This window comes from Parabacteroides gordonii MS-1 = DSM 23371, assembly GCF_000969825.1.
Taxonomy (GTDB): Bacteria; Bacteroidota; Bacteroidia; order Bacteroidales; family Tannerellaceae; genus Parabacteroides; species Parabacteroides gordonii.
Genome location: NZ_KQ033919.1, coordinates 4,323,848 through 4,366,751, shown reverse-complemented (window position 1 = coordinate 4,366,751; position 42,904 = coordinate 4,323,848). Strand labels below are relative to the sequence as shown.

Annotated in this window: 29 protein-coding genes and 1 tRNA gene; 13 read left to right on the top strand and 17 right to left on the bottom strand. The window is 47.6% G+C overall.

The annotated features are described in order from the left end of the window. Positions 1–261 precede the first annotated feature (261 nt). The 7 genes from HMPREF1536_RS16465 (at position 262) to HMPREF1536_RS16435 (ending at position 12,657) form a co-directional block, all read left to right on the top strand. A complete protein-coding gene (locus tag HMPREF1536_RS16465) occupies positions 262–1,227 on the top strand; it encodes a site-specific integrase (RefSeq protein WP_044192095.1) in 966 nt (321 codons plus the stop codon). Between the two features lie 425 nt (positions 1,228–1,652). Next, positions 1,653–1,931: an HU family DNA-binding protein gene (locus HMPREF1536_RS16460; RefSeq protein WP_028727634.1), complete on the top strand. Its 279-nt coding sequence runs from the start codon at positions 1,653–1,655 to the stop codon at positions 1,929–1,931. 55 nt (positions 1,932–1,986) lie between these two features. Next, entirely contained in the window at positions 1,987–2,436 is a 450-nt protein-coding gene (locus HMPREF1536_RS16455) for an HU family DNA-binding protein (protein WP_028727635.1), read from the top strand. 310 nt (positions 2,437–2,746) lie between these two features. Beyond that, positions 2,747–4,264, top strand: a complete 1,518-nt coding sequence (locus HMPREF1536_RS27680; RefSeq protein WP_046151791.1) for an Mfa1 family fimbria major subunit — start codon at positions 2,747–2,749, stop codon at positions 4,262–4,264. An 11-nt stretch (positions 4,265–4,275) separates the two neighbouring features. Next, positions 4,276–5,298, top strand: coding sequence for a FimB/Mfa2 family fimbrial subunit (locus HMPREF1536_RS16445; protein WP_028726337.1), 1,023 nt, complete (start codon positions 4,276–4,278; stop codon positions 5,296–5,298). Then, positions 5,288–6,658 (top strand): fimbrial protein, encoded by a 1,371-nt coding sequence (locus HMPREF1536_RS27925; RefSeq protein WP_028726336.1) that lies wholly within the window; start codon positions 5,288–5,290, stop codon positions 6,656–6,658. Before HMPREF1536_RS16445 ends, HMPREF1536_RS27925 begins: the two co-directional genes overlap by 11 nt. Before the next feature lie 14 nt (positions 6,659–6,672). Then, complete coding sequence (locus HMPREF1536_RS16435; RefSeq protein WP_028726335.1) at positions 6,673–12,657, top strand: T9SS type A sorting domain-containing protein; 5,985 nt, start codon at positions 6,673–6,675, stop codon at positions 12,655–12,657. A gap of 1 nt (position 12,658) precedes the next feature. On the opposite strand, the gene HMPREF1536_RS16430 is transcribed toward HMPREF1536_RS16435, so the two are convergent. The 6 genes from HMPREF1536_RS16430 to HMPREF1536_RS16405 form a co-directional block, all read right to left on the bottom strand. Next, complete coding sequence (locus tag HMPREF1536_RS16430; protein ID WP_028726334.1) at positions 12,659–13,912, bottom strand: ABC transporter permease; 1,254 nt, start codon at positions 13,910–13,912, stop codon at positions 12,659–12,661. An 11-nt stretch (positions 13,913–13,923) separates the two neighbouring features. After that, positions 13,924–15,102, bottom strand: coding sequence for an ABC transporter permease (locus HMPREF1536_RS16425; protein ID WP_028726333.1), 1,179 nt, complete (start codon positions 15,100–15,102; stop codon positions 13,924–13,926). Then, positions 15,099–16,112 (bottom strand): HlyD family secretion protein, encoded by a 1,014-nt coding sequence (locus tag HMPREF1536_RS16420; protein ID WP_028726332.1) that lies wholly within the window; start codon positions 16,110–16,112, stop codon positions 15,099–15,101. Before HMPREF1536_RS16420 ends, HMPREF1536_RS16425 begins: the two co-directional genes overlap by 4 nt. 21 nt (positions 16,113–16,133) lie before the next feature. After that, positions 16,134–17,525 (bottom strand): TolC family protein, encoded by a 1,392-nt coding sequence (locus HMPREF1536_RS16415; RefSeq protein ID WP_028726331.1) that lies wholly within the window; start codon positions 17,523–17,525, stop codon positions 16,134–16,136. A gap of 190 nt (positions 17,526–17,715) precedes the next feature. Continuing rightward, positions 17,716–18,309 carry a Crp/Fnr family transcriptional regulator gene (locus tag HMPREF1536_RS16410; protein WP_028726330.1) on the bottom strand — a complete coding sequence of 198 codons (594 nt, stop codon included), beginning with the start codon at positions 18,307–18,309 and terminating at the stop codon, positions 17,716–17,718. A 2-nt stretch (positions 18,310–18,311) separates the two neighbouring features. Next, the gene (locus HMPREF1536_RS16405) at positions 18,312–19,217 is read right to left on the bottom strand and encodes a hypothetical protein (protein ID WP_028726329.1); all 906 of its coding nucleotides are present in this window, start codon (positions 19,215–19,217) and stop codon (positions 18,312–18,314) included. 194 nt (positions 19,218–19,411) lie between these two features. On the opposite strand from HMPREF1536_RS16405, the gene guaA (HMPREF1536_RS16400) reads away from it, so the two are divergent. Next, positions 19,412–20,932, top strand: a complete 1,521-nt coding sequence (gene guaA, locus HMPREF1536_RS16400) for a glutamine-hydrolyzing GMP synthase (RefSeq protein ID WP_028726328.1) — start codon at positions 19,412–19,414, stop codon at positions 20,930–20,932. Between the two features lie 50 nt (positions 20,933–20,982). After that, positions 20,983–22,290 (top strand): glutamine-hydrolyzing GMP synthase, encoded by a 1,308-nt coding sequence (gene guaA, locus HMPREF1536_RS16395; protein WP_028726327.1) that lies wholly within the window; start codon positions 20,983–20,985, stop codon positions 22,288–22,290. 245 nt (positions 22,291–22,535) lie between these two features. On the opposite strand, the gene rseP is transcribed toward guaA (HMPREF1536_RS16395), so the two are convergent. From rseP to HMPREF1536_RS16360, 7 genes are all read right to left on the bottom strand, one after another. After that, positions 22,536–23,870: an RIP metalloprotease RseP gene (gene rseP / locus HMPREF1536_RS16390; protein WP_028726326.1), complete on the bottom strand. Its 1,335-nt coding sequence runs from the start codon at positions 23,868–23,870 to the stop codon at positions 22,536–22,538. Positions 23,871–23,925: 55 nt separating this feature from the next. Beyond that, complete coding sequence (locus HMPREF1536_RS16385) at positions 23,926–25,089, bottom strand: 1-deoxy-D-xylulose-5-phosphate reductoisomerase (protein ID WP_028726325.1); 1,164 nt, start codon at positions 25,087–25,089, stop codon at positions 23,926–23,928. Between the two features lie 6 nt (positions 25,090–25,095). Further along, positions 25,096–25,968: a M23 family metallopeptidase gene (locus HMPREF1536_RS16380; protein ID WP_028726324.1), complete on the bottom strand. Its 873-nt coding sequence runs from the start codon at positions 25,966–25,968 to the stop codon at positions 25,096–25,098. A 71-nt stretch (positions 25,969–26,039) separates the two neighbouring features. Then, positions 26,040–26,561 (bottom strand): ribosome maturation factor RimM, encoded by a 522-nt coding sequence (rimM, locus tag HMPREF1536_RS16375; RefSeq protein ID WP_028726323.1) that lies wholly within the window; start codon positions 26,559–26,561, stop codon positions 26,040–26,042. Between the two features lie 11 nt (positions 26,562–26,572). Continuing rightward, complete coding sequence (gene murA / locus HMPREF1536_RS16370) at positions 26,573–27,877, bottom strand: UDP-N-acetylglucosamine 1-carboxyvinyltransferase (RefSeq protein WP_028726322.1); 1,305 nt, start codon at positions 27,875–27,877, stop codon at positions 26,573–26,575. After that, positions 27,874–28,473: a DUF4290 domain-containing protein gene (locus tag HMPREF1536_RS16365; RefSeq protein ID WP_028726321.1), complete on the bottom strand. Its 600-nt coding sequence runs from the start codon at positions 28,471–28,473 to the stop codon at positions 27,874–27,876. Before HMPREF1536_RS16365 ends, murA begins: the two co-directional genes overlap by 4 nt. Positions 28,474–28,661: 188 nt before the next feature. Then, a complete protein-coding gene (locus HMPREF1536_RS16360) occupies positions 28,662–30,476 on the bottom strand; it encodes a glycoside hydrolase family 2 protein (RefSeq protein WP_028726320.1) in 1,815 nt (604 codons plus the stop codon). A gap of 202 nt (positions 30,477–30,678) precedes the next feature. Between HMPREF1536_RS16360 and HMPREF1536_RS16355 the strand changes: the two genes are divergently transcribed. Next, on the top strand, positions 30,679–34,626 hold the full coding sequence (locus HMPREF1536_RS16355; RefSeq protein WP_028726319.1) for a hybrid sensor histidine kinase/response regulator transcription factor: 3,948 nt from the start codon (positions 30,679–30,681) through the stop codon (positions 34,624–34,626). Here the strand turns inward: HMPREF1536_RS16355 and HMPREF1536_RS16350 are convergent. After that, entirely contained in the window at positions 34,610–36,463 is a 1,854-nt protein-coding gene (locus HMPREF1536_RS16350; protein WP_028726318.1) for a PAS domain-containing sensor histidine kinase, read from the bottom strand. The genes HMPREF1536_RS16355 and HMPREF1536_RS16350 overlap by 17 nt on opposite strands. A 326-nt stretch (positions 36,464–36,789) precedes the next feature. Next, positions 36,790–37,269 (bottom strand): pyridoxamine 5'-phosphate oxidase family protein, encoded by a 480-nt coding sequence (locus HMPREF1536_RS16345; protein ID WP_028726317.1) that lies wholly within the window; start codon positions 37,267–37,269, stop codon positions 36,790–36,792. A gap of 81 nt (positions 37,270–37,350) precedes the next feature. Between HMPREF1536_RS16345 and HMPREF1536_RS16340 the strand changes: the two genes are divergently transcribed. Further along, positions 37,351–38,637, top strand: coding sequence for a M64 family metallopeptidase (locus HMPREF1536_RS16340; protein WP_028726316.1), 1,287 nt, complete (start codon positions 37,351–37,353; stop codon positions 38,635–38,637). Between the two features lie 68 nt (positions 38,638–38,705). Here HMPREF1536_RS16340 and HMPREF1536_RS16335 read toward each other — a convergent pair whose 3' ends face one another. Continuing rightward, positions 38,706–39,413, bottom strand: a complete 708-nt coding sequence (locus HMPREF1536_RS16335; protein WP_028726315.1) for a pirin family protein — start codon at positions 39,411–39,413, stop codon at positions 38,706–38,708. Between the two features lie 180 nt (positions 39,414–39,593). Between HMPREF1536_RS16335 and HMPREF1536_RS16330 the strand changes: the two genes are divergently transcribed. Together HMPREF1536_RS16330 and HMPREF1536_RS16325 are read left to right on the top strand one after the other, a co-directional pair. Beyond that, positions 39,594–41,087 carry an IMP dehydrogenase gene (locus tag HMPREF1536_RS16330; RefSeq protein ID WP_028726314.1) on the top strand — a complete coding sequence of 498 codons (1,494 nt, stop codon included), beginning with the start codon at positions 39,594–39,596 and terminating at the stop codon, positions 41,085–41,087. Between the two features lie 727 nt (positions 41,088–41,814). Then, positions 41,815–42,765 (top strand): helicase associated domain-containing protein, encoded by a 951-nt coding sequence (locus HMPREF1536_RS16325; RefSeq protein ID WP_044191353.1) that lies wholly within the window; start codon positions 41,815–41,817, stop codon positions 42,763–42,765. Positions 42,766–42,811: 46 nt separating this feature from the next. On the opposite strand, the gene HMPREF1536_RS16320 is transcribed toward HMPREF1536_RS16325, so the two are convergent. Further along, positions 42,812–42,882, bottom strand: a tRNA-Gln gene (locus HMPREF1536_RS16320). Positions 42,883–42,904: the final 22 nt, after the last annotated feature.

Below are 42,904 nucleotides of genomic sequence, written 5' to 3'. Positions count from 1 at the left end.
GGATCGCTTTCCAGTTTGGCCACATCTCCCGCTCCACCATGTACAACGATTACATACTCACGGTCTTGCGCCTGTGCCAGAAAACTACCGGCCAGTAAAAGAGTTGAAAAGAAGATATTTCTCAGCATGATATATTAGAATTAGTTTCACAAAAGTAATCAATTTAATGAAACCTGCTAATGATAATAACTGTCAACAGCCATCTATCAACTATCACAGGAGAAATCTGTTATCTTTACAACATCTATAAACACGAACGAAATGACAACAGTAAAAACAAGAAAAGGTAAACACCTTCTCCTCACCGAATGTATCCGCAGGCGAGTCGAAAGCAAGCGGTCGATGGGGAAAGACAGTACGGCCGACCTCTACCAGGCAGCCGGCCACCGGTTCCTCGAGTTCCTGGGGGAAAAGGACATTTATCTCAGCGAGATCACCCCGACACAGGTGAGCGACTTCCAGGGCTACCTGCAAGCAAAAAACCTGAGGATCAACACCATCAACAGCTATACCAGCAGCTTGCGGGCCATATTCAACTCCGTGCTGAACGACCACCCCTTCAAGATGGGAAAACATCCTTTCCTGCATCTGAAACTGAAACGGGATGTAACGGTCAGGCAACCACTCACATCGGCCGGCATTGAAAAGATCGCCACAACCGATTTCAGCCACGATCCCCGCCTGGCATTCAGAGCCGACCTTTCCCTCTTCAGTTTCATGGCCTTCGGGATGCCTTTCGTCGACATGATCCACCTGAAGAAAAGCAACATACAAGGCCGCGATATCGTTTACAACCGCCACAAGACAGGTATACAGATACGGATGCAAATCACCCCCGGCATGTGGCATATCATCCGGAAATACCGCAACGACGGCGAATATCTTTTCCCGGTGATGTCGAAGCCTGTCACCCACAGTCAATACAAAGGGATGCTGGCCGCCTACAACAAAGCGCTGAAAACGATCGGCAAGCTGTTGAAGATACATCCCAACCTGACCTCGTATGTCATGCGGCGCAGTTGGGCGGCAGAAGCGCAACGGCGGCATGTCTCGGTCTCGGTGATCGGCAAGGGAATGGGGCACACGTCAGAGAAAACAACGCGTTACTACCTCGGACAACTCGACCAGTCCGAGCTGAACAAGGCCAACCGGGCAATCACTAAATCCATAAACTTACTATTGGTAAAAAATGTGAAAGGTGGTACCGGGAAGAGTGCTTATTTATGAAATAAGGCTGTACAGAAAATGTTTGTTGAATATCCAACGATATTTTTTGTTACCCACTGCTTATGCGCAACAAATGTAGAAGATTAAACGGAATAAAGGAAGTAAAACGGGAACATTTTTTTTCCTGAGGCGGCAATCTCTTACACCGTATAGCGGTTTTTACTTTTTTATAGATGTTTTTGGTGAATATGTTACTTGTTATGCCCTCCTGCGGATATGTAGGGGTATGACGAGCCGCCCTTCTCATGCTTTAACATCCGTTATTCTAATATTTGTTTTTAAAACACCCGGAGTTTAACACTTTAGGAAGGGGAAATACGGGAAATAAACATTTATTCAGACCTCTTTTACCCTATTACAATCTACTTGGCAGGGGGTATTTAACTTATTTCATAAATAAGTTGAACTGTAAAACAAACACTAGTATGAACAAGAATAAACTCGAATCGATCATAGCCCGTAAACTGGACAAACCTGTAGGTGAAACCCACCTGTTTGTTAATACGATGTTGGAATCCATCGCAGAAGCGCTGGCAGCAAACGAAGAAATCAATTTACGCAATTTCGGAAAACTCTATCCCAACCGCCGGAAAGAACGCCTGGTACGTAACCCCAAAAACGGTGTCCCCTGTATGCTTAAACCGACCCTGTCGGTCAAATTCACTCCCGGGAAAGGCCTGATCGATTACATAAATATAAAATAACACGCTGCACTGCGGAACCGGTGCGCGATGAATAATAATCTTAAAATTTAAAATCATGAGTGCTAAATACAAATTAGTCAAGCGGAAAGATTTTTCCAAGGATGCACCTGAGGACGCAATAAAATATTTTGCGCAGTTAGTGAACAACGGAACCGTCGGTTTCGAGGAAATATGTGGCGATGTGGCCGAGGAAACAGCCTTGACCAGCGCTGATGTAAAGAGCTGCATTGACCGTGCCGCTCATCATATTGCTAAAAATGTAAAAGAAGGCCGCCTGGTCCAGATGGGTGAATTGGGCAGCTTTCTGCTCTCAGGAGGAAGCAAAGGCTCCGCAACCCCGGACACGTTCGATGCTGCCACGATGATGAAGAAGCCGAAGGTTCAATATATCCCCGGAAAGCTTCTCCAGGATATACGTGGAAAAGTAAACTTTGAACGCGTAAAGGAAAAAACAGAAAAGACACCCGGCGGAGGTGGTGAAGACGACCGTCCGGTAATCGAATAACCCCGCTCCGGAAGCACCGGAAGCCCCTTACCGACCTCTGCGGCACCCATCGTCCCAGAGTCGCGGCAACCGGCTTCCGGAGGGTGCGGCACCTTTGTTCCGGAGGGTGCGGCACCTTTGTTCCGAAGGGTGCGGCACCCATCACCGGAGAGGTGCGGCACCCTTACTAAGAGGGCTGCGGCACCCCTGGGAGGAAGGCTGCGGCACCTCTCGGCAACTCCCTGCGGCACCCTTTTTCATCAGTCTCCCGATCCGCGAAATCCGCGTCATCCGCGTCTGAAAACACATTGTATTACAATTATTTAAACAAATGACCCAACGTAAACTGACATATCTGGTAACCGCCCTGTTGCTCCTTCTTTCCGCCTGCTCCAACGAAATTCGCATAGGAGGAGACGGCGACGACCCGGCAGTCGCCACCCTGTCTTACCTGCGGGTATCCCTCCGCTGTCCGCCCTCCTCCACAGGCAACGGCACCCGCTCGAACCCCGCCGGGGGCGAAACGGGCAACGGAAGCGAGACCGGACTCGACAACGAGAACCGCATCGACAACTTCCTCCTCCTCTTCTACCAGGCCGCAGCACGCAGCAACGCCCCGGCCGGCACGCCGATCGACAAGATACTGTATTTCGACCGCGCGGCGAACGAAAAAGACACCACGACCCTGATCGCCGTCGACCTCCCCGAAGGAGAATACGACCTGCTGGTAGCAGCCAACACGGGCGACCTACGCCCTTCCTTCAGCGGCAAGACGCTCGGCGACATCCGCGACTACCTCCTCACCTCCGCCTGGACAGAGGACAAAGGCAGCTGCTCCCGTTTCGTCATGACCTCCGACGGACATACCGCCGACCGCGTCACCCTATGCGGCAACCCCGAAAACAATCCCGCCGACGCAACCGTCGAAGTGGAGCGCCTGGCAGCACGCATCGACTACCGCACCACGCAAACCGCCTATCCGGTAGCCGACCCCGACTACGGCAACGCCCGGGTTTCCATCCTCGGCGCAGCCATCCTCAACAAAATGCAGGCGGGTAGCTATTTCCTCAAACGGGTAACCGACGCCGACACCGACGGCCGTCTCACCGCAGCATCCCCTGTCGAATACTTGGGCGACGAACTCCCCGCAACCGGCGGCCCGCAGCAAAACTACGTGGTCGACCCCTGGAGCCTTCGCAAAACAAACATCGATGTTTCCGCGCTCTACGCGAATTACTATACCTCCTTCGGCAACACACCCGCAGACTGGGAAAACGTCGCCACCTCCGGCATACCCGCAGGCGACTGGCTACGGCTGGGCTACACGATGGAAAACACCATCAGCCGCGAACACCAGACCGACGCCTACTGTACCACCGTCGTCTTCCGCGCCCGCTATACCCCGCAAGGGTTCAGCGATGGGCAGACCTTCTACGTCTGCAACGGCCGGCTCTACGCTTCGCGCGAAGAAGCCTCGAAAGAAGGCGCGACCTACCGGATGCCCGTCCACGAATACCCCGGCGGCATCTGCTACTACACCTGGCGCGTGCGTCACTCCAACGACGGCGACGACACCCGGCAAGGCATCATGGAATATGCCATCGTGCGCAACAATATTTACCGGCTGAAAATCTCCGGTATAGACCGCCTGGGCGGCGAAGTCCCCTTCCCGGCTCCCGACCCCGAGCCCACACCGCCCGACGAACCGGGGCCCGGCCCTGAACCTGACCCGGGTCCTGATCCCGGTCCTGATCCTGGTCCCGGCCCCGAACCCGGAAACAACGGAATAAACATAGAAGCCTCCGTCGAAACATGGACTAAGATGGATGGAGACAATATTTACTTATAAACAGAATAAAGATGAAACTCAACACGACGATATTCCGGCTACTACCGCTCCTGGCGCTCCTCGGTGCAGGCCTCTTTTCGTGCGACTCGATCCGCGAAGACCTGCCCCCCTGCCGACGCCACCTGCAATTCTCCTATACCTATAATATGAAGTTCGCCGACGCCTTCGCCCACGAGATGACCAACCAGCAGAAGGCCAAACAGATGGAACTCTATATCTACGACAAGGAAGGCCGTTTCCTCTCCTCGCACACCGTAGCCGGAGAGGAACTGACGGCCAACCGCGTAGAACTCGACCTCGCCCCCGGCACCTACCGGCTGATGGCATGGTGCGGACTGAACGAGGCGGACTACACCTGGAGCACGCCCCAACCGGGCGACCCGATCGGCGACTGGAAAATGGCCGTCAAACCCGACTCCGCCAACATCGTCGGACGCGAACTCTCGGGACTGTTCCACGGACAGCAGGAACTCACGGTAAAAGATACGGAGGATGGCACCGACATCCTCTTCCCGCTCGTCAAGAACACCAACAAACTCCGTCTCGTCCTGATCGACACCAACAGCGGAACCGCCATCGATCCCGCCGGCTTCAAGGTCGCAGCCACGACAGTGGTCGGCAATCTCGACGCATCGAACGCCCCGCTCTCCTCCGATACCTTCACCTGGCTGCCCTACTATACAGGCTCCGGCCGGGTGAACACCCCCGATGGCAAACCGGCCTACTCCGCCGCCATCTACGAACTCAACACACTCCGCCTGCTCGACGGCACGGCTACCTCGCTCCGCATCACCCAGCAGGGCGAAACGGCTCCTTTCCTCAGCGTCGACCTGACCGGCTTCCTACTGCTCACCCGCATGGAAAGCCACGACATCAGCGCACAGGAATATCTCGACCGTCAGGACAAATACACCATCCTGGTCTACCTCGACCTGCGGAGCGGCAAAGCACATTATCTTGAAATCATCGTCAACGACTGGACGATCCGGCTCGACGATATAAATCTGGGAAAGGAGACACACTATGAGCAATAAACAGGCCCTATACATACTGTTTATTGCGGGGCTGGCAGGCTTTTTGCTTGTAGCCGCCCTGTCCGGATGCTCCGCTGAGACAGCAGGGGCATCCGGAATCCCCGCAGATAAACCCGTGCCCGTCACCATCAGGGTCGCCCCCGAAAAGACGGAGACTGCTACCATCACAAAGGCCGGCGACACATCGCCCGCCACCGCCCCGGAAATTTCCGCAGACGGCAAGATCGATGCGCTCGACATCTATATTATAAATGATAAAGGAAATGTCGAGAAGCATGTAACCGAGAAGGATTTCACGATCTCCGGTAACGGCGACCAAGCGACCACCTCGTCGTCCATCGAACTGCTTCCCGGTGCAAAAACAGTCTATGCCTTTGCCAATTGCAGGGGCAGCGGCTTCTCCGCCCTGGGGCTGGCTACCAGTTCCGATGACTGGGCAGCCGTGCCGAAAGCCGTCACCGACAACCAGGCATTCAACATCCTCCCGGAGATAACCGACGCCAACGGTTTCCCCATGTCGGCCTTTACCTCCTGGGAAGTAACCGAAAGTTCCAAAACGCCCTACACCGTCCAACTCGTTCGCATGGCTGCAAGAATGGAGATAACGATTGAAGATGAGAGAGAGAGCAAAACCAATAAGATCACCTCCCTGACAATCCAAGATTTCTTACGGGTAAACACCTCCCTTTTCCGGACTGCTACCGGAAAAGACGACCCCACTGCCGGCACTTCGACCCCGTCCGACTGGAAATGGGTACAGCCTTCCGGTAGCACGGATGCCCCGTCGATCGCCCCTTTCTACCTGCATGAAATAATTGGAACAACGTCCGCATTCGGCGTCTCGATGCAGATCCATGACGAAACAAACCCGCGCACAACGACATTTCATCAGGCCATCCCCCGCAACCGTGTCTATCCGCTGACCATCCACCTGACCGACTATTCACTGAATATAACGGGCACATACGAACTGGCTGCGATCGGCACGATAGCGGTAAGTAAGAATATAGGCAACGGCTACACGATCGAACTCCCGGAAGGATGCAGCAACGTCAAGATCGACATCCAACTGAAAGAAAGCGGGACGATAAAGAGAAGTGACGTAACATGGTCTTGCGTCCCCTCGACTCCCGACTATTTCAATTGCAACCTGTCAGGTGCGGATGCCACCCTCGTACTTTCGAGCGAGGCCATCCCGGCAACAGTCATTGCAGCTCAAAAGATTACCGTCAGTGCCAAGTTCACAAAAAGCGGCAGCACGCAAACCCGTTCGTTCCCCCTGACTATCCAAGTCAGCCCGCTGACCGACGACCTGACGAAAGCCGCCCCCGGCTCCCAACCCATCCATATAGAACTATAAAACAAAAACCGGATATGAGAAGCAGAAAGAATACATACCTCCTCCTGACAATGCTGTCGATAACCTTCGTCTTTTCCCCGTTGGCCTGGGGACAGACGAGAACAACAATGCCTAAAGATTATTACAGACCCGACAAGACCACTGAGACAATCCAAAACAAAACAAAGACCAAGTGGTTTTATTTACGCAAAATGGACGGACTTCAAGTCGCCGACGGAGAAGATAAATTCGATAAAAAAGGAGTCTTCGTTGTTACAGTAGACGGAAGCAATGATAGCATACAGCCTTCGCATGTACTTATCGACACGATCTATGTACATAAAGGATCAAAATACCTGCTTTCGTTGCCCGACCGATCGGAAAATAGTTACAGCATAAGAAGTTATCAACGATGGTATAATTTAAAGACGGGTAAGACTTTTGAGGTGGGGAGTGATGGCGTTACCGCTAGCACAGATGGGTTAGTAAAAGATTTATTGTATCCTACAACATTTGAAAGTTATGAGGGAGCAAGGCCGGTTCGTTTCGCCAATGGATATGTGGGTAATCCTTCATCCATAGCCATGAATGGGACCAACGTACCGGCCCTCGATATGTATTTCTATTATCCTACGGATGAGCAATTTGGAACATTTCCAACAGTCAACCCTGATAATAATGAATACCTGATAGCCTGCGATGTGTCTGGGTATACCGACTATGCGGAGGACTTTAAGAGAGATTCTATTATGTATTTTGGAGGCTACAAAGGTTTAGGCCCATACACCGAACCCACCCTTTCACACCGCATCATCTACTGCATACGAGCCATTGAGAATGAGAAAGATTGGCGTTATACGTTTTTTAAGGAACAAATAGGCAAGCCTGATACCGAAGTAAAGTACCTGGAAGAATACGAAATCAACATGCCGGCCATACGCATTCCCGACAAAACACAGGAAATGGTATGTATCGCTACCGCAGCCAATGCGTATGCCGTGCCGACAAACACGAATGATACAGAAACACTTACTGTTAATCTAATAGATGGAGACGGTGCTGGAAGTAATAAATCCGATATACAATTATGTGATGCCGATGGAAATACTTTAACCTCATCGACATTAAGCGGAACCAACCGCATCATCCATTTCAAATACCCCGGCAATCCAGACACCAATGGCACGCTATCCGTCACGGACGGCTCTACCGCCACTATCCTAGTAACCAAAAAAGTTGGTGGCAAGACTTTTCATATCGCCCGTTTCAAGCTCACCTTTAATAAAAGTTCCGCCTTACTGACACAAAGCCAGATCAACCTGATCGATAATCCAACCAGTACCTCAGGAGCAAAAGCTGATGCATCGTTAACAGAATATACATACCGCACGCCAAAATACCTGGAAGAACATTATACCTGCGTCACAGGTCTGGACTTCGATTTTCCCTCTGAGATTGCCGGTAAATACGGGCAACCACAGGTCTACCCTTATCCGCTCGGATGGTCTGAAAGCAGCTACGGCTTCTACGACGGAAGCGCTCGTGAACGTGCCGGAGAAGATGGGAAATACGATTTCATGGGGCAAAATGGCGACAAACAACTCCCTCAATGGGGTTATTATGCTATTCTAAACGACTATGTTGAAAATGGAAGTACAACTTGGGGACTGAACTCCTCTGTACCAAAAGCCCCTACATTATCTAGAGAAAACAGAAAAAGGGAAGAAAGTACCTACCACCTATATGTCGACGCATCTGACCAGCCGGGAATGATTGCCCGCCTGACATTCGATCATCCTCTTTGCCCGGGTTCCCAACTGTTCGTGAGCGCCTGGGTGAAAGTGGCACAGCCATATAACACAGGAATGTCTGCTAATTCAGATAATGCAGCCATGTTGTTTACGATTATGGGAGTTACAGAAGGTAAAAGTGGTAAAGAGAGAGACAGAAGCTACACTCCGATCTACCGCTACCAGACCGGACAGATACCGGGTACCTATACCACCAGCGGGACTCACCCCAACATCCCCGGCTTTGGAGGTGAAAATGATTGTAACCAATGGCTACACGTCTATTTCTCCTTTACCAACAAAAGTGCATTGCAAACCGCTTACGATTCTTACGTCTTGCAGATAGACAACAACAGTGCCTCGACCAAAGGTGGCGACATGTATATAGACGATATCCGTGTCTATATAGCCTCTCCCAAAGTCGAGGTAAAGCAAAAATCACCGACTTGCCATGCCAACAATGTCGATGCTTTATTAGAAATGACTCTCGATTGGGATCGCCTGTTGTCACGGTTAGGGGTGGAAGAGAAAGAATCATCATCGACGACAGAAGGCATAGATCATGTCAGCTTCTGCTTCGTCGACTCCGCAAAATATATTACCAGATACAAAGCACTTGGAAATGATCCTACCGACGCTCAACTCAAACAAGCATTTGAAGAGTCGATCATAAAACTGTCTTATCCTATCCAGGGAGAAGACAGCAAAACCCAAACCACCGATTTCGATTTTGGCAAATTGCTCTTTAGTCCTTATTATCAGGATGAAAAGAACAAAGTGTATGATCCTGCAATAACCAATACCCAATCAAATGAGATTACGGATGCCAATGATGCCGGGCATTTCTACCGCCTGAGTGATAGTCAGGGTAAGGCGCTTGTTGCCGATATTCATTGTGCACTGGAGCCTTTCCGCACCTATTTTCTGATACTGGAAGAAAATCATGGGGATCCCCATGAAGAAGGAGGAGACGGTAGTTATATACCCCAGTTGGAACGATTCAAATACTACTATAATGCACCGCTGGCAGCAAATTCATGTGTAGCCAAAACGAGCTTCCAACTGGAAGCGCAGAACAGTATCAAGGTGAACGGCATGCTTTCGGAAAAGTCAGATCATACGTTCTGTAACGGCCAGATCGTCAACTTCGGCGTACAGCTCAAAGCCGACACCGATGGTTCGGGGGAGGTAAAACCTATCACAGAAAACGTTTATTACGACTGGTATCTGAGTTCGCTGGAAGAATTTCAGAAAGAACCGGGCAGTGTCAGTACAACAACTACCACCGGCAGCAACAGTATCCATCAGGCCCTGATAAACTTCCGCGAAAGTTGTCCCGATGCCACCACCCCGGATGAATGGACAACGGATAACCAATCAGATAAAGACTTATTGGCCACCCTGGTAAAGGAAAATAAGCTGATCCTGAGACAAGCCACCCTGAATGCCCATGCCACAGACAATGGCGATAATAAGTTCAAGCTCGTAGTCGTCCCTATTCCGCTCGAACTGGGAGAGACCGATAAAAAGACCATCATCTGCACAGACCCGATGGAAATACAACTGGATATCAACGGAAATGCCCCGGTAGCCCACGTCGGCTTCGAGGATGTGGTTTATCCCGACGAAAGAACTGACAATCCCGATAAGACTTACTTCCCAACCATCCGGGCAAGCAAAGGGATACAGGAAGCCTGCAACTCAGAGAACGCTTTGTTGGAGATTCCTTTGAGAAACATCAAACTCAATTCAGCAGGTACGGCGACGACCAGTTCTACAACAGCTCCATCATTCACAATAAACACCACCTATCCTTACCTGTACCTGATTGACTCGAACGATCCGATGGTGGCAAATAAAATAGCAGAGATAAACAAAACAGGAACCTTTGAAAGCCACACATGGCCGGTCGCTACCATAAAGACAATAAATGCTATACCCGACAATACTGCATCCGACAAAGCAGGTTCTCCCACTGCAACCGCCGACCAGTATATCCGTGTCCATTTCGGTACCCCCACCGCAACTATTGCGGAAGGAATGTCTGCTCCCAAGTTCCGAGAAGGTTACTGGTACACGTTAATGGCTTATTTCAACGAGGGCGTGGGGGAGAAGGAAGCTAAAGACGATAGCAAGGACAATCCCGTCAGCACCTGCGAAGGCAACCTCACCTTCAACCTGAAGGTCGTCCCCGAATACCAGAAATGGTCAGGCCCCGCCGACGGCTCCGGCAACTGGAACAACGACGACAACTGGCTCCGCTCCACTGCCGACGAACTGCATATGACCGGCTCCAATGCCGACAGTTACAACAACGGCTATAATATGTCCGGCGAAACTTATTACGGCTTTGTCCCGATGAGCTTCACAAAGGTTACCATTCCCGAAGGAAAGCAGGTACAATTATACGAGGCTACTCCAAACACGACTTCTATTGGAAGTTCTGACCATCCGATCCTCGATCTAGCTAAGTCCGCCACCATAACGAATCCGGCAACAACGCATATCGAATACGATCTGATGGTAAAGGAAGCTACTACCCCATCAAGTAACAATGTCGCATACAACTGCGAAACTTATTATACCAACACCGTCGACCAGATCCATTTTGAACCGTCGACCGCCATGCCGCACACTGAACTCCTGACCTACAATAAAGCCTGGATCGATTACAAACTGGCAGGTAGCCGTTGGTACACCCTGGCCTCTCCACTACAATCCGTAGTGGCCGGCGATTGGTACACCATGAACACAGGAACCCAGGCAACGGAGTACTTCAAGGATATTACATTTAACACGGCCGAATACAACCGCTTCCAACCATCCGTTTATCAACGTGGATGGAAACAAGAAGCCAATATGATAACAATAGGAAGCGACGGCAGCAGCAATGACAAAACAGTCGCCGTCTCCGGTAATTGGAGCGGAGTATATAACAATGTAGCTGTACCTTACACACCGGGAGAAGGTTTCTCCGTGAAAGTACTCAACCTGTCGACAACAACAACCCCGGCAACTGATCCGGCAGTAGCTTTATTCCGTTTCCCGAAAGCAGATACAGAGTATAGTTATTACGAGTCCGGCAGTACTACCGAGATCGGCACGATTAATGTACGTACCAGTGATACAGAGAAAAACAAAGCCGGTAGGCTGATATCCGACGAGCTAAAGCCAACAGGATCAACACCCGACAGCCCAACAATAACCGTCACACTAGACAAAAACACAGCCAGTAAGGATGCCGACTATCACCTGATCGGCAACCCATTCATGGCATACCTGGATGCTTCTAAGTTCTTTGATGCAAACAGCAACCTGCAACCAAAATACTGGATGCTAACAGGCGACAACCAAACCGCCGCCGTTGGTGGTACTAGCAGCAGCGACTGGATAGCGAACATAGGGGACGCAACAAGGATCGCCCCACTCCAATCATTCTTCGTTGAAAAAAAAGAGACATCAACGTATGCAGATAATAATACAGTAACCTTCAGTGCCAACATGCAGGCATTAGCCCCCACCGCTAATACCGGCACCACCGCAAGTTCCGCCACCTTAAAATCATCCTCCCCGCTCCCACTCCTCACGCTTGTCGCCACCACCGCCGACGGACGCCAAAGCCGCGCCGTCATTGCCTACGACCGGACAGCCTCCGAAGAGTACACAGCGAACGAGGATGCCGAACTCTTCCTCGACTCCAACCTGGGCGACCTCCCGGCCATCTACACCGTAGCCGGAACAATGGCCGCCAGCATCAACCGTACCTCCAACCTGTGGAACATCCCGGTCGGCACGTACAGCAATCGCAGTGGAAACAATGGAAATAACCCGGAAACAGTCACCCTCACTTTCGAGGGCCTCGACCGCTTCACCGGCACTACCCTCTATGACGTCGAAAAGAAAACAGAGACAGCCCTGCACCACAACAGCAGTATCACAATAGCCGCCAACACATGCGGCCGCTACTTCCTGCGTGCAGGTACCCCCACCGGTAATGAGAAGATCGAAACAGAAACGATCCGTATCTATACGATTGCCCGCGGGCAACTGATCGTCACCGCCACAGAACAGCTGCAAACCGTCGCCATCTATGATTTTGCCGGCCGGTTGCTTCGTTACTCAGATACCCCGTCGGGCTGTCTCTTCACGACGCATCTCGACAAAGGCAACTACATTGTCCGTGCAACCAGCGAACATCAACAGCAAACCTCTAAAATACAGATACGATGAATTACTTTTGATGCAATACCTGCTTCATCTTCATATGCCGGTATTGCTTAATGATCAGTTTGCGGCTGCGCATGATCTGGTACCTGTAGATAACGCAAGCTGTAATGAAATAAGCACCGGCCTGTATCCAGAGCGTTCGGTACTCATGGGCGACCTCATTCAGGCTGGCACCTGCCGTATTGATCCGGATAAAACCTTGTATCCCCGGCGTGGAAGGGAACAGATACCCAACCGCTTTCCAGAACGGCGGAATCGCTTCTTTCGGCCAGGATACCCCGGAGATAAACAACAGGATCACCGAAGTGAAAACAAACACCAGCATCGGCGATTCGCGGCTCGTCATAAAGCCGGACAGCGTCATCGACAGGAAGATGGATGCAAACAGATAAGGCAGCACAAACAACATGACTGTCCACGGCTCTCCCACCTGCGGCAAAGAGAACAATTTCGGAACTACCGCCAAAGCCCAGATACATACGACAACATATAATAAAAGGTAAGTAAGCGATTTCCCGAATACGATACGCAACGTTCCGTTAAAATGGCGGCTGACCGGCACCAGGCTGTGGAAACGGTTCTTCTCGCGCGCCGTCCCTCCCAGCATACCGATCCCCAGGATCAGTGTCTGCTGAATAACCAGTATCAGGATAGCCGGCACCAGAAAGCTGGCAAAGCCGTTCTGCGAGTTAAACAGGGCGACCGACTCATACGGGATGGGATTGATCGTGATCTGTTCCTGCTCGATCGTCGACGACGGGTTGTTCTGCGCCCGTATCTCTCGACCTATTTCCAGAGACACTTCGGTAGTTGCCAACAGGAACGCTTTATAAAACAACAGGGCGCTCATATCGCAATAAAGAGAGACTGTGGCCTGTTTTCCTTTGTGTATATTTTTACTGAACTCGCTCGGAAAATAGAGGATACCATACGCCTTTTTCTCATCCAGCATCCGCTTCGCCTCTTCCATATCCGCACAGACGGCGACCACCTTCACATCGGCCGTAGCATCCACCTTACGGATATATTCGCGGCTCAGGTAGGAGTCCGACTGGTCAACCACCACCATTTTGGCATTGTGCACCACCTCATTGTTATAGATGAATGCATACAAAAGCGGGTAGACGAACGGAACCAGGAAGAAAAAGATCATAACCCCTGAGTCTTTGAATACATTCTTCAGTTCATCTTTCCAGATAAAAAAGGTATCCTGAATGCCTTCTTTGATTATATATCGTAAACGATGTTCTCTTTTCATTACTTTCAGTTTTACGGAATATATTTAAAGTACAGCAATGCATTTTTAAGATGTTTCCCGATCAGGAAAGGCAGGATCAGGAAACCGGCCAGCCAGGCATATTCAGTCCATGAATAGAACAAGTCTCTCCCGTTTAACGCCTGATCCACATAGATCAGGAAGTAATGCCGCAGAGGGAACAAAGTACTCAGTGCCTGCAAGGTCGGATCCATACCCAGAACCGGGAAGGAGAAACCGACAATCGAGAAAGCGATCATCCCGAACAGGCTGGCAAAGCTCAATCCCAGACGCAAAGTAGGCAGTGTCCCGATCATAAAGACACCCACCGCCTGCGAAGCGACCACCAGCAGGAACAGGGCGGCGACCATCGGCATCCAGCCGCTGTTCAACGGGAATGCATTGAAACCATACAACGCGGAACAGCACAACATTGCCACGACCGTGAAAATAACGGTTTGCGGAAGAAGTTTTCCCAGCAAGCTCAAGGTAAACGAGTTGCCTCCCGTCTGTATCCACTGGCGGGCTGTCGAGTATTTTATCTCCGTACCGATACTGAATACCGTCACCAGGAAGATCATCAATTGAAGTACTCCCGGTAGGATCGTATTGTTCAGGTAAACAGAATAGTTCAGCCAGGGGTTACCGAGCGCATGCGTGTCGACCACAACCGGCTGGAGCTGTCCCATGATCTGGTCGGTCGTATAGCCTTTAGCCAACCCGGTCTGCAAACCGACCGAAGCGCCTGCCAGAACAGACATCGTCTTCATATCCCTGAAAAGCAGGGATGCGGCGATCAGGTAGGTGCCGTTGGTATAGAAAGACAAAGTCGGTTGCTTTCCCGTAGTAGCTTCGACGGCAAAGTCTTTCGGTATATAGAAAATACCGTATACATTTCCCTTTTGCATCTCCCGGCGCGCCTCATCGAAGGTCGCTGTCTTGTAGACAACCTCCGTCTGTTCGAAAGCATCCAGCTGGCGGATCAGGTTGCGGGATGTGGCAGAGCCGTCCATGTCGACCACTGCGATCGGCAGATTGGTCGGCAACCCGTCCTGCATCAGCGACAGGAAAAAGACAACACAGAGAGCCGGAGCGACCAGCATACAGAAGAAATAAATCGACTTCGATGTCAGCCGGTGCATTTCCCGCTTCGCCACATTCCAGATACTATGTAAACTCTGCTTCAGGGTCATAATATTTCGTTTCCTTTTTTCTTCATCACAACAGACATTCCGGGACGCAGGTCAGCAATCTTCTCCTGCGGACGGGCACGTACCTCAAAGGTCTTCGAGTCGAACTGGCCGGTTGTCTTAGTCGCTTTCCAGGCTGCATACGAGCCCATATCCTTCATATAATATACTTTCAGCTTGATCGGTTTGTTGTCGAGTGCTGGGATAAACGCATTCAACTCGGAACCGATCTTGATATCTTTCAGCAGGTCTTCACGGACGCTGAAAGAAACCCACATATCGTTCAGGTCGGTAATATTCATGATCGGGGCACCGGTTCCCACCAACTCGCCTACCTGCGGGAAACGTTCAGATACTTCCCCGTCGATCGGCGATACCAACGCCGACTCTTTCAGATACGATTCCACTTCAGCGACTGCACCTCCTGCCTGTTGAACCAGGGCTGCAGCTGCGGCCTTATCTTCCGAACGGGCACCGTCCATAGCCATGTCATACTGTGACTTGGCTGCTTTCTCCGTGGCAACCATCGCCTTATAATTTGCTTCCGCTTCATCCCTTTTCTGAGCAGACATTACCCCTTTTTCATATAAGTTCTGCACACGGGTATACGATTTCTTAGCTATTTCAAGGCCGGCCTGCGCCTTTTGCCACATTTCGTAGGCTCCGGCTATTTCCTGTACGCGGGCTCCCTTGATAGCTTTGGCACTCTGGGCTTCGGCAGCTTTCTGCGCGGCTTCGGCCTGTTGCAACTTCGCCAGGACTTCCGGGGTATTCAGGTAAACCAGCGTATCGCCGACTTTCACCCGGTCACCCTCATCGAAACGATACGACTCGACACGTCCAGGTACCTTTCCCGAAATTCTAACCTGGTTTGCTTCGGCTTGTCCCATAATAATATCATCGGGCGGAGTCAGCAAAAAGAAACCGGTCAGTGCGACTAATCCGATCACGACCAATACCGTGATAAATGCCAACATCATGTTGCTGATCGAAAACTTTTTATTCTCGTTCATCTTTGTATATTTTTATTGTTATTACTTCTGTTCATTGACCGAGAGCTTACCCATCGACTTCGTCAGGTAAACTTCCGTTAGTTTGACTTCAATCTGGGCGTCGATCAGACTGGAACGCGCCGATACCCAGGCGGTTTGTGCCTCCATCAGGTTCAGTGCAGGGATCACGCCTTCTTCAAAACCCAGATTGGCATGACGCAGGTTTTCTTCCGCATTTTCCATGTTACGGTTCGAGGCGGTCAGCTTCTTATTGGCCTCGTTCACTTTGTAGACAGACTGGTTCACCTGCAACTCCACCTTTTCACGGGCTTCCATCAGCTGAAGGGTCTGGATACGGGTTTCCGCACGGGCGGCATTTCTTTTATATGTACCTTCCCACCAACCGGACAGGGGTACTTTCACCATCACCCCGACATTGAACATGCCGGCAAATTCATTCTTAAATCCGTTGAATGCATTGGGATTCGTCACCAAGTAGTTGGCTGACAGGGCTACATTCGGTAGCATATCCGCCAGAACGATACGTTCTTTCTTCTGGTAAATCTTTGCCGCCAGTTCGAGACTCTTTAACTCGTCACGGTTCGCAAAGGCTTCGTTTACATTCGCCGTGGCATCGTTGGAGTGGACAGGGAAGCTCTCTATGTTTTCGTCAGCCAGCGCCAACGGTTCATCCAGCGGCAATCCGCAGATCTGGGCAAGCAGCATACGGGTCAGCGCCAGTCCGTTTTCCACTTTGGTCTGCGCCATTTCCGCCTCGTTCAGTTTCACCTTCACAGACAAGCCATCCGCCTGGGTAGCGACACCTTCCGCGATCATGGCAGTCACATCGCTATCCATCTTCCGGAGAAGGCTGACATAGGCATCCGCCAACTTTTTCTTATTGATAAGCGAAATTACCTGCCAGTAAGTTTCATCCGTTTTATAAATGACTTCCTGCAACTGAAGGTCGTTCATCGACTCAGCCAGTTCCCGGGCATATTTGGTTATCTGGTTATAGGAAACGATCTTCCCTCCCATAAAGACCGGCTGAACCAGCGAGACACCTCCCACCCAGATATTCTGCACATCCAGATGCTGCATCTCATCGATTCCTCCCATCAGTTGTCCGAAAACAGGAAGCTGGGCAATCGGCCCCAGAGCGGAACCGAGCTTGGCGCTCAAAGCATCCATATCCAGCAAATTGATATCTTTCTGATTCCACATATATCCTCCCATAGCGGAGAGCTGTGGAAAGTATTTGGTAAAAGCCGCCTTTCTCTCTTCGTTAGCCGCCTTCACCTTTTCGCCGGACATTTGTAACTCCTTATTATTCTGAATAGCTAAGTTTCGACATTCTTCCAATGTCAAAGTTTGTTGGGAATTAGCATAACCAGACCAGACCAACAATCCTACTAATACGATAATGCGTTTCATCTTTCTTATTGTTTTTTCATCCGGAGACTTATATAATCACTAATACATCTTATCACCTTATTCTTAATAAAAAACAACTGGCGATCTCCGATTGTTTATACACGACCAGGATACATCCGTCGCTTTCAGACAAATGTACGATAATCGATGCAAAAGTACTGGTTTACTTTAAATATAAAATTGAATTAATTCAATTAAAGATGCGCTTTTTCAGCTTACAATACCATGCATTGCTGATCCCCATATATTGAGCAATATATTTATCGGGAACACGCTGCATGATCCACATGTAGTGGTTATAAAGATATTCGATAAACTCTTCGGCGGTACATGACTGCCGGATAGCGAACATGGAATAAAGTTTCGATATGATGGTCAGCATCGCATTTTGGTAATACGAGGCAAATAAGGGATAGCGCAAAGACAGATCCTCGATATGCGTACGGGAGAATTGAAGCAGTTCGCCGGATTCCAGTGCTTTAATCTCGAATTCAGAAGGTGCTTGTGTAAAATATCCGATAGCGGAAAGAAAAGGGTACATATAGTCGGACGAAAAGCCGGTTACGCATTCGTCCCCTTTTTCACTTACATATAAATTAATGAAGAGACCTTTATTTATGAAATAGGCATCCTGGCATAGTTCGCCGGTACGGAGAAGATAATCGCCTTTATTGACAGATACCACTTTGGCTATACTTTTCAGTTCACTCACAAAAGCTTCATCACGGGCCAGGGATTCCGGAAGATCCGCTAAAAGTCTTGCAAAGTGGCTATCTGTTTCCATTGTTAATCTTCCAGAACGAAGTTTTTCTTTCCGATCAAGTTGCCGTCTACAAATATATCCACCCGGTAAGTACCCGGAGAAAGGAACTCTTCAATGTCCCAATACATTGTAACCGGATATTCTTCCCCATCGTATTCGATCAACTTCTTCATCGAATAGTTGATATCTTTCCCTTCAAAGGGGAATACATCGGCACGGCTTTTTACCAGCACGTCATCGTCCGGCTTCATGATCCGTACATATACTGTTTTTTCCCCGACAGGAGCGGTAATATTCTTGGCAATGCGGAAGTCAACTACGAAACGTTCCATTCTCTTGATCTTCTTAGCCAGCTTTCCGCGTGAGTTTACCGGAGTGACAGTGATTCCCGTTGCGTCCAGGCGGCTGGCCAGAGTAACACGTTCCGACAATTTTTCTTTTTCTTTCTTCAGGGTAGCAGCCTGGGAAGTAGCGCGCTGGTATTTCTGCACCACCTCTTTCTTTTCTACTTTCAGCTGTTCGTTTTCCCTATTTAATGAATCGATCTGAGCCACATAGTTACGCATAATCTTACGCATGGTCTCAAGCTCTTTCTTCAAACGGGCTATTTCTTTGGTATTGGTTGCTTTTACGGTACGCAATTCCTCCATCAAACGTTGCACTTTGGCCTGTTCGGTAGACAACAAACTCATCAGCGAGTCATTCCCCACCTGAAATTTATAACCTTCATATTGCATGGACAACTCGTTGAACTCATCTTCGAGCGATTCCTTATCCAGATCATACGCCTGAACCAGGTCGCTCATCTGTTGTTTCTGCTGATAAATATAGTAACCTGCACCAGCGATAATCAAGACTAATATCACTACCGCCATGATTAATAATGAGAGCTTATTTATTTCCTTTGTTTCTTTCTTTTCTGTATCCATACGGTTCCTGATAAAATGAACGTACAAAGGTAATGTTTAATCGGATGTATAAAAACACATCCGGCCTGTTTATACATTTTTTAAGAAAGAGGGAGATCATTCAACATTTGTATTGTCAGATATGGAAGATGGTTTACAAGTTTTTAGAAATAAAATTACTACCTTTGCCCCACTCAATTAAATAATAACACTGCATGCACGAGAAACTTATTATTCTTGATTTCGGCTCGCAAACAACTCAATTGATTGGCCGCAGGGTCAGAGAGTTAAACATGTATTGCGAGATTGTTCCTTATAACAAATTCCCTCATGATGCTACCGATGTGAAAGGTGTAATCCTTTCAGGAAGCCCCTACTCCGTATACGACGAAAATGCATTCAAGACTGACTTGAGTGAAATTCGTGGCAAGTACCCGGTATTAGGAATCTGTTACGGAGCTCAGTTTCTGGCTTATACATCCGGAGGCAATGTTGAACCAGCCAACTCACGCGAGTATGGACGTGCCAATCTTTCATACATTAATAATGATGATCCTTTACTGAAAGGTATCGATACAGGTTCCCAGATCTGGATGTCGCATGGAGATACAATCACGGTATTACCTGAAAACTTCAAAGTTATTGCCAGCACAGACGATGTGAAAGCTGCTGCTTATCATGTTGAAGGCGAATCGACCTGGGGTGTACAATTTCACCCGGAGGTATTCCACTCTACCGACGGAACCAAACTGTTAGATAATTTCCTGAATATCTGCGGATGCGCCAAAGACTGGACACCTGCTTCTTTTATCGAATCAACGGTAGCCGAACTGAAAGAGCAGTTGGGAGACGATAAAGTGATCCTGGCATTATCCGGAGGCGTTGACTCTTCCGTTACAGCCGTACTGCTGAATAAGGCAATCGGCAAGAACCTGACCTGCATCTTTGTCGATCATGGTTTATTACGTAAGAATGAGTTCGAGAACGTAATGAGAGATTACGAACATCTGGGACTGAATGTGATCGGAGTAAACGCAAAAGACCGGTTTTATAAAGAACTGGCGGGTGTTTCCGATCCTGAAAAGAAAAGAAAGATCATTGGCAAAGGCTTTATCGATGTATTCGACGAGGAAGCCCACAAGCTGAAAGATATTAAATGGCTGGGACAAGGCACGATCTATCCGGACGTTATCGAGTCTCTGTCTATTACGGGGACTGTCATTAAGAGCCATCATAACGTAGGCGGACTTCCCGACACAATGAAGTTGAAACTGGTAGAACCTCTTCGCCTTCTTTTCAAAGACGAGGTTCGCCGCGTAGGTATGGAGATGGGTATGCAACCGCACCTGATCAAACGCCATCCGTTCCCCGGCCCGGGTCTGGGTATCCGCATCTTGGGCGATATCACACCGGAGAAAGTTCGTATCCTGCAAGATGCCGACGAGATCTATATGTCGCTGATGCGTGAATGGGGATTATACGACAAGATATGGCAGGCCGGAGTGATCTTGCTCCCGATCCAGTCTGTCGGAGTAATGGGTGATGAACGTACTTACGAAAACACGGTCGCTTTACGTGCCGTAACATCTACCGATGCTATGACTGCCGACTGGGCGCAACTGCCTTACGAATTCCTGGCTAAAGTGTCCAACGAGATCATCAATAAGGTTAAGGGCGTAAACCGCGTCGTGTACGATATCAGCTCCAAACCGCCCGCAACGATCGAGTGGGAATAAGCATATAAGAAGGATAATCTAATTAACTTAATAATTTTAGGAGGAATACGATGAAACAAGATATGATCGTTATTTTAGACCTGGGAAGTCATGAAAATACGGTATTAGCCAGAGCTATCCGTGCATTGGGTGTTTATAGTGAAATTTATCCTCACGATATCACAGTAGAGGAACTGAAGGCATTACCGAATGTAAAAGGTATCATCATCAACGGTGGCCCGAACAATGTGATCGACGGTGTTGCTATCGATGTAAATCCGGACATTTATTCCCAGGGGATTCCTGTGATGGCTGCCGGCCACGACAAAGCATTATGTGAAGTAAAACTCGGTGAATTTACCGACGATATAGAGGCCATCAAAGCAGCTGTGAAGTCTTTCGTTTTCGATACGTGCAAAGCGGAAGCAAACTGGAACATGACAAACTTTGTCAACGACCAGATCGAACTTGTCAGACGTCAGGTTGGCGATAGGAAAGTGTTGCTGGCCCTGTCAGGCGGAGTAGATAGCTCTGTTGTGGCTGCCCTGCTTTTGAAAGCGATCGGCGATAAACTGGTTTGCGTACATGTAAATCACGGTTTGATGCGCAAAGGTGAATCGGAAGATGTTGTTGAGGTATTCAAAAACCAACTTCAGGCTAACCTGGTTTACGTTGACGTTACGGATCGTTTCCTAGGCAAACTGGCTAACGTGGCCGATCCGGAGGAAAAACGTAAGATCATCGGTGGCGAATTCATTCGTGTATTCGAAGAAGAAGCCCGCAAACTGGATGGTATCGACTTCCTGGCACAGGGTACGATCTATCCGGACATCGTGGAAAGCGGTACAAAGACAGCCAAGATGGTAAAATCTCACCATAACGTCGGCGGTCTGCCCGACGACCTGAAATTCGAGTTGGTTGAACCTCTGCGTCAGTTGTTCAAGGATGAAGTTCGTGCATGTGGCCTGGAATTGGGCTTACCTTACGAAATGGTTTACCGCCAGCCGTTCCCCGGCCCAGGTCTGGGTGTACGTTGTCTGGGTGCTATCACCCGTGACAGACTGGAAGCAGTTCGTGAAGCCGACGCTATCCTGCGCGAAGAATTCCAGCTTGCCGGATTAGACAAGAAAGTATGGCAATACTTTACTGTTGTTCCTGATTTCAAATCAGTAGGTGTACGTGACAATGCCCGTTCTTTCGACTGGCCTGTTATCATCCGCGCCGTCAACACAGTAGATGCCATGACAGCCACCATCGAACCGGTTGACTGGCCTATCCTGATGAAGATCACCGACCGTATCCTGAAAGAAGTAAAGAACGTAAACCGCGTTTGCTACGATATGTCCCCGAAGCCCAATGCAACTATTGAGTGGGAATAAACAGATATACGGTTAAAATATAACCCGCAGTATCGCAAAAGAAGCACCCCCTGAAAGTAGGACAGGTTATTTACGCTATATTTTGGTAAAGAGTTCGGTATTGTACCGAACTCTTTATTTTTTTAACTCTTTCATTATTACAACACTCTATCCAACCTATATATATAAAAATACCCCCAAAAGTTGGAAAAACTTTTGGGGGTATTTCAATAGAGAGAGTTTTTATATATTAACCACTATATTACTTACTTGAAGAAGAAGCGGAACAGGTCGTTACCATTTGCGTAGATAAGCAGGGCAAAGAGCAGGAACATACCCGTGATCTGTGCATATTCCAGGAACTTATCACTCGGCTTACGGCGGGCGATCACTTCATAGAGCAGGAACATCACATGACCACCGTCCAATGCCGGAATAGGCAATATATTCATAAAGGCAAGGATGATTGACAGGAATGCCGTACGTGTCCAGAACACCTTCCAATCCCATGTGGCAGGGAACAGACCACCGATCGTACCGAAACCACCCAGGCTTGAAGCTCCTTCCTTCGTAAAGACATACTTCATGTCGTTTACATATCCTTTCAGCGTATTCACACCTAAACGGATACCGGCAGGGAACGACTCGAAGAAACCGTATTTAATAGTCTTTGTTTGGTAGAAATCCAGAGGAGTCTTGGCATAAATACCCAGTTTTCCCTCTGCATTTGTAGAAACCGGCAACGACATTTCCTGACCGTTACGATAGAAACCGACCTCTACTTCTTTTCCTTTATTATCAGCCAGCATTTCGGCTGCATCATAATAAGTAGGGGTTTCCTTTCCATTGATTGAAACGATACTATCGTTCGGCTGCATACCGGCATCACGGGCTGGTGAGTCCTTATCGGGCAATTCTCTTACGACCATCGGGATCGGGAAATTGCTTGCATCGACAAAACCGTCTTTGTTACGCATCATGCGCTGCATCATATCGTCGGGCATCGGAATCACTGTTTCTATGCCATCACGCAGTACGGTTACATTCTTAGCTTCTACCACCTGACGCAAAGCAAACTCATCCAAACGATCCAGTTCCTGTGCATCGGCATAACGGAGAATATCCCCGTCCTTGAAGCCGACTTCTTTCATTGTCTCGCTGAAAAACATACCATGTGAAATGTTCTTCAGCGGCAGATATGTTTCGCCCCAGGTATAAAGTACCATCGAGTAGATGAACAAAGCCAGCAGGAAGTTGAACAACACTCCTGCGATCATGATCATCAGACGCTGTCCGGCAGGCTTGGAACGGAATTCATACGGTTTGGCAGGCTGGGCCATTGCTTCTTTATCCATGCTCTCGTCGATCATCCCGGAGATCTTGCAATAACCTCCCAACGGCAGCCAACCCAGACCATACTCCGTTTCACTGTTCTTCGGTTTGAATTTGAAGATTGCAAACCAAGCATCGAAGAAAAGGTAGAATTTCTCTACCCGAACCTTGAAGATACGGGCAAAGATAAAGTGCCCGAACTCGTGGACAAGGACTAATATCGATAAACTCAAAATGAGTTGTAACGCCTTAATTAAAAATGTCTCCATCTATTGTTTGTCTGTATTAATTTATTTCTTTTTACTCATATATTTGTTCCATATCCTATCTGCCGGTCGTTTCCATGACGGCTGTCGCGATCCGGCGCGCTTCCGCATCGGTTGCCACATAATCTTCATACGTGGGAGCAGTAATGAAGGAAACCTTTTCCATTGTCTTTTCAATCACATCGCTCATTTGCAGGAAGCCGATTGCATCACGCAGGAAAGCGGCTACCACTATCTCGTTCGCCGCATTCAGGATACAAGGCATATTTCCTCCTTTGCGGATTGCATCGAATGCAAAAGCAAGATTGCGGAAACGTGTCATATCGGGCTCTTCGAAGGTCAGGGTGGAATATTGGTTGAAATCCAGGCGGGGCGCTTTGCTCGTCAACCGCTTCGGATAAGAAAAAGCGTAACTGATAGGCAACTTCATATCCGGGATGCCCAGCTGTGCCATCACAGCGCCATCCTCGAATTGTACCATCGAATGGATAACAGACTGCGGATGCACCACGACCTGTATCTGTTCAGGAGCCACACCGAACAACCATTTCGCTTCGATCATCTCGAAACCTTTATTCATCATAGAAGCCGAGTCGATCGTCACCTTCGCTCCCATCGTCCAGTTCGGATGTTTCAGTGCCTGAGCTTTGGTCACCACGGCCAACTCTTCCATCGTCTTTGTACGGAAAGGGCCACCGGATGCAGTAAGCAATATCTTTTCTACCTGATTCTCCCACTCTCCGGCTAAACACTGGAAAATAGCTGAATGTTCAGAGTCGACGGGTAAAACCGGTACTTTATATTCTGTGGCAAGCGAGGTGATCAGTTCACCGGCCACTACTAGTGTTTCCTTATTGGCAAGAGCGATCGCCTTACCAGCCTTAATGGCCGCGATCGTCGGTTTCAGGCCGGAATAGCCGACCATTGCCGTCAGCACCATGTCGATCGGCTCCGACTGCACCACCTGCGCGATTGCATCCGAACCAGCCCATACCTTGATAGGCAAGTCTTCGAGCGCCTCCTTCAATTCGGGATATTTCTGTTCGTTGGCAATGACTACCACTTCGGGCATATATTTACGTGCCTGGTTGATCAGTAAATCCACCTGGTTATTAGCTGTCAGGGCATACACCTCAAACAGGTCGGCATGTTCGCTGACAACTTCCAGCGCCTGTGTGCCGATAGAACCGGTAGAACCTAATATGGCTAAACTTCTTTTCATGGATACTTAAAAAGCTATGTATTCTTCGGGATTGACCGGATTACCTTTATACCACAACTCGAAATGAAGATGCGGCCCGGTAGAAAGTTTCCCAGTGTTTCCAACCAAAGCAATCGCTTCACCGGCCACTACATGGTCGCCAATCTCCTTCAGTAATAATTCATTATGTTTATAAACGGAAAGAAAACCGTTCTTGTGCTGCAACTGGATCACATTTCCAAAATTCGGGTCGAAACCGGTAAATACCACTGTCCCGTCGAGCGTAGCCAGTACGCTTTCTTTCGGCGCGGCCACCAGGTCTACCCCGAAATGGCGGGCATCCGCTTCGTAATGAGAAGAAACGACACCGTTCACCGGCTTATAGAAAAAGATGCCATCGGTAGGAACGGGATTAGGGTTCAGTACCGTCAGGTTATATTTCTCTTCTTCCTCGAAATTCTTTACGAATTTCTCTTCCGACTTTGTACGGGGTATCTCGTAGTTGGCATCCACATGAGCCAGCGAGTCTATCTGGCGGATAGAGTCGAGTTCGATCGTTCCCGACAGGATGCCGGCCACATTCTCCAGGTACAGCGACTGGATAGAGATCATCCGTTCCAACGAGTCCGCCCGCAAAGCGTTTTGCATGATCTCTTTACGAATTTCCACATCCAGATAACCCGGCAGGTAGTTGCGTATCGGTGTCTTGATAATGATCAGGGCGGTGACTGCGATCAGGAAGAAAGCAAACAAGGCAAGTGACAGAAAGGCGGATAATTGCGACAACCGGAAAGACCACACTTCTTCAAGCGTCGTTTCATTAAAGAAGGACAGCTTGTATTTAAACCGGATCCGGTGCCAGAATGATTTCTTATTGTTCTTTCGTTGTTTTCGTGCCATGCTTTTATGTTAAAACGCAAAAGTAGCAAAAACCGTATCTACACGGGCATTGTTTACTCTAATTAACGTTTTTATAAATCAAGCAAACCTTCGGGCACAGAAACCTGAAGCGTTTTGTTATCATGATCTGCAGAGGTTATCAGTTCTTCTGCGGCCGGAAGAAGCAGTTCTTCTCCGTTATGGTCGATCTGTAAAAGAACGTTGATCGTCGTTTCGTCCACATCGGTTATTTTTCCAAGTTCACCATGATGCTCGTCGATAACGGTATAGCCAATAAAGCTGTCCCAGGTCATATCACCTACCAGGTCGTCCTCATCGACTGCATCCAGCAAAAAGAATGCTTCGCGGTTCGTAAACTCGCGGGCAGCTTTCTCGTCGTTCACATTTTCGAGTTTCAACAGGATGACCGTATCGGTCTTATAACGGTATTCTTCCACAAAGAACGGTACCAGGATGCCGTCTATTTCACAGATCACGCAGGGATCTTCCGCATCGTCGAACACGTCACTGTTCGTCACCAGCGAGATCTCCCCTTTTATTCCGTGGGGCTTGGCAAACATACCGATCTTAAATACTTCTTCTTTTTTTATCATAACAGGGAATATCAGAGCCGTGTGATACGGGCTCCTATGCTATTCAAACGTTTATCGATATTCTGATATCCACGGTCTATCTGGTCGATATTGTGGATATGGCTGGTTCCTTCAGCACTCATCGCAGCGATCAGCAGGGCAATACCTGCACGGATATCCGGCGACACCATGTTGGAACCGCGTAATTTGAAACGGTTACCGAGCCCGATCACCGTTGCCCGATGGGGGTCGCAAAGGATGATCTGTGCCCCCATGTCGATCAGCTTGTCGACAAAGAACAGGCGGCTTTCGAACATCTTCTGATGGATCAGCACACTACCTACGGCCTGTGTAGCCACTACCAGGAAGACACTCAGCAAGTCAGGAGTCAGTCCCGGCCAGGGCGCATCGGCAATGGTCATGATAGAGCCATCGATAAAGGTATCTATTTCATACGATTCGTGAGTAGGGATATGGATATCGTCACCGATCTGTTCGACGGTAATACCCAGACGGCGGAATGATTCGGGGATAATTCCCAATTTATCATATCCGGTATTCTTTATGGTGATGTCGGAAGCGGTCATGGCGGCCATACCGATGAAACTGCCGACTTCGATCATGTCGGGAAGGATGGTATGGGTCGTTCCACCGAGCGAGTCGACACCTTCGATAGTCAATAAGTTGGAACCTACGCCCGAGATGCGTGCTCCCATCCGATTTAGCATGGAAGAGAGTTGTTGCAGGTAGGGTTCACAAGCGGCATTATAGATGGTGGTGGTTCCTTCTGCCAGCACAGCGGCCATCAGGATATTGGCGGTACCGGTCACCGAGGCTTCATCCAAAAGCATATAGGCGCCTTTCAGACGTTTGGCTTCGATCTCGTAGAGCTGGCGTTCGGCATCGTAGCTAAAGCAGGCACCCAGCTTCTGGATACCGACAAAGTGGGTGTCCAGCCGACGACGACCGATCTTATCACCTCCCGGTTTTGGGATCAATGCCTTTCCGAAGCGGGCAACCAATGGGCCGACAATCATCACCGAACCGCGCAGGGAGCCACTTTTACGAATGAATTCATCTGTATTCAGATAATCCAGATCGATGGCATCCGCCTGGAAGGTATAGGTATCGGCTGCCGGATGGTCGACTTTCACCTGCATATCGCGAAGTAGCTGTATGAGGTTGTTTACATCGAGGATATCCGGCACATTATGGATAGTTACTTTCTCCGGAGTCAATAAAACGGCACAGATCACTTCGAGGGCTTCGTTCTTAGCGCCTTGCGGAGTGATCTCTCCCGATAATTTATATCCACCTTCTATAACAAATGAACTCATCGGCTTTTACGGGGATAATTCTTTTTGTTAGTATTATTACGCGCGAGGATATCGCGGCTTTCAGTCAGCTTATGCACTTCTTCACTCAATACGATAGCTCCGCCTGACAGTTCGTCGAGATCTTTAAATATCTTACGGTCGTCAACGGATTCTTTGTTCCAGGTAAGGAACGATTTCTTCATCTGGGTAGCCAGCAGTTTGATAAGCTGGTCTTTTTCAACACCCGGATTCAGTTCGGTCGCTTTACGGATCATCAACTCCAATGTCTTTCCGTAATGGCGGTAGCGGATACGGTTATTATTGTAAGGAATACGCGGCGGACGGGCGTAAAGATTTTCTTTCTTCACGATCTCGTACGGGTAATCGATATCCAGTTTAAAGTCGGCCATAATAGCCAGGTGATCCCACAAAATGTGTTTGAAATCGTTTACATCACGCAGGTGGGGAAACATGTTTCCCATGATGTTGATTATCGTATTGGCGCAGCGCTTCCGCTCTTCTCTGTCCTCAATAGCAACACAATAATCAACCATGTTCTGGATATTGCGTCCGTATTCGGGCATAACCAATTTCTTTTCTTCTGTATTATATTTCATTATCATATTCTTTTATCCGGCAAATGTACAGATTATAATTGATTTACACAAGATAGGCAATAAGTGAACAACGAGCATACAATTATTGTTTTCTCACATAAAACAAAAAAATTTCCCGGAGAGAAATAACTCTTTCTCCCCGGGAAATAACACAACTCCCTTGATTGGTGATTACTTACACCTTCTGCTTATTTTGATAATTGGTTAATTACTGCTTGATTTGCTTTCTTTACAGCAGCTTCATTGATCTTTATTTCTTTACGGTCGTAAGTCATCAGACCGTTTACTTCACCTTCTACGTCGGTAGTCTGGGTATAAACTGCGGCAGAGAAACCACGGTCGACCATGCCTTTCAGGTCGTCGGCATATTTCACGTACTCGGCAGTCACCTCGTCGCTGTTCTTGAACTGTACATATCCCCAGTTACGTTTGTTCCACCACAGATGGTTTTCCAACGGAAGACCGATACCGCCGTATTCGCCCAATACCGTTACACGCTGCGGATCATACAGGAACATGTTCGGGCCCGGATAGTTATGCAGGTCGAGGATATCGCCGCAAGCACGGTGGTTACCACCACTGGCCGGGTTCACCAGACGGGAAGGATCGTAATTCTTTGTCCATTCAGCCACTTTTTCGGTGTCAAACTGTCCCCATGCCTCGTTGAAAGGAACCCAGACAACGATAGAAGGATATGAAATACACATGTCCATGATCTCTTTCCATTCCTGGTAATAGTTGGCAACAGATGCAGCCGAACGGTCTTTATCCGTACCGCCGTTGTAAGTATGAGGAGCCCATTGGTTACCCATGTCGCCGCTCGGCATATCCTGCCAAACGAGGATACCTTCCTTATCACAATGATAATACCAGCGGGCAGGTTCTACCTTCACATGCTTACGGATCATATTGAATCCCCAATCTTTTGTTTTAACGATATCATACAACAGCGCTTCGTCGGTCGGAGCCGTATATAATCCGTCGGGCCACCAACCCTGGTCGAGCGGGCCATACTGGAACAGGTTCTTATTGTTCAACTGCATACGCATAACGCCGTTTGCATCTCTTTTGCTTGAAATTTTACGGAAAGCAGTATACGATTTAACATCGTCGAGCACTTTACCGTCCTTGATCAACGATACTTTCATATCATACAGATAAGGATTGGAAGTATCCCAAAGAGTCGGATTCTGCACAGCCAGGCGAAGTTCTTTTCCTTGCAGACCTTTGGCAGATGCCACCACCTGTCCTTTGTCCAGCAATTTTACTTCTACTACGGAAGTATTGCAACAAGGAGCTGAAGTTCCGACTGTCACGTTCATTGTTCCGTTATCGATATCCGGAATAGATTTAACAGAAGTGATATGATTGGTTGCAACCGGTTCCAGCCATACTGTCTGCCAGATACCTGTTACCGGAGTGTACCAGATACCTTCCGGATTGGAAGTCTGCTTACCGCGCGGCTGATATCCTTTATCACTCGGATCCCATACGCGAACCACCAGTTTCTGGTTGCTCTTGCCTGTCAGATAAGGAGTGATATTGAAAGAGAACGGAGTGAAACCGCCCTGGTGTGAACCAATCAGGATGTCATTCACGAATACATCCGCTTTCCAGTCTACTGCACCGAAGTTGAGGACAATATCTTTGCTTTTCCAGTTAGCCGGAACAGAGAACGTCCGTTTATACCATAATTCATTATTTTCACCTACTTCTTTCTGGACACCCGACAAGGAAGATTCCACAGCAAAAGGCACCAGGATATTTCCGTCGAACGAAGCCGGTTCGGCCTGTCCTTTCGGCTTGATGGCATATTCCCATTCACCGTTCAGGTTCACCCAGTCGGTACGCTCCAATTGCGGACGCGGGTATTCGGGTAATACATTTTTCGGATTGATTTGTTCCGCCCATTTTGTCTTGATCTTATCACCGACGGGCTTCCATTGCGCCTGTGCACCCAGCGTAAGTGCCAACGCACAGCATACTAAAAAGGTCTTTTTCATGCTACTTGATATTTAAAGTTATTACATTGAAAATTCATTTGTTTTTCTGGAGGCAAAGTAATTATATTCCTGACAGAGAGGCTTTCAATTATCGTGCAGAATCTTTCAATAATCATTCAAAGGCATGAAAAGGCCGCTATTTGGCGCATATTTCCCATTTTACAGATAAAGATTTAATCGTTTTGTCCTTATATTTGCCTGCATGAAACAAATACATCTTTATCTTATCACATGCCTGCTTTTGCTGCTTCGCTCTGTCGGTGGGTCGGCGGAAGAACTACATTTCAGGCATTACAACAATAAGCAAGGATTATCGCACAATACGATCTACAGTTCGCTGCAAGACCGGAGAGGTTTCATGTGGTTCGGGACGGAGGACGGGTTAAACCGCTTCGACGGACATACCTTCAAGATATACCGACATAATTCCTACAACTCCAACAGCCTGCCGAACGACCATATCGGCCACCTCTTCGAAAGTTCCGACGACAAAATATGGATCTGCACCTCCGGGGGAACCTGTTACTATGATTACCAGACAGACACGTTCCATCCTTTCCGCCTGTCGGCCGCCCAAAGCGAGCCGGAGTCGTTTTCAGCCGTCACCGAAGATAAAGACCACCAGCTATGGTTTATCAGGCATAACCGCATCGTCCGTTACAATCCGGCCGACAGCAGTTCCCGCGTTTATCCGGCGGAAAAGAATTTCTATCCGAACCAGATCACGTTGACAGACGAAGGGACTCCCCTCTTCTCCGACCAGAGAGCCTTATACCTCTACAAAGCGGAATCGGATAATTTCCAGAAGATCGACCTCCTGACCGAGCAACAGGTAAAAAAACAAATCAGCATACAGGCCATCCGGCAGGTTCCCGAACTGGGCATACTGGCCGGAACCAACCTTGCGGGATTGATGCTTTACAAATATCAGGATCAATCCGTCACGACCATCATTCCGGACATACAGGTTCGTGCCATCACCCCTTACAACAACAATACTTACTGGATCGCTTCCGAATCGGGTATATACATATATAATATACTCAACCAGACGGTCGTCAACCTCCGCAAATCGCTGACCAACGAATATACCATTGCCGACAACGCCATCTATTCCCTCACCAAAGACCGCGAAGGGGGCATGTGGGCTGGCTCATTCTTCGGCGGTATCAGCTACCTGCCGAAAGAGTACACGCGGTTCAACCATTTCATCGGCGGAAAGACGCACCCCCAACTGCCGGGCAACGCGATCCGCGAAATCGTGCCCGACCAATACGGCAACCTGTGGCTGGGAACAGAGGATAACGGCATCAACTGCTACAACCCGGCAACCGGGCAGATCACCAACTACTCTTACAACAACCCGCAACACCCGCTGTCGGCAACCAACATCCACGGATTGCTGGCCGACGGCAACCGTCTCTGGGTGGGTACATATAATAAAGGTATAGACGTACTCGACATTCCTTCCGGGAAAATCGTCAAACGTTACTCGCGCGAAACGCCCGGCAATCCGCTCAACGATAACTTTGTCCTCTGTTTCTACAAGACCCGCAATAACGAATTCCTGATCGGAACCGGCAGCGGGATCATGCTTTATAATAAGCAGACGGAATCGTTCAGCCGCTGGAATAACATCTATGCCCTGATCCGGCAAATCTACGAAGACAGCGAAGGGGATATTTGGGCGGCAACGGCCAGCGGCATCTACCATTACCTGCGTGATAAGAATGAAGTGGAACATTACACCGCCGACCCGAACAAATCGCAAAGCATCGGAAGCAACAACGCCACCTCCGTCTTTGAAGATTCCAAAAAGCGGATCTGGGTGACTACGGTGAACGGCCTTTCCCTGTTCAACCGGGAAACGCAATCCTTCAACCGGATCACCACCGAGAACGGGCTGCCCAGCAATATCATTTACCGGATCGTGGAAGACAAGGATCATTTTTTCTGGTTATCCACCGCCAACGGGCTGGTGCGGTTCAATCCCGATACCTATGCCATGCGCACCTTCACTTATACGGATGGACTGCATGAAACACAATTCAATTACAGTTCTTCTTACCAGGCTCCCGACGGGACGATTTATATGGGGACGATAAACGGCATGTTGTCGTTCAACCCGTCGTTGTTCAGGGAAGACACCTTCTCCCCCCCGGTATATATCACGGCCATCCATATTCCAAACAATGAAGAAAACCGGCACAGCCTTGCCTCCCCTTCTATCGAGAATACGGAAACGCTCAAGTTGCCTTACGACGCTTCCACGTTCACCTTGTCGTATATCGCCCTCAGCTATACATCGCCGGATGCCATCCGCTATTCTTACAAGTTGGAGGGGGTAGACAAAGACTGGAATTACATGAACCAGAATAAGGATGTCACTTTCGCCAACCTCTCCCCCGGCGAATATACTTTTAAGGTGAGATCCACCAACAGCAGCGGGATCTGGCAGGAGAACGAGCAGGCACTGCATATCATCGTCACTCCCCCGTTCTGGGCAACGGGCTGGGCGTTCTTCCTGTATGCCGTGCTCATCTGCATCCTGATTGTACTTTTCTACAATTATAAGAAAGCGAAACTGGAAGAGAAACACCGCATCAACCAAGATTTATTCGAGAGCCGAAAAGAAAAGGAACTATACGATGCTAAAATCCAGTTCTTCACCTTCATCACCCACGAGATACGTACGCCATTGACACTGATAAAAGCGCCTTTGGAGAAAATACTCCGTTCCGGCGACGGCACAGTCTCCACCAAGGAGAATCTGCGGATCATAGAAAAAAATACCCAGCAACTGCTCAACCTGAGCAACCAGTTGCTTGATTTCCGGAAGACAGAAAGCTGGGGCTTCAAACTGAATTATGTAAAAACGGATGTCACGCTCTGGCTGAACACCCTCCTGCAACCTTTCCTTCCGGTGATGGAAAAGGAGAAAAAATCCTTCACCTGCAATATACCGGAAGGCCCCTATTTTGCCTACATCGACCGGGAGGCTTTCTCCAAGATCGTAAATAATCTGCTGACAAATGCCATCAAATATTCGGATCGGTATATCTTCCTGCACATGCAGATACAGGAAGATAAAAAAGAGTTTTCCATCACCGTAATCAACGACGGGCTGCTGATCCCGGAAAGCGAAAAGGAAAATATCTTCAATCCTTTCTACCGCCTGAAAGAGACGGAAAACCAGCAGGGCAGCGGCATCGGATTGTCCCTAGCCCGGTCGCTGACCGAGTTCCACAAAGGAACCCTCTCCTACCAGCAAACGACGGATGGAAAGAATCAATTCCAGCTCGTCTTACCCGAAGAGCAGGAAGATTGTTACCAGCTGATGCCCGAAAAAGGCGCGGAAGATGCTGCCAATCCGGATGTAAAGGAAGAAAACGCCGAAAAGCCGGCCGTGCTGATAGTGGAGGATCAAACGGATATGCGCCAGTTCATCGCAAAAGAATTATCCGAAACATACCGCGTGCTCGAAGCCGCCAACGGTAAAGAAGCGGTCGGCTTATTAAAAGAAAATACGGTGAACCTGATCATCAGCGATGTCATGATGCCTGTCATGGACGGCTTCGAGCTTTGCAACGTGGTGAAAAACGACGTCAATTTCAGCCATATCCCGTTCATCCTGCTGACGGCGCAACATAACCTTCAGTCGCGTTTGAAAGGGTTGAATAACGGAGCCGACGCCTATATGGAAAAACCATTCTCCATAGAACTGCTGACAGCCCAGGTGCTCAATCTGCTCAAAAGCCGGGAAATGCTCACCAAAACCTATCGTGAAACGCCTTCCGTACCGGCCGCCACACTGGCAGTCTCTACTGTCGACGATCTTTTCCTACGAAAGTTCAATACTTATCTGGAAGAAAATATTTCTAACGAAGCCCTGAGTGTCGAAATGCTGGCGTCGGAAATGGGTATGAGCACATCCAGCCTTTACCGGAAAGTAAAAGGCCTGTCCGGTTTAACGCCTGTCGAATTTATCAGGATAACCCGGTTGAAGAAAGCCGCCGAACTGATGCAAACGGGAGAAAACCGTATCAATGAAATAGCCTTCCGGACAGGTTTCTCCTCTCCGGCCTATTTCTCTACCTGTTTCCAGAAGCAATACGGCAAGTCTCCGACCGATTTTATGAAAGAACGTTAGCCAATGGCAAGGTAAAACGGAACGTCGAGCCTTCACCTACTTTGGAGGAGACGGACATTTCTCCTCCCATCCGGTTCACCAGTCCTTTGCAGATTGCCAGCCCCAGGCCGATACCGTTATTGGCGCCTTTCAGTTGGACAAAACGGCCGAAAATATGTTCCAGATCTGTCTCGGGTATTCCCTCGCCGGTGTCGGACACATAGAAATGCAGGAAATCGCCTACCAGTTTATATCCGAAACGGATAGAGCCCTGCCTGGTATGTTTCATGGCATTGGTAAGCAGATTGCTCAACACTTGCATCCAACGGCTTCTATCTGTCCTGAACGTAATATCCGGACAAGGATCCAGTATAAGCTCTACATTTTCAGGCATCCGCAACTGCATCACACTATGCATATCTTGCATCGCGGAAGGGAGATAGACGTCGGTATAGGCAAAAGCCACCATCCCCGACTCGATTTTGGATATATCCAACACATCGTTTATCAGACGAAGCAACAATTCATTATTTGTCTTTATCAGACTGACATAGGTATCCCGCAATTCCGGATCTGTCTCAATGGAAAGCAGATCGGAGAAACCGACTATCGCATTCAGCGGAGTACGGATTTCGTGGGTCATATTGGCCAGGAAAGTGGATTTCAGCAGGTCGGCATTCTCCGCCTTTTCTTTTGCCTCTATCAATGATTGTTCATATTCGACATACTTCTGGTTATCGACCATACATCCAACGATCAGGTTGGCAAAACCATCCGGGTCATATTCCAACGGCTTGCCTATCACTTCATAATGCCTGAATTCTCCCTCGTCGTTCTTCAAGCGGAAGTTCACAGCAAACTCCGGCAGTTTTTTATTTCTGATCTCATTGAACAACAGGAAAAAGTCAGCCCGATCATCCGGATGGCGCAAATTAGACAGAGCGCGGCAGATATATTTATTCCTGTCGAGCAGATAATTATTGGCTCCGTAAAACTGGAAACAATGGTTGCAATGCTCCTTATCGCATGCTTTGAAACGCTGAAAATTAAAAGAATAAGTGGTGATATGGCTATTTTTCAAAGCCAGTTCCATCATCGTACGGCTTTCCGTCAGCTTACCGGCCAGCATCTTATTCTCTTTCTCTTTTTCAACCTGCTCGGAAATATTACGGATATAAATCACAACATACTTATGATGCAGCGGAACCATTCTTATTTTAAAGTAAACGACAGGCACATTATGTCCCGGAATAGACAAGTCCAGATTAATAACCTCCGAGGTATCCAGACATTTTCGTACGATCACAGACATATTTCTCTTCGTCTCCTCCGGATAAATAAATCCGGGCAAATCGTCTATACGCCGGTTTACAGCTTCGGGAGTAATACAGGTTTCCGTGGCATAGGCAATAATACGTTCCACAACCAGTTGGCTGTTCACCAGCAAAATCGTGTCAGGAACAGATTCGGCCACTTTTTTTGAAATGTCCGTTAGTTCCTGCAACTTCTGGTCATAACGTGCGATATCTTGTTCTTCCGGATCTGAATCCGTTAATAGCAAGGTGTATCCTATAATTTCATTATCTTCGTTAAACCCTGGGATAATAGAAAATCCCATAGGTAAAGTATGACTTACAACACTGCCTTTTCGCAAATAAGTCTTTTGTATATCCGACAGGTAATTCGTTTCAAATAAATTATTCAAAAGAAAATCAGACACAGCCGTCACTGGAAACTTCTCGCTCATTGCTTTATTTAGAGCGACCAGTTGTCCGTTACTATCGTACAAAGCCCCTCCTTTGGGATAGTAAGTGAAAAAATTTGTCAGCAATTGTAGTTTAACTAATGTATTTTCCATCACCGCCATTTTTATATGCATCTGCAAAGTAAGTCAAACTTTATAATTCAAAGACTACTTATACAAAAAACTTTCACTTTCCACTCGAAATTAACAACAAAATAGATTCTGTCTATCTCGTTATAAATTCTATCCATCAAATAAGTTTGGCCAAACAGAAGGAATAGGCGAACTTTGAACAAAGATTTAGGAAAAAGAGATAGGTTAGATAAAAGGCAAAAGGCGATAAGAGCTACCTAATGAGATGAATTCAAGGTACCTCGATCATAACTAAGAGAGGGTTAATCCCGGGAATATTTCCCGGGATTAATTATTTATATACACTTCTATCCTTTGATCCGTTTACATTTACCGGAGATATGTTCAATGTCCAACCGTAAAATATTCGTCCGGTGAAACGATTTGGCTATATACTTTTCACCCCGCTCCTCGTATTCCGGCGAATATTTCTTTGCCAGCAGCCGCAAAGCGTGCAACCGCTCTTCATCAGGCAGATCGGTATGGATCGTTCCAAAGGCAATGGCCGACTCATAAGCTGTAGTGAAATCTCCCGGAATCAACCGGGTAGCACCTACTACACAGAAACTTACTTTCGGATTCTGTGTGATACATTCCAGTTTGTATCCTTCCGGGGCACAGTGATAATAGATATGGCTTTCGTCGTCCATCACATAGCTGATAGGTATTCCATAACCAAAACCGTTCGCCCCGGCCATAGCAAGAAAACCATACTCCCCGGTTTCCAACAGCCGGACAGCCGACTCATTATCCAATATTCTGTCTTTTCTTCTTATTTCTGTAAACATATCACAACATTTTAGAACCACAAATCTACAAAATACATTATATTTGTGCGTACAAAGAACACCTAATAAAAACACGAAAATATGAGAACAAAGATTTCCTTATTTCTAATCGCCGTCCTTTGCAGCCTTAATAGCTTTGCACAGGGCGAATTTAGTAAACATTTCGAGAAAAAAAGCCTGCGGATAGACTTTGCCTTAAGCGGGAATTCCCAATTCCAGTCAGCCGCCATACAGCAACTGCGCCAGGAACCGGTATGGGGAGGCCCTGTCAAGAACTTGATCGACAAATTTAATTATGGTGGTTATTATGTAAATATATATGATAAAGGTAGCAACGAGTTAATCTACTCACGCGGCTTCAATACGCTGTTCGAGGAATGGCGTTCTACCGAGCAGGCCAAAACCGAAACCCAGGCATGGACCAACAGCATCTCCGTCCCCTATCCTAAAACAACGGTCGTTGTGGAAATAGCAGCCCGCGACAAAGCTGATATGCAATTTCACTCACTGCTTAAAATGGATATCGACCCGACCAGTATTTTCATTGACCGGGGCAAGCTGAAAGACAATAAAATTACCCAAATCCAACACAAAGGCGACCCAAGCGAAAAAGTAGACCTGGTATTTATAGCAGAAGGTTACACAGCCACTGATCAGGATAAATTTGTAGCCGATGCCAAGAAGTTTGCAGAGTCCCTGTTTAACACTCCTCCCTACACAACCCGCCGGGAAGATTTCAACATCTGGGCGGTCGACCTGGTTTCCGAAGATGCCGGAACCGATATTTCCGGAAAAGGTATCTACAAGAATACCGCATTGAATTCGGGCTACTACACATTCGGCGTCGATCGTTACCTGACTACTCCCGATATGAAATCGATTCGCGATGCCGTATGGAATGTTCCGTGCGACGCTGTATTTATTCTGGTAAATACCGACACATACGGCGGTGGCGGCATGTATAATTTCTATGCTATCGGCACAGCCGACAACGAACGGACACAACATGTATTCGTTCACGAGTTCGGACACAGTTTTGCCGGACTGGCGGATGAATACTTCTCTTCCGAAGTGGCTTACCAGGACTTTTACAATTTGAAATATGAACCGTGGGAACCGAATATCACGACATTGGTCGACTTCGACAGCAAATGGAAAGACCTTCTGCCAGCCAATACACCGATCCCTACACCACTGGATGACGCTCATAAAGACAAAGCCGGCGTATTTGAAGGTGGCGGCTATATTTCGAAAGGGATTTACCGCCCGATGGATCATTGTATGATGCGCGATTATGCGCCTTTCTGTCCGGCATGCAGCCGTGCAATCCTGCGAATGATCGATTTTCTGTCCGATAGAGATTATTAAGGATCTTCATAAAAAAGAAAAGGGTTCCGGCTAAATACCCGGAACCCTTTTTATAAGAATCGATACACTTACTGCATCGGAACTTCCATCAGCAAAATCTTCGCATCTTTCAACACTTCGACAGTAATACTGTCCGTATCATAAAAGCCGGCACCATCCCGTTTGGAAAGAACCGTATTGCTCACTTCCACTTCTCCTTCGATAACAAAAAGATAGACTCCCATGCCTTCGCGATGGAACTTATACTCTTTGATCTGTCCGGCATCTAACTCGCCGATCGAGAACCAGGCGTCCTGATTGATCGCAGCGGGCGTTTCACCGTCCGGCGAAAGGACTAGCGACAACTCGTTCTTCTTCAACAGCGGACGAATATCGTAGTTGTTGTACTTCGGAACCGTATTTTCCTCACGCGGGAAAACCCATATCTGCAGGAATTCAAGCTGCTGTTCGGCACTGTCATTGAATTCGCTATGAAAAATACCTGTTCCGGCACTCATTACCTGAATATCGCCCGGGGTAATCGTTTCACTGTTCTTTATACTGTCGCCATGTCGCAGATAACCGTTCAGCGGAATAGAGATCACTTCCATATTCTTATGTGGATGCGTATCAAAACCTTCGCTCGGAGCTACCGTGTCGTCATTCAAAACACGCAACTTGCCGAAATGTACCCTTTTCGGGTTATAATAATTAGCAAAACTAAATGTATGATGAGTTTTAAGCCATCCGTGGTTTGCATATCCGCGTGAATTTGCCTTATCTACTACCATTTTCATAAAATATTCCTCCTCTTTAAATTCACTTATATAACATTTTACTCATTGAAAAAGTTCCGGCTCCGGCCTATACCGAAATATTCCCCTTTAATTAGTATGAAAAATGCGATGAAATGAAAACATATCTGAGGAGAATTCAGTACTTTTGCACAAAAATTCATCCAGTAAATATTAATCACTATGGCAGTTTACTTAAACGATGTTTCAAGAACCTTCGGAGAATACCTGCTTATTCCCGGCCTGACCACTAAACAGTGTGTACCCTCCAATGTTGTACTGAAAACGGCACTTGTGAAGCACAATGTCAGCGAAAAGTCTCCTATCGAATTAAATATCCCGTTCGTTTCAGCTATCATGCAATCAGTATCCGGCCCGGAACTGGCAATTGAACTGGCTCGCAACGGAGGACTTTCATTCATTTTCGGTTCACAACCTATCGCCAGCCAGGCAGAAATGGTAAGAAAGGTAAAGAAATTTAAAGCCGGTTTTGTAACCAGCGACTCCAACCTGACTCCGGAAAACACTCTGGCCGACGTAATTGCCCTGGTCAGCCAGACAGAACATTCCACCATCGGCATTACCGACGACGGAACGCCTAACGGTAAACTACTGGGATTAGTTACCAGCCGCGACTATCGCGCTGAGAAAGACGATCCTGCCACAAAAGTAAAAGAGTTTATGACTCCTTTCTCCAAACTGATCGTCGGTGAAGTAGGCATCACATTAAAAGAAGCAAACCAGATTATCTGGGATCACAAACTGAATACCCTGCCTATCATAGATAAGGATCAGAACCTGGCTTACTTCGTATTCCGTAAGGATTATGACAGCCATCGTGACAATCCGAACGAAATGTCAGGAGCCGACAAAAAACTATTGGTTGGCGCAGGCATCAACACCCGCGACTATATGGAACGCGTTCCCGCCCTTGTTGAAGCCGGAGTAGACGTATTATGTATCGACTCTTCCGACGGTTATTCGGAATGGCAGTACGAAACATTGCAGTGGATCAAGAAAGAATACGGAGACAAAGTAAAGGTCGGAGCCGGAAACGTAGTAGACCGGGAAGGCTTTATGTATCTGGTGGAAGCCGGAGCCGATTTTATTAAAGTCGGTATCGGTGGCGGTTCGATCTGCATCACGCGCGAACAGAAAGGTATCGGCCGCGGACAGGCAACTGCCCTGATCGATGTAGCCCAGGCTCGCGATGAATATAAAGAAAAAACAGGCATTTATGTTCCTATTTGCAGCGACGGTGGTCTGGTTCACGATTACCACATGGTGCTGGCTCTTGCAATGGGCGCAGACTTCCTGATGATGGGTCGTTATTTTGCCCGTTTCGACGAGTCTCCTACAAAGAAACTGCGCATTGGCAACAATTATGTAAAGGAATATTGGGGTGAAGGTTCAAACCGTGCCCAGAACTGGCAGCGTTATGACATGGGCGGAACGGAATCGCTCAAATTTGAAGAAGGCGTAGACAGCTACGTTCCTTATGCCGGTAAGATGAAGGACAACCTCAACCTCACACTGGGTAAGATTAAAGCGACTATGTGCAGCTGTGGTGCCACGACAATCCCCGCACTGCAAAAGGATGCCAAGATCACATTGGTATCTTCTACAAGTATCGTTGAAGGTGGTGCACACGACGTAATTCTGAAAGAACAGAACTAATTATAGTTGATATTTAATAAAGCATCCGCAAATATCTCATGATCTGAGATTTTGCGGATGCTTTATATTACACATTGCTACCAAGACACTATTCAAATCAATCAATATGCTACAAATAAACCTATTTCAAAAACACGACACGCGCACAAACCACTCCTTCCAAAGAAATTATATATACATATATTAACAGATAAGCCATCAACAGTCCATTTTAAAATCCGTTTAAAAGAAATTACAACTCGTTTTAAACGAAAAAAAAATTCCTTTTAAACGAGATATGGTTCTAGTTAAGTCGAATTTCATGTTAAAAGATTATAAATAAAAATCAGAAAGTATACTTTTACGCTTCAAAACCTATGCTAAACAGCATATTTCTTCTCCAGAGCAGAGCAAAACCCACTCCCTTTTAATATACCACAATCACACCTATTAAATAAAATACAAAACAAATTAATCATCCATAACCCATATATCAACCATTATACACAAATATCAGAGAAACCACATCATTAAGACATTTCAGAACTTCCGTACAATCAAATATTTAGATACGAGCACGACACAGAATCGTACAGAGCACATACAAACCTGCAAAAATATCATTTTGTCAAAATAACAAAATAACACGAAGTATATATCTCTAAAAATCAAATATTTGAATATCTTTGGAAACTGATTATAGTATCCAAGATTATTAATATCCAAAAATCGAATAAAGCAAGGTTAGATGGAACAAAGAAATAGGACAAAGAAAAAAAGTAAAGCACGTAAACCTAGCAAGATCCGCATAAAAAGAGATATTAAATATCGCTCTACGATTGCTTTCTTTAAGAAACACGAAAGATGGCCTTCTCCTACGGCTAAAGACGAAAAAGAATTAGAATTGGGGCAATGGGTCGTTCGGGTCAGATACGTCCGAAACCATCATCCTGAAAGATTACCTGAAAAAGTAATCCGGTTAATCGACAAGATCGATGCTGCCAAGTTGCAAAAAAGCATCGATCAATGGGAAGGTAATTATTATAAACTTAAAGATTTTGTGACCAACGAAAAACGTTGGCCGGTACCCAATGAATCTAACCCGGAAGAAACCCGGCTATACAATTGGTGTACCACTCAGAAAAGCGTAAGAAACGGCATATTGCAGGGACGTTTGAGCCAAGAACGTATCATGATGTTAGATGCAATCGGATTTACATGGCAGAAAAACAGGAAGAAAAGAAGCTGGAATGAATCGTTTGCCCTGGTAAAAAAATACCACGCACACTACGGAAGATGGCCGGCCCATGCCACCAACTCAGAAGAAACCAGGCTGGCTAAATGGTGCAGCAAAATGAGGGCTTACAGATATGGAACAGACCCTTCAGGCAAACTGACTTCCGCGCAGATCAAAAAACTCACAGACATAGGTTTTGAATGGGAAATCAGCGCAACAAGCAATGGCCGCTCGGAAGAACAGCTGAACCGGATATGGATTGGAAGATATACCGAGTTTTGTGATTTTATCGCCACGAACAAGCGATACCCTTCCGTCACAGCCCGCGAGGAAAAGGAAAAAGCCCTTTATTCCTGGTGGATGAGGATGGCCTATCTGAAAAGAAAAGGAAAATTGAACAATGACCGCATTCAACTGCTCGACAGTATCGGATTCAGATGGGGAAAAAAGGGAAGGATATGAAGGAAATAAAAAAAGGTTTGAAAATAAATTTCAAACCTTTTTTATGTTGTTCTACCAGGGCTCGAACCTGGAATTTCAGGACCAGAATCTGACGTGTTACCATTACACCATAGAACAGTTTTTGTTGTCTCGAGTAGTA

Coding starts and splice junctions, on each gene's coding strand:
- HMPREF1536_RS16465 (WP_044192095.1), top strand. CDS start 262: ATGACAACAGTAAAAACAAGAAAAGGTAAACACCTTCTCCTCACCGAA.
- HMPREF1536_RS16460 (WP_028727634.1), top strand. CDS start 1,653: ATGAACAAGAATAAACTCGAATCGATCATAGCCCGTAAACTGGACAAA.
- HMPREF1536_RS16455 (WP_028727635.1), top strand. CDS start 1,987: ATGAGTGCTAAATACAAATTAGTCAAGCGGAAAGATTTTTCCAAGGAT.
- HMPREF1536_RS27680 (WP_046151791.1), top strand. CDS start 2,747: ATGACCCAACGTAAACTGACATATCTGGTAACCGCCCTGTTGCTCCTT.
- HMPREF1536_RS16445 (WP_028726337.1), top strand. CDS start 4,276: ATGAAACTCAACACGACGATATTCCGGCTACTACCGCTCCTGGCGCTC.
- HMPREF1536_RS27925 (WP_028726336.1), top strand. CDS start 5,288: ATGAGCAATAAACAGGCCCTATACATACTGTTTATTGCGGGGCTGGCA.
- HMPREF1536_RS16435 (WP_028726335.1), top strand. CDS start 6,673: ATGAGAAGCAGAAAGAATACATACCTCCTCCTGACAATGCTGTCGATA.
- HMPREF1536_RS16430 (WP_028726334.1), bottom strand. CDS start 13,912: ATGAAAAGAGAACATCGTTTACGATATATAATCAAAGAAGGCATTCAG.
- HMPREF1536_RS16425 (WP_028726333.1), bottom strand. CDS start 15,102: ATGACCCTGAAGCAGAGTTTACATAGTATCTGGAATGTGGCGAAGCGG.
- HMPREF1536_RS16420 (WP_028726332.1), bottom strand. CDS start 16,112: ATGAACGAGAATAAAAAGTTTTCGATCAGCAACATGATGTTGGCATTT.
- HMPREF1536_RS16415 (WP_028726331.1), bottom strand. CDS start 17,525: ATGAAACGCATTATCGTATTAGTAGGATTGTTGGTCTGGTCTGGTTAT.
- HMPREF1536_RS16410 (WP_028726330.1), bottom strand. CDS start 18,309: ATGGAAACAGATAGCCACTTTGCAAGACTTTTAGCGGATCTTCCGGAA.
- HMPREF1536_RS16405 (WP_028726329.1), bottom strand. CDS start 19,217: ATGGATACAGAAAAGAAAGAAACAAAGGAAATAAATAAGCTCTCATTA.
- guaA (WP_028726328.1), top strand. CDS start 19,412: ATGCACGAGAAACTTATTATTCTTGATTTCGGCTCGCAAACAACTCAA.
- guaA (WP_028726327.1), top strand. CDS start 20,983: ATGAAACAAGATATGATCGTTATTTTAGACCTGGGAAGTCATGAAAAT.
- rseP (WP_028726326.1), bottom strand. CDS start 23,870: ATGGAGACATTTTTAATTAAGGCGTTACAACTCATTTTGAGTTTATCG.
- HMPREF1536_RS16385 (WP_028726325.1), bottom strand. CDS start 25,089: ATGAAAAGAAGTTTAGCCATATTAGGTTCTACCGGTTCTATCGGCACA.
- HMPREF1536_RS16380 (WP_028726324.1), bottom strand. CDS start 25,968: ATGGCACGAAAACAACGAAAGAACAATAAGAAATCATTCTGGCACCGG.
- rimM (WP_028726323.1), bottom strand. CDS start 26,561: ATGATAAAAAAAGAAGAAGTATTTAAGATCGGTATGTTTGCCAAGCCC.
- murA (WP_028726322.1), bottom strand. CDS start 27,877: ATGAGTTCATTTGTTATAGAAGGTGGATATAAATTATCGGGAGAGATC.
- HMPREF1536_RS16365 (WP_028726321.1), bottom strand. CDS start 28,473: ATGAAATATAATACAGAAGAAAAGAAATTGGTTATGCCCGAATACGGA.
- HMPREF1536_RS16360 (WP_028726320.1), bottom strand. CDS start 30,476: ATGAAAAAGACCTTTTTAGTATGCTGTGCGTTGGCACTTACGCTGGGT.
- HMPREF1536_RS16355 (WP_028726319.1), top strand. CDS start 30,679: ATGAAACAAATACATCTTTATCTTATCACATGCCTGCTTTTGCTGCTT.
- HMPREF1536_RS16350 (WP_028726318.1), bottom strand. CDS start 36,463: ATGGAAAATACATTAGTTAAACTACAATTGCTGACAAATTTTTTCACT.
- HMPREF1536_RS16345 (WP_028726317.1), bottom strand. CDS start 37,269: ATGTTTACAGAAATAAGAAGAAAAGACAGAATATTGGATAATGAGTCG.
- HMPREF1536_RS16340 (WP_028726316.1), top strand. CDS start 37,351: ATGAGAACAAAGATTTCCTTATTTCTAATCGCCGTCCTTTGCAGCCTT.
- HMPREF1536_RS16335 (WP_028726315.1), bottom strand. CDS start 39,413: ATGAAAATGGTAGTAGATAAGGCAAATTCACGCGGATATGCAAACCAC.
- HMPREF1536_RS16330 (WP_028726314.1), top strand. CDS start 39,594: ATGGCAGTTTACTTAAACGATGTTTCAAGAACCTTCGGAGAATACCTG.
- HMPREF1536_RS16325 (WP_044191353.1), top strand. CDS start 41,815: ATGGAACAAAGAAATAGGACAAAGAAAAAAAGTAAAGCACGTAAACCT.